General features: G+C 70.0%; 48 protein-coding genes and 1 pseudogene (1 of these 49 cut by a window edge). 27 read left to right on the top strand and 22 right to left on the bottom strand.

Translation table 11 applies throughout. The annotated features are described in order from the left end of the window. Nucleotides 1–3011 precede the first annotated feature (3011 nt). Nucleotides 3012–3728, top strand: a complete 717-nt coding sequence (locus tag ACIA8K_RS15220; protein ID WP_396059264.1) for a hypothetical protein — start codon at nt 3012–3014, stop codon at nt 3726–3728. 1084 nt (nt 3729–4812) lie between these two features. Here the strand turns inward: ACIA8K_RS15220 and ACIA8K_RS15225 are convergent. Beyond that, nucleotides 4813–5766 carry a D-alanine--D-alanine ligase gene (locus ACIA8K_RS15225; protein WP_396059003.1) on the bottom strand — a complete coding sequence of 318 codons (954 nt, stop codon included), beginning with the start codon at nt 5764–5766 and terminating at the stop codon, nt 4813–4815. Between the two features lie 8 nt (nt 5767–5774). Then, complete coding sequence (locus tag ACIA8K_RS15230) at nt 5775–7082, bottom strand: PLP-dependent aminotransferase family protein (protein ID WP_396059005.1); 1308 nt, start codon at nt 7080–7082, stop codon at nt 5775–5777. A 190-nt stretch (nt 7083–7272) separates the two neighbouring features. Here ACIA8K_RS15230 and ACIA8K_RS15235 point away from each other — a divergent pair, with 190 nt between their 5' ends. Then, nucleotides 7273–7929 carry a GNAT family N-acetyltransferase gene (locus ACIA8K_RS15235; RefSeq protein WP_396059007.1) on the top strand — a complete coding sequence of 219 codons (657 nt, stop codon included), beginning with the start codon at nt 7273–7275 and terminating at the stop codon, nt 7927–7929. Between the two features lie 479 nt (nt 7930–8408). Here the strand turns inward: ACIA8K_RS15235 and ACIA8K_RS15240 are convergent, their stop codons facing one another. The 8 genes from ACIA8K_RS15240 to ACIA8K_RS15275 form a co-directional block, all read right to left on the bottom strand. Further along, on the bottom strand, nt 8409–9572 hold the full coding sequence (locus ACIA8K_RS15240) for an N-acetylmuramoyl-L-alanine amidase (protein WP_396059009.1): 1164 nt from the start codon (nt 9570–9572) through the stop codon (nt 8409–8411). Nucleotides 9573–9729: 157 nt separating this feature from the next. Further along, nucleotides 9730–10044, bottom strand: a complete 315-nt coding sequence (gene trxA / locus ACIA8K_RS15245; protein WP_396059011.1) for a thioredoxin — start codon at nt 10042–10044, stop codon at nt 9730–9732. A 25-nt stretch (nt 10045–10069) separates the two neighbouring features. Beyond that, nucleotides 10070–11032 (bottom strand): thioredoxin-disulfide reductase, encoded by a 963-nt coding sequence (gene trxB, locus ACIA8K_RS15250; protein WP_396059013.1) that lies wholly within the window; start codon nt 11030–11032, stop codon nt 10070–10072. A gap of 165 nt (nt 11033–11197) precedes the next feature. Beyond that, the gene (locus ACIA8K_RS15255) at nt 11198–12025 is read right to left on the bottom strand and encodes a hypothetical protein (protein WP_396059015.1); all 828 of its coding nucleotides are present in this window, start codon (nt 12023–12025) and stop codon (nt 11198–11200) included. Continuing rightward, nucleotides 12022–12741 carry an RNA polymerase sigma factor SigM gene (gene sigM, locus ACIA8K_RS15260; protein WP_396059017.1) on the bottom strand — a complete coding sequence of 240 codons (720 nt, stop codon included), beginning with the start codon at nt 12739–12741 and terminating at the stop codon, nt 12022–12024. The genes ACIA8K_RS15255 and sigM overlap by 4 nt, the downstream gene beginning before the upstream one ends. After that, entirely contained in the window at nt 12710–14326 is a 1617-nt protein-coding gene (locus tag ACIA8K_RS15265) for a protein kinase (protein WP_396059019.1), read from the bottom strand. The genes sigM and ACIA8K_RS15265 overlap by 32 nt, the downstream gene beginning before the upstream one ends. Nucleotides 14327–14539: 213 nt before the next feature. After that, the gene (gene murJ, locus ACIA8K_RS15270; RefSeq protein WP_396059021.1) at nt 14540–16330 is read right to left on the bottom strand and encodes a murein biosynthesis integral membrane protein MurJ; all 1791 of its coding nucleotides are present in this window, start codon (nt 16328–16330) and stop codon (nt 14540–14542) included. 57 nt (nt 16331–16387) lie between these two features. Further along, complete coding sequence (locus tag ACIA8K_RS15275) at nt 16388–17413, bottom strand: hypothetical protein (protein WP_396059023.1); 1026 nt, start codon at nt 17411–17413, stop codon at nt 16388–16390. 82 nt (nt 17414–17495) lie between these two features. Between ACIA8K_RS15275 and ACIA8K_RS15280 the strand changes: the two genes are divergently transcribed. From ACIA8K_RS15280 to ACIA8K_RS15295, 4 genes are all read left to right on the top strand, one after another. After that, on the top strand, nt 17496–18950 hold the full coding sequence (locus tag ACIA8K_RS15280; RefSeq protein ID WP_396059025.1) for a CCA tRNA nucleotidyltransferase: 1455 nt from the start codon (nt 17496–17498) through the stop codon (nt 18948–18950). 450 nt (nt 18951–19400) lie between these two features. Further along, entirely contained in the window at nt 19401–20081 is a 681-nt protein-coding gene (locus ACIA8K_RS15285; RefSeq protein ID WP_396059027.1) for a hypothetical protein, read from the top strand. A gap of 131 nt (nt 20082–20212) precedes the next feature. Further along, nucleotides 20213–21082 carry a hypothetical protein gene (locus ACIA8K_RS15290; protein ID WP_396059029.1) on the top strand — a complete coding sequence of 290 codons (870 nt, stop codon included), beginning with the start codon at nt 20213–20215 and terminating at the stop codon, nt 21080–21082. Nucleotides 21083–21100: 18 nt separating this feature from the next. Beyond that, nucleotides 21101–21598 carry a methylated-DNA--[protein]-cysteine S-methyltransferase gene (locus ACIA8K_RS15295; protein ID WP_396059031.1) on the top strand — a complete coding sequence of 166 codons (498 nt, stop codon included), beginning with the start codon at nt 21101–21103 and terminating at the stop codon, nt 21596–21598. A 58-nt stretch (nt 21599–21656) separates the two neighbouring features. Here the strand turns inward: ACIA8K_RS15295 and ACIA8K_RS15300 are convergent, their stop codons facing one another. Continuing rightward, nucleotides 21657–22736, bottom strand: coding sequence for an inositol-3-phosphate synthase (locus tag ACIA8K_RS15300; protein WP_396059033.1), 1080 nt, complete (start codon nt 22734–22736; stop codon nt 21657–21659). 39 nt (nt 22737–22775) lie between these two features. Then, nucleotides 22776–23399, bottom strand: a complete 624-nt coding sequence (locus tag ACIA8K_RS15305) for a PadR family transcriptional regulator (RefSeq protein ID WP_396059035.1) — start codon at nt 23397–23399, stop codon at nt 22776–22778. 161 nt (nt 23400–23560) lie between these two features. Between ACIA8K_RS15305 and ACIA8K_RS15310 the strand changes: the two genes are divergently transcribed. The 4 genes from ACIA8K_RS15310 (at nt 23561) to ACIA8K_RS15325 (ending at nt 29062) form a co-directional block, all read left to right on the top strand. Beyond that, a complete protein-coding gene (locus ACIA8K_RS15310) occupies nt 23561–23980 on the top strand; it encodes a DUF5318 domain-containing protein (protein ID WP_396059037.1) in 420 nt (139 codons plus the stop codon). Between the two features lie 520 nt (nt 23981–24500). Next, nucleotides 24501–26963 carry a transglycosylase domain-containing protein gene (locus ACIA8K_RS15315; protein ID WP_396059039.1) on the top strand — a complete coding sequence of 821 codons (2463 nt, stop codon included), beginning with the start codon at nt 24501–24503 and terminating at the stop codon, nt 26961–26963. Between the two features lie 124 nt (nt 26964–27087). Next, a complete protein-coding gene (locus ACIA8K_RS15320; RefSeq protein WP_396059041.1) occupies nt 27088–28827 on the top strand; it encodes a glycosyltransferase family 87 protein in 1740 nt (579 codons plus the stop codon). Between the two features lie 4 nt (nt 28828–28831). Next, the gene (locus ACIA8K_RS15325) at nt 28832–29062 is read left to right on the top strand and encodes a sulfurtransferase TusA family protein (RefSeq protein ID WP_396059043.1); all 231 of its coding nucleotides are present in this window, start codon (nt 28832–28834) and stop codon (nt 29060–29062) included. Nucleotides 29063–29135: 73 nt separating this feature from the next. Here ACIA8K_RS15325 and ACIA8K_RS15330 read toward each other — a convergent pair whose 3' ends face one another. Together ACIA8K_RS15330 and ACIA8K_RS15335 are read right to left on the bottom strand one after the other, a co-directional pair. Continuing rightward, nucleotides 29136–31496, bottom strand: a complete 2361-nt coding sequence (locus tag ACIA8K_RS15330; protein ID WP_396059045.1) for a hypothetical protein — start codon at nt 31494–31496, stop codon at nt 29136–29138. A gap of 56 nt (nt 31497–31552) precedes the next feature. Continuing rightward, entirely contained in the window at nt 31553–32329 is a 777-nt protein-coding gene (locus ACIA8K_RS15335) for a deoxyribonuclease IV (protein WP_396059047.1), read from the bottom strand. Nucleotides 32330–32550: 221 nt separating this feature from the next. Between ACIA8K_RS15335 and ACIA8K_RS15340 the strand changes: the two genes are divergently transcribed. The 5 genes from ACIA8K_RS15340 (at nt 32551) to rplI (ending at nt 35367) form a co-directional block, all read left to right on the top strand. Continuing rightward, nucleotides 32551–33384 carry a hypothetical protein gene (locus ACIA8K_RS15340; RefSeq protein ID WP_396059049.1) on the top strand — a complete coding sequence of 278 codons (834 nt, stop codon included), beginning with the start codon at nt 32551–32553 and terminating at the stop codon, nt 33382–33384. A gap of 287 nt (nt 33385–33671) precedes the next feature. Next, complete coding sequence (gene rpsF, locus ACIA8K_RS15345) at nt 33672–33962, top strand: 30S ribosomal protein S6 (protein WP_033345377.1); 291 nt, start codon at nt 33672–33674, stop codon at nt 33960–33962. Nucleotides 33963–34057: 95 nt separating this feature from the next. Beyond that, complete coding sequence (locus tag ACIA8K_RS15350) at nt 34058–34642, top strand: single-stranded DNA-binding protein (RefSeq protein ID WP_396059051.1); 585 nt, start codon at nt 34058–34060, stop codon at nt 34640–34642. A gap of 18 nt (nt 34643–34660) precedes the next feature. Next, nucleotides 34661–34900 carry a 30S ribosomal protein S18 gene (gene rpsR, locus ACIA8K_RS15355; protein WP_033345375.1) on the top strand — a complete coding sequence of 80 codons (240 nt, stop codon included), beginning with the start codon at nt 34661–34663 and terminating at the stop codon, nt 34898–34900. A 14-nt stretch (nt 34901–34914) separates the two neighbouring features. Then, nucleotides 34915–35367 carry a 50S ribosomal protein L9 gene (rplI, locus tag ACIA8K_RS15360; RefSeq protein WP_396059053.1) on the top strand — a complete coding sequence of 151 codons (453 nt, stop codon included), beginning with the start codon at nt 34915–34917 and terminating at the stop codon, nt 35365–35367. A 67-nt stretch (nt 35368–35434) separates the two neighbouring features. Here rplI and ACIA8K_RS15365 read toward each other — a convergent pair whose 3' ends face one another. Further along, the gene (locus ACIA8K_RS15365) at nt 35435–37291 is read right to left on the bottom strand and encodes a hypothetical protein (RefSeq protein ID WP_396059055.1); all 1857 of its coding nucleotides are present in this window, start codon (nt 37289–37291) and stop codon (nt 35435–35437) included. Nucleotides 37292–37677: 386 nt separating this feature from the next. Between ACIA8K_RS15365 and dnaB the strand changes: the two genes are divergently transcribed. After that, nucleotides 37678–40671, top strand: coding sequence for a replicative DNA helicase (gene dnaB, locus ACIA8K_RS15370; protein ID WP_396059057.1), 2994 nt, complete (start codon nt 37678–37680; stop codon nt 40669–40671). 57 nt (nt 40672–40728) lie between these two features. Here the strand turns inward: dnaB and ACIA8K_RS15375 are convergent, their stop codons facing one another. The 4 genes from ACIA8K_RS15375 to ACIA8K_RS15390 are packed head-to-tail and all read right to left on the bottom strand — an operon-like array spanning nt 40729 to nt 44388. Beyond that, nucleotides 40729–41139, bottom strand: a complete 411-nt coding sequence (locus tag ACIA8K_RS15375) for a zf-TFIIB domain-containing protein (protein ID WP_396059059.1) — start codon at nt 41137–41139, stop codon at nt 40729–40731. 38 nt (nt 41140–41177) lie between these two features. Continuing rightward, nucleotides 41178–41516, bottom strand: a complete 339-nt coding sequence (locus ACIA8K_RS15380; protein WP_396059061.1) for a fluoride efflux transporter FluC — start codon at nt 41514–41516, stop codon at nt 41178–41180. Then, nucleotides 41513–41866 (bottom strand): fluoride efflux transporter FluC, encoded by a 354-nt coding sequence (locus ACIA8K_RS15385; RefSeq protein WP_396059063.1) that lies wholly within the window; start codon nt 41864–41866, stop codon nt 41513–41515. Before ACIA8K_RS15385 ends, ACIA8K_RS15380 begins: the two co-directional genes overlap by 4 nt. Continuing rightward, on the bottom strand, nt 41863–44388 hold the full coding sequence (locus ACIA8K_RS15390) for a putative bifunctional diguanylate cyclase/phosphodiesterase (RefSeq protein ID WP_396059065.1): 2526 nt from the start codon (nt 44386–44388) through the stop codon (nt 41863–41865). Before ACIA8K_RS15390 ends, ACIA8K_RS15385 begins: the two co-directional genes overlap by 4 nt. Nucleotides 44389–44896: 508 nt before the next feature. On the opposite strand from ACIA8K_RS15390, the gene moaC reads away from it, so the two are divergent. From moaC to ACIA8K_RS15410, 4 genes are all read left to right on the top strand, one after another. Next, entirely contained in the window at nt 44897–45388 is a 492-nt protein-coding gene (moaC, locus tag ACIA8K_RS15395; RefSeq protein ID WP_396059067.1) for a cyclic pyranopterin monophosphate synthase MoaC, read from the top strand. Continuing rightward, nucleotides 45385–45855 carry a molybdenum cofactor biosynthesis protein B gene (locus ACIA8K_RS15400; protein WP_396059069.1) on the top strand — a complete coding sequence of 157 codons (471 nt, stop codon included), beginning with the start codon at nt 45385–45387 and terminating at the stop codon, nt 45853–45855. The genes moaC and ACIA8K_RS15400 overlap by 4 nt, the downstream gene beginning before the upstream one ends. Before the next feature lie 1235 nt (nt 45856–47090). Continuing rightward, complete coding sequence (locus tag ACIA8K_RS15405) at nt 47091–48326, top strand: molybdopterin molybdotransferase MoeA (RefSeq protein ID WP_396059071.1); 1236 nt, start codon at nt 47091–47093, stop codon at nt 48324–48326. After that, entirely contained in the window at nt 48323–48730 is a 408-nt protein-coding gene (locus ACIA8K_RS15410) for a molybdenum cofactor biosynthesis protein MoaE (RefSeq protein WP_396059073.1), read from the top strand. Before ACIA8K_RS15405 ends, ACIA8K_RS15410 begins: the two co-directional genes overlap by 4 nt. A 76-nt stretch (nt 48731–48806) precedes the next feature. On the opposite strand, the pseudogene ACIA8K_RS15415 reads toward ACIA8K_RS15410, so the two are convergent. The 3 genes and pseudogenes from ACIA8K_RS15415 to ACIA8K_RS15425 all read right to left on the bottom strand — a co-directional run. After that, nucleotides 48807–49040, bottom strand: a pseudogene (locus ACIA8K_RS15415) (ATP-binding protein); the annotation flags it as partial. An 85-nt stretch (nt 49041–49125) separates the two neighbouring features. Then, nucleotides 49126–50277, bottom strand: a complete 1152-nt coding sequence (locus ACIA8K_RS15420) for a hypothetical protein (RefSeq protein ID WP_396059074.1) — start codon at nt 50275–50277, stop codon at nt 49126–49128. Nucleotides 50278–50347: 70 nt separating this feature from the next. Beyond that, nucleotides 50348–51127: a hypothetical protein gene (locus ACIA8K_RS15425; RefSeq protein ID WP_396059076.1), complete on the bottom strand. Its 780-nt coding sequence runs from the start codon at nt 51125–51127 to the stop codon at nt 50348–50350. A gap of 150 nt (nt 51128–51277) precedes the next feature. Here ACIA8K_RS15425 and ACIA8K_RS15430 point away from each other — a divergent pair, with 150 nt between their 5' ends. From ACIA8K_RS15430 to ACIA8K_RS15460, 7 genes are all read left to right on the top strand, one after another. Next, nucleotides 51278–52018 carry a prepilin peptidase gene (locus ACIA8K_RS15430; protein ID WP_396059078.1) on the top strand — a complete coding sequence of 247 codons (741 nt, stop codon included), beginning with the start codon at nt 51278–51280 and terminating at the stop codon, nt 52016–52018. 480 nt (nt 52019–52498) lie between these two features. After that, complete coding sequence (locus ACIA8K_RS15435; protein ID WP_396059080.1) at nt 52499–52732, top strand: Flp family type IVb pilin; 234 nt, start codon at nt 52499–52501, stop codon at nt 52730–52732. 50 nt (nt 52733–52782) lie between these two features. Then, on the top strand, nt 52783–53202 hold the full coding sequence (locus ACIA8K_RS15440) for a TadE family protein (protein WP_396059081.1): 420 nt from the start codon (nt 52783–52785) through the stop codon (nt 53200–53202). Then, the gene (locus ACIA8K_RS15445; RefSeq protein WP_396059083.1) at nt 53190–54368 is read left to right on the top strand and encodes a pilus assembly protein TadG-related protein; all 1179 of its coding nucleotides are present in this window, start codon (nt 53190–53192) and stop codon (nt 54366–54368) included. Before ACIA8K_RS15440 ends, ACIA8K_RS15445 begins: the two co-directional genes overlap by 13 nt. Nucleotides 54369–54391: 23 nt before the next feature. Next, a complete protein-coding gene (gene cpaB, locus ACIA8K_RS15450; protein ID WP_396059085.1) occupies nt 54392–55150 on the top strand; it encodes a Flp pilus assembly protein CpaB in 759 nt (252 codons plus the stop codon). A gap of 7 nt (nt 55151–55157) precedes the next feature. Next, the gene (locus tag ACIA8K_RS15455; RefSeq protein WP_396059087.1) at nt 55158–56336 is read left to right on the top strand and encodes a CpaE family protein; all 1179 of its coding nucleotides are present in this window, start codon (nt 55158–55160) and stop codon (nt 56334–56336) included. A gap of 6 nt (nt 56337–56342) precedes the next feature. After that, on the top strand, nt 56343–57671 hold the 5' portion of the coding sequence (locus tag ACIA8K_RS15460; RefSeq protein ID WP_396059089.1) for a CpaF family protein. It continues 171 nt past the right edge of the window; only the first 1329 of its 1500 coding nucleotides appear in the window; the start codon lies at nt 56343–56345; its stop codon lies off the right edge, out of view.

A 57671-nucleotide genomic window follows, 5' to 3' on the forward strand; every position in this document is an offset into this window, starting at 1 on the left:
GGGGCGGATCAATCGTCAGACACTTCGACGGATGGAGAGCTGAAGACCCATTGGCGCGGAGGCCGCTGCGACGGCGAGGAGTGCCAGCCGCACCGTGCGCACCGAATCCGCACGGAAGTTTGGATCGCAGTGGCGCAAGGAGCCCGCAGCGAGCCTGACGATGCGTGCGGCGATGCCGGTAGGCAGCGACGCAAGGCTGCTGCCGCCGAGCGCCACGGCAGCAGAGGAGTAGCGGATCGGTCAGTTGCAGGCCTGGGCCTACGAGAGTGCGGCACGAGAAGCCAGCCGGTTGGGCACGATTCAACCGGGCGGACACGTGCGCCGGCATACTTGCGATTCGCTCATCGACGGTAGACCGACTCGGTCGGCAGGCCGGTAAGGAAGCCGCGGGAGCCTGGCCCTCTTCTGGCGAATGGAGACAGCCACCACGATCCACAAGACCCGTGCCGCTATCTTGCTGCGAGCCTGACAACTAAGCCGCGGTGGATCAGCCTTCAGGCGATGAAGCAACCGCTCGAGACCGAGCCGCTGTCGATCGCAGGCGAAGCCTTGGAGGACGCGACGGTGTAAGCCGACATCGCTTACGCGAACCGACGCTATGAGTCCGGCGAAGGCGAGAACCAAGTCGGTGCGATGGGTGAACGGCGCGGGCCATCCGAGACAGCGCCGCCTCGACTGAAGCCGCCGTACCGACCGATGGCATGACGCTGCCGCACCTGGGTACGCCCGCCCTCGATGCCCGAGTCGGACGAGCAGACCAGCTCCCCCGCAGGGCCCGGTAGTTCTCCGTATAGCAATTCCTCCTCGCCGCGTGCCGACTCTTGGCCGACTTCAGCGCAGGCTCGCACGCCGGCTGCGAAGCCGCCCGCCGCTGCCCGGTTCTCCTGCCGACGCCCGCCGCGAGCATCGGCATCACGGCTGTGCTCGGGAGGCACCCCGCTCCTACACCTACGAACTGTTCGCCGCGATCAACACCGGAGTGCCCGCTCAGGGCGCCAACCCGAGCCGCCCGGTCCCGACGAACTCGCTCGTTGCGATTGTGGAGGGCCTGCCCTTGCGGCTTGCCCGGCTACGAACGCAGCTCGCATCGAACCCGCCTGCTTACTGCCCAACATGCGCTTCTCGCTATCCGCGGCCGGAGGGCGCCGGTACCCGACTCGTCTGAGGCGAATCCCGGCCGTCGGCGAACCGCTGAAGATGACCGGCCTCTCCGCAACTGCCAGCACCAGACCGCGCTGACCCAGCATCTGCTCCAGGTCCCGCGACCGCCTGCCTGCCTGCCTGCCCAACCCTGAGCCCGTGCACCAGGCTCAAGGGCCGACCCGCTTCAGGTCATGAGCGCAAGCCAGCCGTTGTCAACGCCGTGATAGCCGCCCGATAATCCGGCTCAGGTGGCACGCAGCGGGATCCCTGCCCGTGAAGCTGCGTTGAGAACGAGGGCATGGCGATCGGGCGACACTCCGGAGTCCCTGGCTGGCTCTCGGGGATAGGTGCCGAGGGCCAGCCTCTGCGACGCCTCTCCTCCAGCCCCGACACTCCAGTGCGAGAGATGCTGCCGGACGCGATCCGCGCAAGAGCCAGCCACGGTCAGACCGGGTGGACTGCGTCCCAAGAGCGATGATCTCGATGTGGCCGAACGCGCCCACCCGCGAGAAACCAGGCCTGAGAGGAACCCGGCAGCACGATGCAGATCAGCGCCATCCATGATCCGGAGCTCTGCCAGTGCCCACCTCACTAGAGGGCCCTGCTCCCCTGACCACCTCAAAACGCTCCAACAACGATCGCCAGAAGGCAGTCCGCTAAGGGGGTGCAGTCGGATCAACGCAGCAATCTGGAGGCGTGCCCCCAGCGCAACTCCCGGCCGTACCAGATGGCTCGATGGGTGCGAAGCGAAGAACGGGGCGGGCCAATCCCCCAACTCGAGCGGATTCGAAGCGGCACGACCTCCGGACCGCACCTGGCAAACCGAGCGGATCGTGCTGTCGAGAGAGGCCCACGACCTGCCGCCGTTCTCCCGCGCTAGCCGCCGAGTCGGGCCCAACGATGGCCGGACTCCAGCGCATTCCGTGACCACGTTGGTCACCTCTGCCACCGCGTACCCAGTGCAGTGCTATCGGCATTCAAAGGCAAACCTGCATGGGGGTACGAGACGGGCCGTGGGTCAGACAGTTAAGGGAGCCGCTGCTGGGCTACTCGTAGCCTGCAACACGGCGTCATCTACCTGTGGTCCGAGATCACGTGCCGGAGCGAGGAATGCGACTATCTGCAGCGACGCCGAGCAGCCACGTCCGACGACCATCCCGCAGGCCGCCGTCTTTTCCGGTGGCCAGCGCAGTCTGCCGACAAGACTTTATTGCCGCTGATTCAGCCTGCTTGCTGCGAAAAATCCTCGCGGATTCTGGGCTACGTCGCGAGCCAGCGAGACGCGCCGTTTCACGTGAAACGCTGCCCCGTCTCGCCCGGTGCGCATCGCCCGACGCCGTTTCACGTGAAACGAGATGATCGATTTCTCTCGGTCCGATGCCCGGGACAGCAAGAGTCGTCCTGTGGGCTGAGCCTGTGGAAAACTCCGCCCACTGGCCGAGACGGTCGGCGCATGACCGGCATGCGTCGCATGCCGAAGTTATCCACAGGAGTTATCCACAGGGCGACTCGTTTCACGTGAAACAGCGCGTCAGAGGGCCTGTCGGCCTGTGGACGAAGACGGTGGATAACCCGTTCGGAGGCGTCCACGCAGGGTATTTGATCGCTTTCACTGAGATGGGCATGCCGGGTCGGTAATCCACAGGGTGCGGGCAGTGCCTGTGGATAACTCGGTGGATAACTCTGAGTCGGGTGGTCCGAGGGCCGTAGGCGAGGGGGTGCCGGGAAACCCCACGTGACCGGCGCGACCGAGGGCCGAACAGGTAAGGACATCGGGCGGCAAACCCGTTAGGGTCAGCGTCGTGCCCCACACCCCTTCCTCCGTTCCGGAGTTCACGAAGTGGCCGTCGTTCCCGTTCGAGGGCGACATGCGCGTGAAGCAGATCGACGATCCCGTCGACGTCGAGCCGTCGCGTAAGGGCGAGGACTCGGCGGACTGCGTCGCCTGTGCCGCGCCCGACGAGGCGTATATCTGGGTCAGCGACCGCTGGCGGGTCCGCGCCATGGACCAGCCGTCAGGCCTGCCCATGGTCCTGATTCTCGAGTCACGGTCACACCTGGATCTGGGTGACCTGCCGAACCTGCTCGCCGCTGAGTTGGGCGTCATGACGGTTCGGCTGGAGCGCGCCATCCGATCGCTGGACGACGTGGCCCGGGTGCACGTCAACCGGTGGGGTGACGGGTCCGCGCATCTGCACATGTGGTTCTTGGCGCGACCCTACGGCCGGCTGCAGCTGCGTGGAACCTTCCTCTCGCTGTGGGATGCGATTCTGCCGCCGATCCCCGAGATGCAGTGGCGGGAGAATCTGGCAATGGTCGCCGCCTGGCTGGCCGAGTTCGGCGGGCGTCCGCTTGCCGAGCCGCCGCACATCCAGTGGCAGGCGCCATCCAGCTTCGCGGCCGCCACCGACGGCCCGGTGCCGACTGCCGACGGGGCCGCGGACAGCGCCGCCGACGGCAGCGCGTCTACGGAACCGGTCAGCTCGGTCGCCGCCCTGGAGGCGCCGGATGACGAAGCCGCTGCAAGTGAGGCCGGCTCCACACCCGCCGAAACCACCGACGACGCCGCACCCACCAAGGCCTGAGCGGCCTGCGGCTTGAGCGGCCTGCGGCCTGAGCGGCCGTATGTGTCGGTGCCGCAGTCGAAGGCCGCCAGGACGCAGCGGATTGGACCTTGCCGCCGGACAGTTCAATCACGCCGTCGTGAGGCACCGCCGGGACTAGAAGTCGGCGAGGCTTAGGACTCAGGTAAGACGGAGCTCGCCGGCTATGGGCGGACCCGCCCCAGCTCGGTCGATGACGAACGACCCGTTGTGGTGCGTTGTACATCTGGTGCCTAGGGCTGCCGACATGACCAGCCGGGAGTCTTTCTGCGCGCATTGAGGCAGCCCTGACCAGGCTGGTGCAAGCGTGAATCGAGCGCTGCCGCAGACGGACTCCCCCTGCGGCCGACCGCTGCGATGCTGACCCGCTTGGCCGGGATCGCGCTTCAGTCATCTCGGCAAGTAGATAGCCGGAGACCAACGCGTTCTGAGTCGGGAGGTGCTGATGCCACCCGAGACGACGGGCCGACTATGCGGCTCCCCGCTCCCCGCACCCGGCGGCCAGCGGCCAGCGGCCAGCGAAGAGGAAACAAGGCCGCCGCCATAACTGTCACTCACCGCCACCCCGACCAACCACGATCGACTGAGGCACCGCCAGGCCGTGCTCCACCGGTCGGACAGCCTCATCGGCGACGAAGCCGCGCCCACCGCTCGGCGGCTCCGGACGGCCGGCTCACCTCAGCAAGAGTCGGCTCCCTACGAGGATCCTTCATCAGTCGAAGGAAGACTTCCACATCCGGACGGAGCGAGGCCAGAACGAACCCGGCCCAGAACGAGCCCGCCCAGAGGGCGCATCGCGCTGCCCGCTACTTCACACCCCGACAACAAGACCAACGACAAGACCGACGAGCATCCGACCCAAGATCCAGACTCGGCAAGAGCGAGCCCCGCAAGTCACCGACTGAGATCCGCCGCCCGAACGGCTGCCCCGGATCAATAAAGTGCCCGAAAACAGCACCACCCCAGATACGCCCGCTTTGTCTGCTTCGCGAAGCCGGCCGCAGCGAAAAACCGCTCGATCGGAAACCGCGAGAGAATGGCTCTGACAGAAGCCGAAAGCGGCCCCTCACACCGCCCGGGCCACGGCCCTCTCGACCAACCCGTACAGCACCTTCCCGAGATCGAGGCCGGCCGCCCCCACCGCGAGCGGCAGCAGCGACGTCTCAGTCATCCCGGGCGACACGTTCACTTCGAGTACGTGCGGCGTACCGTCCGCGTCGACGATCAGGTCGACCCGCGACATGTCGCGCAACCCCAGCGCCTGGTGCGCCGCGACCGCCGTCTCCGCGACCGCTGCCGCGACCGGCGGGCTCAGCCGTGCCGGCGCGTGCCAGGTCGTCAACCCGGCGGTGTACCGGGCCGCGTAGTCGTACAACCCGTCGCGGGGCACGATCTCCACGGCGGGGAGTGCGACGGGCCCCTCCCCCAGGTCGACCACCGACACGGCGATGTCGGCACCGGCCACGTAGTGCTCGACCAGCGCGGTCGAGTCGTACGCGAAGCAGCCGACCATCGCGGCCGACAGTTCGGACTCCGCGCGCACCACTGACGCGCCGAGCCCGGACCCGCCCTGGGCCGGCTTCACCATGACGGGTACGCCGAGCCGCTCCACGATCCGGTCCAGCACTGCGGCGGCGCCCAGTTCGGAGAACCGGTCGTGGGGCAGCGCCACCCAGTCCGGCGTGTTGATTACGGACTCGCGGAGCACGGCTTTGGCGGAGGGCTTGTCCCAGGCGAGGCGGGCGGTACGGGCGTCGCAGCCGACATAGGGCACGTCGAACAGGTCGAGCACGCCGCGCAGGGAGCCGTCCTCACCGGTGGCGCCGTGTAGCGCGATGACGACGGCGTCCGGTGGGTCGGCGCGCAGGCCGGGGAGCAGCGCCACGTCGGCGTCGCGGAGTTCGGTCTGGACGCCGGCGGCTTGGAGCGCGTCGACCACCCGGCGGCCTGACCGGAGCGAGACGTCGCGCTCGTAGGAGAGGCCGCCGGCGAGGACCAGGACACGAAGATCGCGAGACATGCCGTTGATCATGCCAACTGGGAACCGGGCACATCCGCCCCGGCCTGCCCCTGACGTGGGGCCGGTGGTGGGCCGAAGACGGAACGGACGGAGATCTCCTGCTCCATCACCCCTGCAAGCCGGCGCACACCCTCCCGGATCCGCTCGGGGGACGGGAAGGAGAAGTTGAGCCGCATGAACCGCTGGCCGGTGCCATCCGCGTAGAAGCCGGTACCGGGCACGTACGCCACCCGGGCCGCGATCGCGCGGGGCACCATCGCCTTGGAGTCGAGACCGTCCGGCAGCGTGGCCCAGACGAACAGGCCGCCGTTCGGCCGCGTCCAGGTCGTACCCCCGGGCATGAGATCGTCGAGCGAGTCGAGAAGGGCGTCCCGGCGTTCCCGGTAGACCTCCCGGTAGATCTTCAGCTGCTCGCGCCAAGGCATGGAGGTCAGGTACTCGGTCACCGCGGCCTGCGCGAACGCGCTCGGACACAGGATTGTCGACTCGGTCGCGATGACCAGCTTGTCGCGCACCGCGTGCGGTGCCAGGATCCAGCCGACGCGCAGCCCAGGCGCGAACGTCTTGGAGAACGTGCTCAGGTAGAAGACGCCGTCCCGCCGGCGCGCACGCAGCGGCCGGGGCGTCTCGCCTTCGAAGCCGAGTTGTCCGTAGGGGTCGTCCTCGACCACGAGCAGGCCGGCGCGCTCGCAGATGTCAAGCACCTGCTCACGCCGCTCCTCCGACAGCGTCACACCTGTCGGGTTCTGAAATGTCGGGATCGTGTAGAGGAACTTGGCGCGACGGCCCGAGGCGCGCACGTCCGCGATCGCCGCCTCCAACGCCGAGGGAATCAGCCCATCGGCATCCATCGCGACGTGCACGACGTTAGCCTGCGCAGCCTGGAACACGCCGAGCGCGCCCACATAGGTCGGCCCTTCGGCCAGCACCACGTCGCCCGGGTCCAGGAACAGGCGCGCGACCAGGTCGATCGCCTGCTGCCCGCCGACCGTGACGACCACGTCATCAGGGGAGGCGCCGCAGCCGACGTCGATGCCGGAGAGCGCCATCACCTCGCAGATCTTCTCGCGCAGCTCGAGCGTGCCCTGGCCGATGCCGTACTGCAGGGTGCTGCTGCCGTGCTCGCTGCCGAGCCGGCCCAGCATCTCCCCCACGGCGTCCAGCGGGAGTGCGGCGATATACGGCGCCCCGCCGGCCAGCGACACCACCTCGGGGCGGCTGGCGACGGCGAAGAGTGCTCGGATCTCCGAGGCGATCATGCCCCCGACACGGGCGGCGTACCTATCGGTGTAATCATCGAGCGTCGTGCCGGACATGATCACCTCACTCCAGGAGCGCGCCCAGCGCGGGCGCCGGTCCACCGATGTTATGCCTCGCACATTCGCGCCGCCCTCGGATAACCGGTCGGTCCACATGGCGGACCCCTTGTCCAAATTTCGCGCTGAGCCGAATTCCCGGCGTACGATTCTCAGCGGACGTTCGTAAGCACCGTGGGGGATCGCAACCATGTCTCGTCGCCTGGTCAGCCTGACCCTTGACACACTCGAAGACCTTCCCCGGCGCTGCCGGAAGTGCGTCTTCTGGGAACTCGACCCGGTCAGCGCCGAGCGCGCCTGCGCCGACGGCGCCCCTGACCTGGAGAAAGAAGCCTGGGTCTCGCAGACACTGCTGGAGTGGGGCTCCTGCGGCAAGCTCGTCTACGTCGACGGCATGCCCGCCGGTTTCGTCATGTTCGCACCGCCCGCCTACGTGCCGCGCTCGATGGCGTTCCCCACCTCACCGGTCTCCGCGGACGCCGCACTGCTGATGACGTCGCACGTGGTCCCCGAGTTCGCCGGCGGCGGTCTCGGCCGCATGCTCGTCCAGGGCGTCGCGCGTGACCTCACCAAACGCGGCATCAAGGCCATCGAAGCGTTCGGCGACGCCAAGTTCGGGGACCCCGAGGACGACGCCACGGCCTGCGTCGCCCCGGTCGACTTCTTCCTCTCGGTCGGCTTCAAAACCGTCCGCCAGCACCCCCGCTACCCGCGCCTGCGCCTGGAACTGCGCACCGCGCTCTCCTGGAAGTCCGACGTCGAATACGCGCTTGAGAAGCTGCTCGGCTCGATGACGCCGGAGACGCTGCTCCGCCCGGTCCGACCCGCCACCAGCTCCACCGCCTGAACCCAAAATTCCAGATTTTCCCGCTCCCGCCGGGGTCCAGCCCGCATGCTCCCGCGGGCGCTCGAGCCAGCCTGGGGACGACCCCAGACCCCGATTTCCCGCTCCCGCCGAGGTGCGGCCCGCATGCTCCCGCGGGCAAACCTGCGCGGCGGGCTCCGCTGGCGCTCCGCACGTCGCTCCGGAGCCGATTCCGCTGTGCAAGGGCCAGAACCGCTGTTCACGAGCCTTCTGCAGCTCGTTGTGCAAGCGGCGAGGTGTGGCGACGGACGCTACTGAGCTGGGCTCACAAAGTCGGCAGCGCGGGTGAGCCACGATGAAGCCCCGCTAGTGAGCCTGCTTCACTTGCCGAGCAGCCGAGCAGCCGGGCGGGTTCGGCTCTTGCGACCGCGGATCGTGCAGGGAGGAGCGCCAGCGACGACCGGAGCCCGCGGGAGCATGCGGAACCTGACCCCGGCGGAAGCGGGAAGATGATGGTGCGCTTAGGCCTTGATCGGCTGGCCGGCTGCGACCGCCATCCGCAGCTGGCGGACGTCGATGGAGCCGGTGGGCACGTCGTTCTCGACAGGGAAGTACATGCGCTGGATCGCGGCGACGATCGCCTCCACCGACTGCTCGCGGAAGAGCGGGTCGACGAGGCGGGTACGGTCCAGCGGCGCGGTCAGGTAGCCGAGTTCGACGCGGACCGCGGGCATGCGGGTGAGGCGCAGCAGGTCCCAGGTCTTGGCGTGGGTCTGGCAGTTGCGCAGGCCGGTACGCGCGACGATCTCACGCTGGACCAGCCCGGCCAGGCGCTCTGCCACCGTGGACGTGACGCCGTCCGATGTCCCGTCGCCGTAGTGGTAGGTGGCGACGCCGTCGGCCTCGGGCGTCTTGTAGCCGTCGATGTGGATCGAGATCAGCAGGTCCGCGTGCAGGTCGTTGGCGAGCTGGGCGCGGGCCTTGTCCGGGATGCGGGCCGCGGGGTTCGGCCCGCGGGTGAGGTGGACGCGCATGCCGGCACCTGCCAGCCGCCCCTCCAGGCGGGACGCGAGGTCGAACGCGAGGTCGGACTCGGTCCAGCGCAACGGCCCGTCCGGCACGATGACGCCCTGGTCGGGGCCGCCGTGGCCGGGGTCGATGACCACTGTCTTGCCGAGCAGGTGCGGACCGGACTGGCGGAACGCCTCGGCCTCGCGCAGCCACTGTGGGCGGCCGCCGACGACCTTGCGGCCGAGGCGGCGCAACGCGTGCAGGCTCTGCGGTCCGAACTCGCCGTCCGGGGCGAGGCCGACCTCGCGCTGGAACTGCCCGAGTGCCTTGGCGGTACGGGTGCCGTAGACGCTGTCCGGGCGGCCGACGTCGTAGCCCATCTCCAGCAAACGTTCCTGCAGCGCGCGCACGTCCTCACCGATCAGCGGGTGCGGGATGGCGTGGAACAGCACGCGGGAGCCGAGCCGCCAGCGGGCCGCATCAAGCGCGAGCCAGGTCTCCTCGTCGACCTCGCCGCCGACGGTCAGGCCGCGCTGCTGCTGGAAGGCGCGAACTGCCTGGCCGGTCTCCTCGTCGAAGACGTCACCGGCAGGGTGGGACGGGTCGAGGCGGGTGAGGATCGACCGGATCTCGGCCACCGCGGGACCACGGTCTCCACGTCGGATCGGGCGCACAGACGACCTCCTCGGAACATCGGATCGGAGCGTATCGCGGGTGCACCGCGATCGCGCGCCTCGTGCTACCAGGCCGAGGCGAGGGTAGGGCTGGGTAGCAGTAAAGAGCCCCGGCTCCGCGTAACGCGTGAACCGGGGCACTTCGCGGCCAGAAGCCCTACAGCGCGGACTCGATCAGGTTGATCAGGGCGCCCTTCGGCTTGGCGCCGGCCACCGACTTCACCGGCTGGCCCCCCTTGAAGACGGTGAGCGTCGGCACCGACATCACCCGGTACGCCATGGCGGTCTCCGGGTTCTCGTCGATGTTCAGCTTCACGATGGTGACCTGGTCACCCATCTCCTTGGCGATCTCTTCGAGGAGCGGGGTGACCTTGCGGCACGGTGCGCACCACTCGGCCCAGAAGTCGACGAGCACCGGCTTGTCGGACTGCAGGACGGTGCTGACGAACGTCTTGTCGGTGACCGACTCCATGGGGGTTCCTCCTGTGGGCTGGGGGTTAGATCTCTTCGAACGACGCGATGAAGCGCTCGGCGTCGAGCGCGGCGGCACAGCCGGTGCCGGACGCGGTGATCGCCTGCCGGTACGTGTGGTCGACCAGGTCACCGGCCGCGAACACGCCGGGCAGGTTGGTCCGGGTGCTGGGCGCGTCGACCTTCACATAGCCGTCCGCGTCCATCGCGACCTGGTCGGTGAACAGGTCGCTGCGCGGGATGTGGCCGATCGCCACGAAGACGCCTGTCACGTCCAGCACCTTGGTCTCGCCGGAGACCGTGTTCTTCAGCCGGACGCCGCTGACCTTGCCGTCCTCGCCGAGGATCTCCTCGATCGCGCTGTTCCACTCGACCTTGATCTTCGGGTTGTCGAGCGCGCGCTGGGCCATGATCTTGCTGGCCCGGAACTGGTCCCGGCGGTGCACGATCGTCACCGTCTCCGCGAACCGGGTCAGGAACGTGGCCTCCTCCATGGCGGAGTCGCCGCCGCCGGCCACCACGATGTGGTGGTTGCGGAAGAAGAATCCGTCACAGGTGGCGCAGGACGAGACACCGTGGCCGAGCAGCTCCTCCTCGCCCGGCACGCCGAGCCGCCGCCAGGCCGAACCGGTGGCGAGGATCACGGCGCGCGCGAAGTAGGTGGTGTCGCCGACCCAGACCGTCTTCAGGCCCTCGGCGCCCGGCTCGGTGACAGTGGTGCCGGTCAGTTCGACGCGGGTGACGTCGTCGGTGATGAACTCCGCGCCGAACCGCTCCGCCTGCTTACGCATCGAGTCCATGAGCTCGGGGCCCATGATCCCGTCGGAGAAGCCGGGGTAGTTCTCCACCTCGGTGGTCGTCATCAGCGCGCCGCCGGACTGCACACCCTCGATGACCAGCGGCTTCAGGTTTGCCCGGGCCGCATAGACCGCCGCGGTGTAGCCGGACGGCCCCGAGCCGATGATGATCAGGTTGCGGACCTCGTCCACTGCCCACTCCTCGTGTCTTGTGCATCGCAGCCCGTCCGGCCGGTGGCGGGAGTGGGCGGCGATCGCCCCAGCAGAAACGTCAACGCATGGACCGGGATTCCCGGTCCGGCACCTCTGGTGGGCCGGCTCACGTCCACACGGTGCGGCCCGGAAGGTGTTGCCTGCTCACCCTACCGGCGCGTGGTACCGGGTGTCCGCAAGCGTGCCCTCGACGCCACAGTCCGGGCCGACCACCCACACCATGTCGCCGCCGGTCGGGTCCGTGAAGACGACAAGCAGGCCGGGACTGCCCTCGAAAGACGCGTAGTCGATCAGGCGGACGGCCATCGAGGCGACGCCGTGTTCGATCGCGATCGCCCCCAGGCAGTGGTTCAGCGCGGCCGGGTCGATGAGGCGCTGCAACAGCGGCGGTGTGCGAAGGTCCCGCCCGGCGGGCGCGTCCTGGCCGGAGGCGGACAGTGGGCTGGCGAACTGCTCGGTCTCCGCCCTGGTCGCCAGCGCCTGTGCGGTCGCCGCTGTGTAATCCCGGCCACTGACCATCACCTGCTGCGCGAGGGCTGGGGGAACCGCGGCCTCGGGCGCGCTGCCGGCGGCACTCGTCGCATCCTCGCTGCTGCCGGCGCCGCCGAGCAGCCCGGTGAGGCCGATCGAGGCGAACGCCAGCACACCGGCCGCGATGGTGGCCGGCAGCGCCCAGCGCGCCACCCGGCGCCTGCGCAGCGGGATCACGTTGTCGGTGGCGAACGCGGCCGCCAGCCGGGTCGCCACGTCGTCAGGCATCGGCCCCACCGGCGCCTCGGCCAGCAGGCGGAGATCGTCACGGACCGCGTCGTCGGCCGCGGCGAGCAGCGTGTGTGCCTCCCGCCACTCCGGGTCGGACTCGATCAGGCCGGTGACCTCGTCGTACTGGGGACCGCCGTCAAGCGCGCCACCGAGGTAGTCGGCGAGGAGGTCCCACTGAGCCTCGGTGAGTGACGCGTCCGAGCTGCTCACTGTTCCTCCGCCTTCACTCGCAAAGCCTTCCGCCCGGAGAGCGGTTCGCCTTCGGATGAGACGTCCCCGGCGACCGCCGGGTTCCGGGAGTGAGCCGGATCGCTCACCTTCTTCGTGACCGACCCGTTATCAGCTTGAGACCGGCCGGGCCGGAGGTAGCCGAGCGCGATCGCCAGTTTGGCCCGGCCCCGCGCGCACCGGCTCTTCACCGTGCCCTCGGCGATGCCGAGCACTGCCGCGGCGTCCGCGACCGAGTAACCCTGGAGGTCGACCAGGACCAGCGCGGCCCGCTGCTCGACCGGCAGCTCGTCCATGGCCTGCCGGACCACGAGCGCGGTGTCGTGGTCGACGGCCGGCGCGACCGGCTCGCGGTCCGGGCGCTCGTCGTCGGAGGACGTGACGAGCGGGACCGTGCGGTGGCTCTGCAGGCGCCGGATGCGGTCGAGACACGCGTTGACCACGATCCGGTGCAGCCAGGTGGTGACCGCGGAGTCGCCCCGGAAGCGGCCGGCCGCGCGGTGTGCCGAAAGCAGCGCCTCCTGCAGCGCGTCCGCCGCGTCCTCACGGTCGCCGAGCGTCCGCACCGCGACGGCCCAGAGCCGGTCGCGGTGCCTGTGGATCAGCTCGGCGAAGGCGTCCCGATCACCTGCGACGTGAGCCGCGAGCAGCTCATCGTCGGAAGCGTCAGGTGCCCTCGACGATGATCTCGTCGACAACGATCTTCCTAGAGTCCGGCAGCTCCGTGAACCACACCAGCAGGTACTGGTACTTCGCGTCCGGGTCGAGGCCGTCGATGAAGGCCATCGTGGACGCCTCCGAGTTCTTGAACCCGGCGCCGATCGTCCCGTACGAGTTGACCAGGTCCCGGTCGAGCGGCTTCAGCTCGTCGTTCGCCGCACCGCGCTTGGCCGCGCCCGGGTCGGTCTCACCGGTCTTCAGCTCGGCCGACACGCCCTTGTCACCGAGCTGGATCTTGACCGAGGAGACCTGGCGCGGGCTGCCCAGGTCGATCAGCAGGCCGAGACCGTCCTTGAGCTCGCCGAACTTGCGCGTGTTGTAGGTCTGCGTCTCCCACGAGGTGCCGTCGTCACCGTCGATCGCCAGCTCCGCGTTCTTGCGGTCGCCGCCGTCGCCGTTCGGCCCCGGGTCGACGACGCGGATCTGGTCCTTCGTCAGCTTGAACGGCTGCGGGTTCGGAATCGCGCCCGCGGCTGCGGGGCCGCCCTGGTCCGCGCCGGCCTCGACGGCCGGCTTGTCCTCCGGGTCGCCGCCGAGCGCAGAGATGCCGAGCATCAGGCCGATGACCGCGATCGCCAGCAGCGCGGCCACGCCGACCGCGATCTTGCGTGCGGCGCTCTGCGGCTGGTCCGGGCTCTGCTCGTCGCCATTCTGGGTGAACCGGAGCGGGCCGACCTCTTCGAGGTACTGCTCCTCGGCGGCCGAGTCGAGCCGGGTCAGCTCCGCGGCCAGCACGTCGGAGGCCGGGACCGCGAGCTTCGGGTCCAGCAGGTCCATCGTGAGGTCGTCGAGGTAGGCGGGCACGCCGGCGCGCGCCTGACGCGGCGCCACTATCGTGCCGGAACCGTCCCGGACCGCGTCCTGCACCCGGGTGACGCCGGCCTCGGCGTGCGGCCAGTGGCCGGTGAGCGCGAAGTAGAGGACGCCGCCGACCGCGCGCACGTCCGTGCCGGGCTTGTCGTCGCCGTCGGTGCGTGCGTCGGCAAGCACGACCCGGCCGTCGGTGCCGATCATCGTGGTGCCGGCGTGCACGTTGCCGTGGACCATGCCGGTGGCGTGCACGGCCGCGACCGCGTCCGCCACGCCGCGGGCGATGCCGATCGCCCTGGCCGCGTCAAGCGGGCCGGACTCGGCCACCAGGTCGCGCAGCGCGACGCCGTCGATCCACTCGCGCACGACGTAGGCCCGGCCGCCCTCGTCGATCGCGTCGTAGACGCCGGCCAGGTGGGGGTGGATGACACGACTGGCGGCCACGGCCGACTGCAGCATCTCGGCGGCGTCGTCGCCACCGGGGTAGCGCAGCACGACAGCGACCGGCCTGCGGAGGATCACGTCCGTGCCGCGCCAGATCTGCCGGCCCGCGCTGTCGTCGTTGACGTGTTCTTCCAGCTGGTATCGGTCCGCCATGACGTCACCGACGGCTGGTTCACCGAGGGTCATCACAGACGGAACCGCCTCGGCGGCCTCTCGACCTTCGCCGACCTGGGTCACCCGTCCTCCCTCGGTGAGCACGTGTCTCAATAGATCTGCGATCAATGAAGCGCGCCGCGGACATCCTCCCATTAAGGGTAGGCGCCACGCCGCTTCCGCCGAGAGCGACCTTACCTGGATCGTCCACGCCCCCGGCGGGTCATCCTCCCGCGCCGCAACGATCCGCGGTCCCGGGAGGTGGGCCCCGTAAAGATTGTGCGCCCTACCTGGGCGCTTACTCAAAGCCTGCACGGGTGATGAACATGAGTCGCGTCCGATTCATCCCCCGTGCCCGGCTGGCCGAAACTACCGCCTCACCTTGCGGATGACCATGTTCAGCACCTGGGTGACCTCGTGGATGCGCAGCAGTAGCGCGAGGCCCACGTAGGTGCCGCCGATGACCGCGCCGCCGACGAAGAGGCTGAGCAGCGCCTCCATCCGGGACAGTGCGCCGTCGCCCGGCAACAATTTCATCACGAGAATGCCGACGATGATCGCGCCCGCGCTGGCGGCCAGCACCTTGAGAAGCGTGCCGGCGACCTCGCGCATGCCGATCGCGCCGATGCGGCGACGGAGGATGGTGGCGGAAATAACAGCGGAAACCAGGTAGGAAGCCGCGTTACTCACCATCAGCCCCGCGGCGAGCCATTTCGCGTCGAGGATCAGGAAGCAGGCGACGTACAGCGCGATCCGGACCGCCACGCTCGGCAGGTTGACAAGCGCGGCGGTCTTGTTCTCGGACATCGCGTAGTTCGCGAACGTGAAGAGCTGGCTGATCGAGAACGGGATCAGGGCGATGCTCGCGCCGATCAGCACGAACGAGGTGGCGAACGCCTCGTCGCTGTCGACCGCGCCGTACCTGAAGAGCGCCACCACGATCGGCCCGGCCAGTACGCCGTAGACCACCGCGACCGGGGCCAGCGCCGCCGTCGCGGTCCGCATGCCGCGGGACAGGTCCGCAGCGATGTCGGCGAGCCGGCCGTCTGCGGCGGAGGCGCTCATCCGCGGCATCAGCGCCGTGATGATCGAGACGGCGATGATCCCGTGCGCCATCATCAGCAGCAGGTAGACGTTCTGGTACATCAGCGGGCCGGTGCTCTCCGCCCCGGCGGCGCTGTTCAGCAGGTTGAACGCCACGGCGAGGCCGATCTGGTTGACCACCACGTAGCAGAACATCCAGGCGCCGAGCCGGCCCAGCTCGCCCAGGCCGAGGTCACGGAAGTTGAACCGCCACTTCCAGCGGAAGCCGACGTTGCGCAGCGCCGGGATCAGCCCGGCCGCCTGCACCGCCACGCCGAGCAGTGTGCCGCCGCCGATCAGCGCGATCCGGCCGGGCGTCATCTGCTCCGGCGCGAGCTTCGTGGCGCCGTAGAGCAGCAGGTACGCGCCGCCGACGCCGATCACGATGATGTTGTTGAGGATCGGCGTCCACATCGGCGCCGCGAAGTGGCCGCGCGTGTTGAGCACGGCGCTGATCAGCGCGGACATGCCGGTGAAGAAGAGCATCGGCAGCATCAGGCGGGACAGGCCGGTGATCAGGTCCCGGTACTCCGGCGACACGTTGTCACCTGTGTTCAGGACCATCGTCAGCAGCGGCGCGGCGATCACAGTGATGACTGTGGCCACGGCCAGCACGATCACCGCGAGGCTGAGCAGTGTCTGGGTGAACGCTTGGCCGCCGTCCGCGTCCGCCTTGCGCCGACGCACCAGCAGCGGCAGCAGCACGCTTGAGAGGATGCCGCCGAGCAGGAAGTCGTAGACCATGCCGGGGAAGAGCTGCGCGTTCGCGTAGGCGTCACCGATCGCGGTGCCGAGCGCGGCGGTCAGCACCACCGTGCGCAGGAAGCCGGTGCCCCGGCTGACCAGGCTGCCGGCCGCCATGATCAGGCTGTTCCCGGCAGTGCTGTTCCCGCTGCTCGCCTGCGGCTCCGGGCTCGGCGCCTCCGCGCCAGGTACGTCGCCGCCACCGGCCATCACGTCGGCGTCGGGCACCGTCAGCCGGGCCTCGTCCGCTTCGATCAGCGGCGGCGCCTGCGTGTCGTCATAGGGGCCGTCGCGATGGCCTGCGTTCGAGCTCCGGTACAGACCGCCGGTCATGTCGCATCCCCTCGAACCCGCCCGGCGGACCCGCGTGCCGCCGGCGTTGCACGCACCCTAGTCAACCCGAGCCCGTTCCGCGTCCGCGAGCGGGACCTTCCGCTCCGGGCAGACCAGGCGCAACAGCGTGCCGGGCACGGCGCCGGCGATCTCCTCGACGACCCAGGCCGCCTCCGCCGGAACCAGCGGCGCGGTCAGCGCGTCAAGCACGGCCGGGTGATCACAGCCGGCCTTTTCAAGAGCATCGAGCAGCGTGGGTACGGCCGAGAGGTCGCCGGCCAGCACGATGCGCCGGGCGATCGGCACCACGGTGGCGGGCGAGCACCACGGCGCGCCGTAGACCTCCGCGGTGAGCCGTTCCCGCGCCGACGTCAGCAGCTCGGCCAGGCCGGCGAAGGGGAAGGAGCGTTCCGTACCCAGGCGAAGGCTTTTGATCGTGAGGCCCAGTTCGTTGTGCTCCGGGCGCTGGGCGGCGACCCAGCCGAGGCCCTCGCGCCGGTCCCAGTCCAGGCCTCCCCGGCGGCCGTCGACGCCGGTCAGCAGACGGTCGATCTCCCGGTCGGTGAGCGCCTCCGGGTCCACAGGCGCCGGCCACCAGCGCGGCTCGGTGAAGAACGGGATCGGCTGCTGCTCCGGGCCGGCCTCAAGCGGTGCGGGGCGCAGTGCCTGGAACGCGGCGGTGAACAGCGCCCGGGCGACCGGCACGTCGTCCGTGAGGGTGACCGGCGTGAACCGGCTGAGCAGCGCGACGACCAGTCCGGGGTGGGCAAGCGACGGGTCGCCGATCGCGATCACCCGGCCGATCAGGTCCAGCTCCGGCCAGCGCAGCGCGTGCGGGCGGCCCTCGTCCGGCGCGTCCCAGCCGAGCATCGTGCCCTCCCGCGGCCCGAACCCGGGCGCGGCCAGCTCCAGCCGGTGGAACGGCTGCGCGAAGTCTAGGTCCAGCTGAAGCCGGTAGCCGCCTGCGACCGGCAGCGTGACCAGCAAATCGGGGCGGTGCGGCGGCTCCTCGTCGTCGAAGAACCACTCGGACCAGAAGGAGGAACGGCCGGCGAACTCGCGCAACGCCTCGGGGACTGGCATGGGTAACCATCCTGCCCCGTCCCGCGGTGGCGCGCCGGTCGGGTCCGCACCCGCGCAGCGCTGGCGATACGCTGGCGGTCCCATGTCTGAAACGTCCCAGGGCCCCGTGGGGGTCGAGCAGCTTTCCGCGGTGCAGCGCAACGCGGTCGCGGAGCTCTTACGCGTCTCACCGGTCGCCGACGAGCTCGGCCGCCGCTTCGCCGACGCCGGGCACGAGTTGCACCTGGTCGGCGGCTCCGTGCGCGACGCGCTGCTCGGCCGTCTCGGCGACGACCTGGACTTCTGCACTGACGCGCAGCCGGACCAGACGCTCGCACTGCTCAAGGGCTGGGCGGAGGCGATCTGGGAGACCGGCCGCGAGTTCGGCACGATCGGCGCGATGCGCGGCGGCCTGCGGCTGGAGATCACCACGTTCCGCGCGGAGGCCTACGACGGCGTCAGCCGCAATCCGGTCGTCAGGTACGGCACCAGCCTCGCGGACGACCTGGTCCGCCGCGACTTCACCATCAACGCGATGGCGGTCAGCCTGCCGGGGCACGTCTTCACCGACCCGTACGGCGGGCTTCAGGACCTGGCCGCGCAGGTGATCCGCACGCCTGGCACGCCGGAGCAGTCGTTTGGCGACGACCCGCTGCGCATGCTGCGGGCCGCCCGGTTCGTCGCGAAGCTCCGGTTCACCCCGGACCCGGCCGTGGTCGCCGCGATGACCTCGCTGGCACCGTCGCTTGACCGGATCACGCCGGAGCGGATCCGTGAGGAGTTCACCAAGCTGCTCACCGGCGCCGACCCGATCACCGCGCTGCGACTGCTGGCCGACACCGGCCTGGCCGACAGGTTCCTCCCGGAGCTGCCCGGCCTGAAGCTCGCGATCGACGAGCACGCGCAGCACAAGGACGTCTACGAGCACACGCTCACGGTGGTCAGCAACGCGATCCGGCTGGAGGGCGGCGGCGAGCCGGACTTCGTGCTGCGGATGTCCGCGCTGCTTCACGACATCGGCAAGCCCGCGACCAAGGCGGTCGGCCCGGACGGCCGGGTCAGCTTCCACCACCACGAGGTGGTCGGCGCACGGCTGACGCGGCAGCGGATGAAGGCGATGCGCTACCCGAAGGACGTCACCGCGGACGTGACCCGCCTGGTCGAGCTGCACCTGCGGTTCTACGGCTACGGGCGGGGCGAGTGGACCGACTCCGCGGTGCGCCGGTACGTGACCGACGGTGGCCCGCTGCTCGACCGCCTGCACAAGCTGACCCGCTCCGATTGCACCACCCGGAACCGGCGTAAGGCCGCGGCGCTGTCCGCGGACTACGACGCGCTTGAGGAGCGGATCGCCCGGATCGCGGCCGAGGAGGATCTCGCGCGCGTCCGCCCGGACCTGGACGGCAACGCGATCATGGAGCTGCTCGGGCTGCCGCCGGGGCCGCTTGTCGGGCAGGCCTGGCGGTTCCTGAAGGAGCTGCGGCTGGAGCGCGGCCCGCTCGACCGGGACGAGGCCGAGGACGAGCTGCGTCGATGGGCGAGGGAACAGGGGCTGTAACGCCCGCGCTCGTCGTTCGGGCGTCCCGGACTGCCGATCCGTTCACTCATTTCGATCGGATCAACCGCTTCCGCCGTGCGTTCGGGGTCGGCTAGGTTCACTGCTCGGCCTCCCCACGGAGAGCCGGTTTCGGCTAAGGAGGGCCGGGCAGTGCGACCGTGCGCCATCTGCGGTGGGGTGACGGTCACGGCCGACGGCACGTGTGCCGGGTGCGGGGTGTCGCGGGGGCGGTTGCAGTCCCCGGCATATCCGACGAATCCGGCGTACCGCCCGGTGTCCGGGCCGCCGCGCGACACCACGTCAAGCGAGTCACCACCGGTCTCGCTGCGCACGGCGGAGACCACGCCGTTGCCGCCGGTGTCCGCTCCCCCGGTCGTCATTCCCGGGCCGAAACCGCCCTCCTGGCGTACCCCCGCTGCTCCTGTCTCTGCTCCTGCTCCGGTTTCTCCGGTGTCGGCGCCACCCCTGGAACCCGTCATCGGGTACGACGCGCGCTCCCCCGCGCTGGCCGGCACCGAGCGGGCACACCCGGTCGCGGTCGTGCTGACAGTGCTCGCCGGGGTGCTCGCGGCCGCGGTGCTCGGCGCGGTCGTGGTGCAGTTCGCCGGTGCGGACTCGCGGGCGGCCGACCGGCTGGCCGGACCACCGCCCGCGCCGGTCTCGCTTGTCTCCCCCACGCCGTCGCCGTCGGCGTCCGCCGCTCCCTCCCCCGTCCCGGGCCCGGTCGTGGACGCGTGCCTGGCCGGGCGATGGCGGATCGTCGAGCAGCGCGAACGTGTGGCGTTGCCCGGCATCGGCACGACAGTCGTGACGCTTACCGGTGAAGGACCGGCCGTCACGTTCGCGGAGGCCGGGACGGGCGTCACCGACTACGGGACCGCGACCGTCTACGACGCCACTGTGGACGGCCGGGAGGTGCGGCTCACGGTCAGCGGCGAGGTGACGTTCGAGTTCGTGTCCGCGGACGGTGTCACGGCAGCCACCGAGGCCCGGTCCGGCGCCACGTTCACGATCGGCGGGGGCGAGCCGGGCGAGTGGCCGGCCTCACTCACCGAGTGGAGCTACGAATGCGGCGCCGGGGAGCTGGCACTGACCGGTCCGGATACGCAGCGTGAACGGCTGACCCGCTGAGGCCGCTTCGCCGCCGTGCGGCCGGAAAACGCTCGGTGAGTAGGATCCGCTGACCGTTGAGGCCATTGGGCCGAGTGGATCGCACCGGCTAGCGTCACGGGCGGAAGCGGAAATACGAGCCGGGAGGCGACATGGGGCCCTGCGCGGTCTGTGGTGGCGGCACCATCGACGCGGCAGGTAACTGCACGCAGTGTGGCAATTACCGCGGGACGAGCGAGGTGGTCTCCGGGCCGCCGGCCAGTTACTCCCCGGCGACCGGATATCCCCACCAGCCGCAGTCCTCGCCGCCGGCCTCCGGGTACAACAACCCCTACCCGGTCAGCGGTGGCGGGTACCCGACGAGCCCGCCGGCGTACCAGGCCTCGCCCGCGTTCACGCCGCCACCGCAGGCGTATCCGCCCGTCTACACGCCACCGCCGCCGCAGAACAAGGGCCGGCGGGGCATCAACATCCTGATCGGCACGCTGGCCTCGGTCGTGGTGGTGTTGCTCTGCTGCATCGGCGGCGCGGTCTGGTTCACGAACCTGCCGGACACGCCGACCGACGACGCCACCCCGACCCCTGGCGCCGCGGCGAACCCGAACATCGATGCCTGCACGATCGGCACCTGGAACACTGCCTCGCACGTGGAGGACCTGGCGGTCCCCGGCGTCGGCACGATCAAGCTGACCGGGGGCAAGGGCGGGCGATTCACGCTCACCGACGACGGTACGGCCGTGATGAACTACGGCGCGGGTACGGAGTGGACCGGCTCGGTAAGCGGCCAGAACGTGCGGCTGCGGATCAAGGGCCCGGTGACGTACGACTTCACCACGCGCGACGGCGCCCTCACGCTGACCGGCGTGGAGACCAAGGCTACGTACATCATCTACGTGAACGGCGCGGAGAGCGCGGCGGAGGAAGAGTTCCTGGCCGCCAACGACGCCGCGACGTACACCTGCGGCGGCGATCGGCTCACCCAGACCGGCGCGGCCTACACGATCGAGTACACCCGCGCCTGACCCGGGCACAATGGGGCGATGCGCTGGGTGGTGATCGACTCTCCGATCGGTGAGCTGTCCGTGGGTGCGGACGGCCCGGCCGCGGTCGGCGGGGTGCACTTCGGGCGGCATCCGTCGGCGGTGCCGTACGCGGCCGGGGAGCATGCACTGCTTGACGCGGCCGTGGCGGAGTTGCGCGCCTACTTCGCGGGCGGGCTGACCGAGTTCACCGTGCCGCTGGTGGCGCCGGGCGGCTCGGAGTTCGAGCGCGCGGTGTGGGAGCGGATCGCCCGCATCCCGTACGGCGAAACGGTCACCTACGGGGAGATCGCCACCGGACTCGGCGACGTGGGTGCGGCCCGCGCGGTCGGCACCGCCTGCAACCGCAATCCGGTTCCGGTCCTCGTGCCGTGTCACCGCGTGGTCGGCGCGGGCGGCAAGATGGTCGGTTTCGGCGGTGGGCTACCCCGGAAGCGGGTGCTTCTGGAAATCGAGGCGCGGGTCACGATCGAGCGCGACTGGCTCTCTTTCGGGTGAATCTCCGACTCTGTATATAAGGAGAGGGCCGGCGCCGGCCCTCTCCTTACACGCGCTGTCAGCTTTCGATCTCACCGGCGATGAACTTGTCCACGGACGCGTGCGCGTCGTGGTCGGAGTACTGCACCGGCGGCGACTTCATGAAGTAGGACGACGCGGACAGGATCGGGCCACCGATCTTGCGGTCCAGCGCAATCTTCGCGGCACGGACCGCGTCGATGATGACGCCGGCCGAGTTCGGCGAGTCCCAGACCTCGAGCTTGAGCTCCGCGTTCAGCGGCACGTCGCCGAACGCCTTGCCCTCCAGCCGGATGTACGCCCACTTGCGGTCGTCGAGCCACGGCACGTGGTCCGACGGGCCGATGTGCACGTCGCTCTTGACCATCTCGTGCGGGATCTGCGACGTGACCGACTGGGTCTTCGAGATCTTCTTCGAGATCAGCCGGTTGCGCTCGAGCATGTTCATGAAGTCCATGTTGCCGCCGAAGTTGAGCTGGTACGTGCGCAGCAGCTCGACACCGCGGTCCTCGAACAGCTTCGCCAGCGCACGGTGCACGATCGTGGCACCGACCTGGCTCTTGATGTCGTCACCGACGATCGGCAGGCCGGCGTCGGTGAACTTCTTCGCCCAGGTGGGGTTCGAGGCGATGAAGACCGGGAGCGCGTTGACGAAACCGCAGCCGGCGTCGATGGCGGCCTGCGCGTAGAACTTCGCCGCCTCCTCGGAGCCGACCGGGAGGTAGGCGACGACGACGTCGACCTGGGCGTCGCGCAGCGCCTGCACCACGTCCACCGGCTGCTCGTCCGACTCCTCGACCATCTCGCGGTAGTACAGGCCGAGACCGTCGTACGTCGGGCCGCGCTGGACCTGCACGCCGGTCGGCGGCACGTCGGCCAGCTTGATCGTGTTGTTCTCACTTGCCACGATCGCCTCGGCCAGATCACGGCCGACCTTCTTGGCGTCCACGTCGAACGCGGCGACGAACTCCACGTCAGAGACGTGGTAGTCGCCGAACGTAACGTGCATCAGACCGGGGACGCGGTCGTTCGGGTCGGCATTGCGGTAGTACTCCACACCCTGGACCAGGGACGAGGCGCAGTTACCCACACCGACGATGGCCACGCGGACGGAACCCATCCCGCTTCTCCTTCTTTTGTTCAGCACGACAGGTGTCTGTCATGAGAGTCCCGGCTCTCCGCCTGTGCTGTCGGCGGAGGACGGGAGATTGGGGGGACCGGAGGGCCGGCCGGGCCCGCGGCCGGAGCGCTCGCTCGCGATGAGCTCCTCCAGCCACCGGACCTCGCGCTCGCAGGCGTCGAGGCCGTGGCGCTGCAGTTCAAGCGTGTACGCATCGATGCGCTCGCTGGCCCGGGCCAGCAGGTTGCGCAGGCCCTCGCGCCGCTCCTCGACCTTTCGCCGGCGGCCTTCCAGGATGCGCAGCCGGGTGGCGCGGTCGGTGCGGGCGAAGAACGCGAAGTGGACGTTGAAGGCGGCGTCGTCATACGTCTCCGGGCCGGCGTGCGCGAGCAGTTCGGCGAACCGCTCCTTGCCCTCGGCGGTGATCTTGTAGACGATCCGGCCCCGCCGGCTGGTCAGTGCCGGGACCTCTTCCGCGGTCGCGGGGGTCTCACCGGCCTGTGCGATCCAGCCGGCGAGCTGAAGCCGCTTCAGCGTCGGGTAGAGCGTGCCGTAGCTGATCGCCGCGCGGATCGGGCCCAGCTTGGTGCCCAGCTCCTTGCGCAGCTCGTAGCCGTGCATGGCGGACTCGGTGAGTAGACCGAGAATTGCGAACTCCAGCACGGCCCCTCCTCCTCCGATGTATCGGCCCGATACATCGAACCGTAGAGCGAGAGGTGGCCGATGCGCAAACGCTGCGGCGTTAAGAGTCGGTCACGGCCACTGTCTGTCACGGAAAGTGAGCGTTGTCGCCTCTTGGCCGTTCAGCCGTTACTCTTCAGTTCGTGCGGACGCAGCGGCAGGTGGTGGACTACTCGCTTCAAAGGCGAGCAGTGCTGCGTGACGTGCATTCGGGCAGGGTGGGCGTCCATGAGGTCTGCGATGCCTCGCCCTACCTCAAGAACGCGGCGCGCTTCCACGGTGAGCCGACCGAGGAGCGCTGCCCGATGTGCCGCCACGAAGACCTCACGCTGGTGCACTACATCTACGGTGACGAGCTGAAGCAGTCGGCGGGACAGGCCCGGAAACTGGCCGAGCTTCCGATGCTGGCGATGACGCTGAGTGAGTTCCAGGTGTACGTAGTGGAGGTGTGCCAGGGCTGCTCCTGGAACCACCTGGTGGAGCAGTACCTGCTGGGCCGCGACGGCCTGGAGGCGGACGAGACTGCCGGGGAGACCGGCCGGCGACGAGGGGCGGAACGGTGACGCGCTCGGAACCGGCCGAAGACGCACGTCAAGTCGTTAGCCTGATAAGTCCGTTTAATCCGGATGTATCAGCTACAAATTCAGATAAAGGGGTGTCGGTATGAGTACCGCGCCCCTTATGTCCGTTCGTGGCGAAGCTCACGGCCACCCCCATGGGTCGTCGACTCGCGCCACCGCGACCGGCAGGGTGTGACGAATGAACGCGTACGGCGAACCCAGTCCTCCGCACGGCCGGGCCTCCGGCCCGGGTGGAGGCCGGATGCCGGGCTCTGACGAGCCGGTGAGCCGCCCCGGAGCCAGCACGCCCCCGCGTGCCGCCGGTACTGCACGACCTGGCGCGCCCAGCGCACGTGCCTCGGTCGGCGGCAGCGCCGCGGTCGGAGGCGCGCGGGTGCCGGGCAGCTCCGGCGCCGCTTCGGTGCCCGCCGGCCCCGGACGTGCCTCCGTGGGCGGCAGTGCGGCAGTCGGTGGCGCACGCGTGCCGGGCGCGCCGACCTCGGGTGTACCGGGTCGCGCCTCGGTGGGCTCCGCGAGCCCCGGCCGCGCGTCGGTCGGCGCCAGTGCCGCAGTCGGTGGCGCGCGGGTGCCGGGCGCGGGTGTGCCCGGCCGGGCGTCGGTCCGCCCCGTCTCGCCGGCCGGGCCTGGATTCGGCGGTCCGGGCGGTCCGGGTGGGCCGGGGCGTCGCAGCCGCGGCTCCGCCTCGCTCGACCCGGAGGCCGCGAAGCGCGCCAAGCAGCGCAAGATCGCCAACTGGTCGATAGCTGCGTTCGCGGTGGTCATCATGACCGCCGGTGTCAGCATCGTCGGCCTCACGTACTTCTTCGACGACATCCCGGACATCAACACGTTCGAGCCGGAGGCGTCCTCGGTCGTCTACGCGGACGACAGCGAGGTCACCAAGCTCGGCGAGGTGAACCGGACTGTCGTACCGCGGGAGAAGATCTCCGAGGTCGTCAAGCACGCGGTGGTGGCCGCGGAGGACAACAAGTTCTACGACCACCACGGCATCGACATGAAGGGCATCGCCCGCGCCGCGTGGAACAACGTCTCCGGCGGCAACACGCAGGGCGCGTCGACGATCACGCAGCAGTACGCGCGGCACGCGGCGGAGCTGACCGGGATCAACTACAACCGGAAGATCCGTGAGGCGCTGCTGGCCCGGAAGATCGAGGACTCGTACGAGAAGGACGAGATCCTGTCGTTCTACCTCAACGCGATCTACTTCGGCCGCGGGGCGAGCGGGATCGAGGCGGCCGCCAAGGCGTACTTCAACAAGTCGGTCACCACGCCGCCGGGCGAGAAGGACGCGATCACGCCGTCCGAGGCCGCAGTGCTCGCCGCAGTGATCAAGCAGCCGGAGCCGGAGCCGGGCGGGCACCAGGGCTACGACCCGCACTACAACAAAGAGGCTTCCCAGGAGCGCTGGGGCTACACGCTCAACAACATGGTCTCGCTGGGCTGGCTGAGCACGGAGGACCGGGCCAAGCAGGAGTACCCGGAGGCGATTCCCTACGACCCCGAGCAGACCTGTCACCTGCAGTGCGTCGGTGACCAGCCGGTCGGGCACGTGCTGACGTACGTGAAGGCCGAGCTCGCGGAGATGGGGATCACGGACTGGCGGCAGAAGCCGTACAAGATCAAGATTTCGATCAACCCGACCATGCAGAAGCTCGCCCAGGAGGCGGCGTCGCGCCAGAGCAAGGCCTCGCCGATGAACAAGCTTGCGGAGAACCACCAGGCCGCGCTTGTCGCGATAGACCCGTCCAACGGTCAGGTGCTCGCCTACTACGGCGGTGACGACGGCTCGGGCTTCGACTACGCCGGCCTCAACGGCGGCCACCCGCCGGGCTCGACGTTCAAGATGTACACGCTTGCGGCGGGCCTGCGTGAGGGCATGTCGATGGACTCGTACTGGGACGCCACCAAGACCGAGGACAAGAAGCGCAACCGTGAGATCTCCGACGCGGGCCGTGCCGTTCCCTCATGCAAGCAGTACTGCTCCCTGGAGTTCATGACCAAGGAGTCCCGGAACACCGCGTTCTACTGGATGACCGACGCGATGGGCCCGGACAAGGTCGTCGCGGCCGCGCGGGACGCCGGTGTACGCAGCATGTGGACCAACGACGACGAGCTCGTCGACCTGTCGAAGGTGGAGCCCGCCAAGGTCGCGCCGAGCAAGTTCGACGTCGAGGTCGGCTTCGGCCAGTACAAGGTCAAGGTGCTCGAACACACAAACGGCCTGGCCACGCTTGCCGCACGCGGCGTCTACAACAAGGCGCACTTCGTGGTCAGCGTCGAGAAGCGGAACACCGCCACCGGCGAGTGGGCCAAGGTCAACGGCGAGCAGCTGAAGCCGAAAGAGGTCTTCGAGACCGAGCAGATCGACAGCATGCTCAAGGTGCTCCAGAAGCTCCCGGCGTTCAGCGAGGTCAACCCGCACGACCTGGCGGGGGGCCGGCCGGCGTTCGCCAAGTCCGGCACCTGGGAGCTCGGCCGCGGCAACGACCCGAGCGCGAACGGTGATGCCTGGTACATGGGCGCGACCACCCAGATAGCGACAGGTGTCTGGGTCGGCGGCAAGGGCGACCGGGAAGCGCTCAAGGAATCCAACGGCGGCAACATGTTCGGCGGCGGCACCCCAGGCCAGATCTGGGAGAACTTCATGAACGCCGTGAACAAGGAACTCAAGATGAAGGTCGAGAAGTTCCCCGAGGGCAGCTTCGTCGGCGACCCGAGCGTGCTTGCCAACGGCGTCTCCCCGGCGCCCAAGCCGCAGCAGACCCAGGGCGGTAACAACGGCGGCAACAGCCCGAACCCGGGCAAGAGCTGCGAGCCGTTCGACTTCGACTGCCTCTTCGGCAACAACAACGGCGGTAACAACAACGGCGGCGGTAACAACAACCAGCCCACGCCCACGACACCGGCCGTACCAGGGCTGCCCGGGATCCCAGGGCAGGGCAACAACAATAACGACGACGATTAGCGACCGTCCCGCCTGACATGACGAGGCCGGTGCACACACTGTGTGCACCGGCCTTCTCATTGCCGGATATCGATGTTGCAATCTTTGGACGGCCGTGTCCGGTTTCCCGGCGCCATGCGGCAAGATGCCTGGTATGAACGTCGAGCAGCAGCCGCGGGTCGACAACCCCGGACAGTCGGAGCCGTTCGTCCGCGGCCTCTCCGAGGCGATCGGCGGGCCGCTCGGCGAGCACGCCGCGCCCGGTGGACGCAACGGGCCCAACGGCGTGCGTTTCTGGACCGCCACAAGGATCGTGCTGGCGCTGGCCTGCCTCACACTCGCGCTGCACTGGGTGCAGAAGTCGCCCTGCCGCGACGGGGCCTGGGACAACCACGTGCAGTACACGCGGTTCTGTTACACGGACGTGCTCGCTCTCTACTACGCGGAGGGTCTGAACGAGGGCAAGGTGCCCTACCGCGACCACCCGGTCGAGTACCCGGTCGTGACCGGGTACTTCATGGGCGCGCTCGGGCTGCCGGTCCACTCGTACGGCCTGCAGAACCCGAACGTCAACCAGGGCATGCTCTTCTACGACGTGAACGCGCTTGTGCTGTGCGCGCTTGCGGTCGCGACCGCCGGGGTGATCCTGGCGCTGCGCCGCCGCCGGCCGTGGGATGCGGCGTTGTTCGCGGTGGCCCCGGCGTTGTTCGTGACCGCCACCGTCAACTGGGATTTTCTCGCGATCGGGTTCGCGGCGCTCGGGCTCTACGCCTGGGCCAGACGACAACCGGTGCTGGCCGGGGTGCTGCTCGGGCTCGGTGCTGCGGCGAAACTATGGCCGTTGTTCATTTTCGGGCCGCTGCTGATTCTCGGGCTGCGGGCCGGGAAGGTGCGGCCGGTGCTTGTCGCGTTCGGCACCGGGGCGGCCACCTGGGTCGCGGTCAACGCGCCGGTCTTCCTGCTCTGGCGCGACTCGTGGAACAGGTTCTTCGAACTCAACACGGAACGGCCTGTCGACTGGGGCACGTTCTGGTACGTCGGCCGCTACCTGGACGGGAAGCTCGACCCGATCCTGCCCGGGAACAAGGGCGTGTTCCAGTGGTTCAGTGACAACGTCGACCCGGCGCTGAACTGGACGACGTACGTGCTGTTCGCGCTCTGCTGCCTCGGCGTCGCCTACCTGATCATGTCCGCGCCGCGCCGCCCCCGCCTGGGCCAGGTGATCTTCCTGGTGGTGGCCGCGTTCCTGATCTTCAACAAGGTGTGGTCGCAGCAGTTCGTGCTCTGGCTGCTGCCGCTGGCGGTGCTGGCCCGGCCGCGCTGGGGGGCGTTCCTGGCCTGGCAGGCGGCGGAGGTGCTGTACTTCGTCGCGTTCTACGGCGAGCTGCTCGGCGCCTCCGGCAAGCAGGTCTTCCCGGAGGGCGTGTTCGTGCTCGCGGCCTCGTTGCGCCTGATCACGGTGGCGGTGCTCTGCTGGTTCGTGGTCCGCGAGATCCTCCACCCGGAGGAGGACGCGGTGCGGGCCACCTATGAGGACGACCCGGACGGCGGCGAGTTGGACGGCGCACCGGACGCGCCGTGGGTCGCGGCCCGGTTCGGGCGTAGGGGCGCGCTTCCGGTACCGGCGCTCGCGGGCGTCGGTGCCACTGCCGGGCCGACGGGCTTCCCGATCGACGGCTCCTCCGGTTACCTCGCCGACGAGGATCTGGTCCACGACAGCCTGGTTGATGGGAATCCGGCTGTTGGCAGCCCGGTGGCCGGGAGTCCGGTCGACAACGGCTCGGTCGACGGCGGTCCGGTTGACGGCAGTGCGGTTGACGGCGGCCCGGTCGACAGGGGGCCGGCTGACGACAAGGCGGCCGGCACCGACAGTGGCGGCCGGTGAGGGCATGACGGCGGAGGAGCCGGCCGAGGTGATCGACTGCCTCGGCCAGCGCTGCCCGCTCCCGGTGATCGCGCTGGCCAAGCGGATCACCGCGATCCCCGTCGGCCGGGTGATCCGGGTGCTGGCCGACGACCCGGCCGCCGCGAACGACATCCCCGCCTGGTGCCGGATGAAGTCCCAGGAGTACCTCGGTTCCCCGGAGCCGTCCGCGTTCGACGTCCGCCACACCGGCTGATCCACTCCGTACAGACGAGACGGCCCGGCCCGGCATGAAGCCGGACCGGGCCGTTCACTGTCTTCGGCGGACGTCAGAGGTGGTAGACGACCGCGTTGTCGATGTCCTCGCGGGTGATGTCGAGGTAGTCGACAGGGAGGTCGACGCGGGTCTCGAACTCCGTGCCGCCGATCCGGTCGCGCAGGATGACCACGGTCTTCACGCCGATGCCGCGCAGGTACGCGATGCTGACCTGGTCCGGGAACGACTTCGTCGAGTCGCGGATCTCGGTGGTCTTGGCCGGGGTGAAACCGCTGCCACCGTTCGTCACCTGCTGGAAGCGCGTGGTCGACCAGAGCATGACGTGCTGGTCCCAGCCGCCTTCGCTGGGCAGCACCAGCATCGGCCCGTCCACCGTGCGCATCGCCGCGGGCTGCTCCGGCACGACCGGGTGCGGCGTCGCGTTCACACCCTCGAGCAGGATCACCGCAAGCGGCACCAGCGTGACGAGCCGCAGCATCAGGCCGGGCCGGGCCGGCACCTGCTCACGGGAGAAGTCCTCCGCCCGCCGGGAGTACGCCGCGACCGCGCCGGCCGCAAGCACCGCAAGGAAGATGGTGGCCCACAGGATGAGCCGGCTGGGCGTGCGGATGCCCTGCCAGCCGGGCAGGTGCTCGAAGAGCGGCACGTAGGTGAACGTGCCGCCGAAGAACTTGGTGCCCATCGTGAGCGCGCCGCTGACCAGCACGCCCGTCAGCAACAGCACCCGCTGCCGCACGGTCCAGACCGAGAAGAACAGCCCGGCCACCGCGAGCCCCAGCAGCGCGAACCCGGGCAGCAGCGTCATCTCCGGCGCCCAGGGCAGTGCCTCCCGCGCCTGCGCGTGCAGCGGGCCCCAGAACGCGGACTCGCCGGAGGCGGTGAAGAAGCTGCTCAGCGGCGGCGAATAGAAGTCGATCTCCTCGATGCTGCGCTTCGCGTACGGGTGCAGCTCGGAAACCCGGAAGTACGGGATCGCGAGCAGCGCGCCGACCGCGCCGAAGACCAGACCGCCGACCGCGTCCGCGGTGAAGAGCCGCCAGCCGAACGGCTTCGGCTCCGCGCGCGTCACGAACCTCTTCACGAGGTAGATCACCAACGACACCAAGACGATGATCATCAGCGCGTACGCGAACGGCAGCCCGATGCCGAACCCGAGGCTGAGCTGCCAGGCCGCCATCAGCCAGCCGGCCAGCGCCCAGCCCGCATGCCGCTTCTCCGGCCGGTAGCCGTGACGGAACGAGTAGCCGTGCCCGCGGGCCAGCATCGCCAGCGCCAGCAGGATGCCGCCGCTGGACATGACGTGCAGGTGACCGGCCTGCGAAAGCCGCCACGGCGCGAGCGCGATCGCGGCGCCGGCGACAGCGCCCGCGATCCGGCCGGTGCCGAGCTGCCGGAGCAACGCGTAGCCGCCGACGAAGACCATCGCGTAGGCCAGCACGAAGACGAGGTTGTAGCGCAGCAGCGCGGCGACCGGGCCCGAGCCGATCAGGCCGAACGGGGCATACCCGATCAGGGCGTCGGAGAACGCGAAGCTCAACTCGTTCGGATAGAACGTGTTGGACTCCCAGAGCTGCGCCGGGTCGGTCAGCAGGGCATGCCCGGACCAGGCCATCTGCCATGCCTGCAGCGTCGGGTCCCAGATGTCCTGCGGGATCGTGTGCAGCGGGTACTTAAGCGTCGGCCAGGTCATCACCACGGCGAACAGCAGCCCGGCGAGCACGGCGAGCGTCCACTCGTGGAGCAGGCCGCGCCGGACGGCATCACCGACGCGGGCGACCCGGCCGAGCTGCACGGGCGGCGGCGGGCTGAACGACGCGAACGGATCCTTGTTCGGATCCGCGGTGACGGCGACCTTCTTGGCGTCACCGGCAGCGGAGGTGGCCCCGGCGGTGGACGTGGCCCCGGCGGTAGGCGTCACAGTGGAGTCGGTGGCGCCGGCGGCTCCCGCCGGTGCGGCCGCGCGCAGTCCCGCCTTGGCCTTCGTGGGCTTCCCGTCGGTGACGGTTGTCTCGATCGGTTTCGTGCCTTCGGCCGCCTTGCTCCCGCCGGTCGGCGCAGGGTCGGCTGGCGTGCCGCCGACCGACTCCGCCGATCCCGACGGGCTGTCGCCAGTCGGTGGGCCGTCGCCTGCCGGCACCGAGGCCCGCTCGCCCGCCGGCACCGGGGCCCGCTCGCCCGCCGGCACCGAGGCGCGCTCGGCCCCGGCCGCCGCGCCCGCCGACGCCGCTCCAGCCTGACCGTCGCCGGCCGGCCTGCTCTCCGTCGGCTTGTTCTCTGCCTGCTTGTTCTCCGCTGGCATGCTCTCCGCCGGCTTCCTGGACGCTGGCGCGGCGTCAGCCGGTGTGCCGGGACCCGCGACCGGTGGCGCTGCCGCCTGCCGGTCGCCGGTGAGGTGCGGCTGGTCCGTACTCATCGCCTGACTGCCCCTTGTGTGTGCGCTGTTTCCCGGCCCGCTGCCGAGAAGACTGTCTAGCCGCCGAGCCGGTTGCGCAGGAACGTGATGTCGGCACCCTGCCCCTCGACACCACCGGGAGTTTCCACGATCACCGGCGCGTCCGCAGCCCGGACCACTCCGACCAGCAACGCCGGGTCGATCATGCCGTTCCCGATGTTGTCGTGCCGGTCGCGGCGGGAGTCGAAGTCGTCCCGCGAGTCGTTGCAGTGCACCAGGTCGACCCGGCCGGTGATCGACTTGATCCGGTCGACGGCGTCGATGAGCTGCTCACCGCCGGCGTGCGCGTGGCACGTGTCCAGGCAGAAGCCGGCGCCGAACGACCCGACCGCGTCCCACAGTCGGGCGATCTTGTCGAACGTGCGCGCACACGCGTTCTCCCCGCCGGCGGTGTTCTCGATCAGGATGGGCAGCGGGAAGCCGCCCTCCTTCGCCGCGTAGTCGAACGTCTTGCGCCAGTTGTCGAAGCCGACCGCGATGTCGTCGCCGTCGCCGACGTGGCCACCATGGACGATCAGGCCGGCCGCGCCGATCTCCGCGGCGGCCCGGGCATGTGCCAGCAACAGCTTGCGGCTGGGGATGCGCACCCGGTTGTTCGTGGTGGCGACATTGATCCGGTACGGCGCGTGAACGAAGAGCTGCACGTCGGAAGCGCGCAACGCGTCGGCGTCGGCCCGTGGCTCGGGCGTGTCGAACTTCTGCGGGTCGGTCAGGAAGAACTGCACGGCATCGGCACCGCGGGCGGCGGCGCCGGCCAGCGGGTCGGCCGGATCGACGTGGGCTCCGATTCGCATGACGGGCAGCCTACGTCGCTCCCCCGGCCGGAACCGCCCCTGCCCGCCCGATCGGTCACGGTCCCCGTCCGTACCCCCGATGAAGACGTAACCCCGACAGCCCGGGCCGCGGCAGGCGGCCGTCACCCGCGGTGCTCGCGTTTCGTTGTGCCGATGAATCCGGCGAGGGGCGTTTTACGCCATTTGTCGCCTGCCGTCGTACCAGCCTGGGGAGTCTGCCGATGCGGAGCCGTATCGCGCGCATGTCGCTGGTCGCACTTGTGGCGGCGCTGCCGCTGCTGATCGGCGGCGCAGCGCATGCCAATGAGGAGAGCGGCGAGGAGGTCGTCTTCAGTGGTGGCGGCCTGCTCGGCGTGGCCTGCGGCGCGACCCCGAGCGTGGGCAGCGTCTCGGTGCCCGCGGAGTCCACGTTGCGGGTGGTCAACCAGACCGGCTACAAGGCGAAGCTGCTCCTCGACGGCGTCACCCAGGGTGAGGTCGGTAAGGGTGAGGCCGCCAAGATCCTCTTCCACCACGGCCCGGTCTCGCTGGCGCTGAAGCCGAACTGCGTGCTCACCGAGGAGTCCGCGTCCGTGCGGGTCAGCGTGCGGACGCCGGCTCGCCCCGCGCCACCGGCGGTGGCCGCCGCCCCGGCTCCGGAGGCGCCCGCTCCGCACGCGCCGCCACCGGCCGCGCCCGAGCCGGGTTCGCCGTCCATTACGACACGCCGGACCACACCCGGCGATCCACGGCCCGCCCCGGCCACCGCGACGACCTCATCAAAGGCCGGCACCCCCGGGGGTACGACCGGGAGCCCGTCCCCGTCGGCCACCACCGGCGCGGCCGCACCGTCGCAGTCCGCGCTCCCGGACCCGCTCGCGCTGCCGCTGGCCACCGGCGCCACAGTGGCCGCCGAGGGCGTCGCCGCGGAGCCGGTCGCGTCCGTCGAGCCGGTCCGGGAGGCCGGTCCGGTCGGGCTCCTAGCCCTAATTGCGACAATTTGCATTATTGGCGTGTCAGCTGGGGCAATTCGGGCTATTATCGCTCAGCGGGCCGCCCGAACAGGGATCGTGTAAGCCCGTGCCGAAGCCCCGCGGGGCGCCAGTCCAACCTCGTCGGTGTGGTCGTTCCTCCCCAGGTCCCACCCCAGGAAAGCGGACTCGCGCCCCGCGGTTCTCATGTACCGGCATCTGCGCCGGGCGCCGTGTGGATCTTCACCGGGGGTCGCTGAGCCGCCTCGTGGAACCCGGCTATCCTTGACAGGTTGTCCGCGGCCGGTGATCCCATCGTGCTCGCGGCAACGACGCAGACCTCCTGTCACGGATGGACCGTGGCCGCTAAGCCCATAGGAGGTGAGTTTGTCTTGCGTCACTACGAAATCATGGTGATCCTCGATGCAAGTCTCGAGGAGCGCACCGTCGCCCCGTCGCTGGACACGTACCTGAACGTGATCCGTACCGCGGGTGGCTCGGTGGAGAAGCTCGACGTCTGGGGCCGTCGGCGCCTGTCGTACGAGATCGTGAAGAAGGCCGAGGGCATCTACGCCGTCATCGACCTCCAGGCCACGCCTGAGGCCGTTGCCGAGCTGGACCGTCAGCTGCGACTCAACGAGTCCGTGCTGCGCACCAAGGTCATCCGCCCGGAAGTTCGCTGACTTCCCGGCTCCATCCGAATCGCGCCGAGGGCATTTCTGTCGCACCCGTGTGACAAGGTGACTCACCAAATCACCCTCGGTGGTAGGAGAAGGTCATGGCAGGCGAGACAGTCATCACCGTCATTGGTAACCTGACCAATGACCCAGAGTTGCGCTTCACCGCCTCGGGTGCGGCCGTTGCCAAGTTCACGGTCGCGTCGACCCCGCGGACTCTCGATCGACAGTCCGGGGAGTGGAAAGACGGCGAGCCACTGTTCCTCAACTGCAGCGTCTGGCGTCAGGTGGCGGAGAACGTCGCCGAGTCGCTGACCCGTGGTTCTCGGGTGATCGTCCAGGGGCGCCTGCGCCAGCGGTCGTACGAAACCCGTGAGGGAGAGAAGCGCACCGTCATCGAGATGGAGGTCGACGAGGTCGGCCCCTCTCTCCGCTACGCGACGGCGAAGGTGCAGAAGATGTCCCGCTCCGGCGGCGGTGGCGGGGGCTTTGGCTCCTCCAACGGCGGCGGTGGGGGTGGCGGCGGCTTCGGCGGAGGAAACTCCGGCGGTGGCGGCGGCAACTCCGGCGGGAACTCGGGCGGAGGAAACTCCGGCGGTGGCGACTACTCCGACCCGTGGGCGACCGCGAGTCCGGCCTCTTCCGGTTCGGGTGGCGGCAACTTCGACGACGAGCCCCCGTTCTAACAGGTTACGGAGCAAGCAATGGCTAAGGCTGCGGCACTGCGCAAGCCGAAGAAGAAGGTGAACCCGCTCGACAAGGAGGGGATCACCTACATCGACTACAAGGACACCGCGCTTCTGCGCAAGTTCATCTCCGACCGCGGCAAGATTCGTGCCCGCCGCGTCACCGGTGTGACCTCGCAGCAGCAGCGTCAGATCGCCAAGGCGGTCAAGAACGCCCGCGAGATGGCGCTCCTGCCGTACACGACGACGGCCCGCTGAGAGGGGGGACGGACATGAAGATCATCCTCACGCAGGAAGTGTCCGGCCTCGGCGCTCCGGGGGACATCGTGGAGGTCAAGGACGGCTACGGCCGTAACTACCTCCTGCCGCAGGGCTTCGCGATCACCTGGACCAAGGGCGCCGAGAAGCAGGTCACGGTCATCCGCCGGGCCCGCCAGGCGCGCGAGATCCGTGGTGTCGAGCACGCGAACGAGGTCAAGGCCACGCTCGAGGGTCTGAAGACGGTCAGTCTCGGCGCGCGTTCCGGCGCCGGTGGCCGACTGTTCGGCTCGGTCACCCCGGCTGACGTCGTCGGCGCGATCCGCGCCGCCGGTGGTCCGTCGATCGACCGTCGCCGGCTCGACCTTCCGGCCCACATCAAGTCGGTCGGTGCCTACTCGGTGGGGGTCAAGCTGCACCCCGAGGTCACGGCCCGGTTCACGCTGAATGTGACGCCGTCCAAGTAAGACCCTTGTAACGCGAGAACCCCGGGGCGTACCGCCTCGGGGTTTTCTGTTTGCCGGTGGCCTTTCGTCAGCCGATCGGCTGGCCACTGATCGCGGAGACCAGCACGATCGCCAGCCCGCCGCCCATCACGGCCGCGGCCAGGCCCACGCTCGCCGACTTCCACGTGCCGCTGACCAGGCGCAAGACGTAGGCGATCGCGATGCTCAGCGCCAGCGAGATGCCGAACTGCGGCGACGCGTCGATCAGGCTCGCGACCGCCCGGGCCCGCTCCGCCGCGCCGTTGGCGAGCGTGAAGATCATGTAGAGCACCAGCGGCACCGCGTACCAGAAGACGGTGAAGCCGATCGCGGACAGCGGGCCGCCGGGCGCCTCCTCCAGCTCCTCCAGGTCCTCGACCGCCAGCTGGCGGCGCATCGCCGGGGACATCTCCCGCCGCGGCGTGCGCTGCTCCGGCGGCGCCTCCGTGTACGACGGCTTGGTCAGCAGCCCGTCCGGGTGCGTGCCGGTGTTCGCCTGACCGGCCGCCCAGTCCCGCTCCGCGGCCGACGTGTCGTCCCATGGGCGCACCGGCCGGGCCGCCCGGTACACGCGCGGCGCCGCCACCTCCTCGCCGGTCGTCGGCGCGCCGGTCCACATCACGCCGTCCGGCGTCCGGCGCCAGCTGCTCGTGTCCGTCTCGGTCCGGCGCGGGTAGCGGGAGACCTCGCCGGTCTCACCGGAGTAGCGCGGGCGGCCCGGTGCCGGCTCGGCCCGGGTGAAGCCGTAGCCGCCGGCCCGGCTGCCGGTCTGATCGACCGTCGGCTCGTCCATCTGCGCGCCGCGTCGCCAGGTGCCGGTGTCCGAGACCGCCTGCGGTCCCCGCCAGTCCCCGTCATCCGCGTTCTGAGGGCGCCGGCGCCAGGTACCCGTGTCCGAGGTACCCGGAGCGCCCGCCGACCACTGAGAGGGCGCCTGTGGCTGGCTACGGCGTTCCTGAACGGCCTCGGGAGGCAGCGACGGCGCGTTACCGGACCGGGGCACCGGCGGAGTGGCGCCGCGCGTGCGGGCCGGGCCCATCGTCGGGTCGCCCCAGTCGGGCCAGTCGCTCTGCTGGTGGTGCCGTGGTGCCTCGGCCCGCTCGGCCGCCTCTGCCTCGGCCCGCTCGCGGGCACGGCGCTCCGACCGGGTCGGCCGGGCCGTGTCCCAGGTGCCGGTGTCCTCGCGGGTGGCCCGGCCGCCCCACGGGTCGGGCTGCTCCAGCGCGTCCGGACGACGCCGTTGGGCGGGCACGTCGGGCTGTTCCCAAGAGCCGGTCTCCGAGACCCAGGTGCGGGTTTCCGTCACCCGACGCCACGAACCGGCGCTCGCGCGCCGGTTCCGGGTGTCCTGCTCCGCGTCACGGCGCCATGAGCCGCCGTCGTCGTCCGGTGGCCGTGCGTCGGGTACGTCGTCCACCTGGTCGGCGCGGGATCCGTACCGGCCGCCGGGCTGGTAGGCGCGGAAGCCGCGATCGTCCGGCTCGGCCTGGGAGCCGCGCCGCCAGCTGGCCGTGTCGCTGACGTTGCGCCAGCTGCCGGTGTCGTGCCGCCGGTCGGCCCAGCTCGGCCTGGCCGGGGCGTCGTCGTAGCTGACGCTCTCGCTCACCCGGCCGTACGCGGCGCCGCCCGCGCCCTGCTGCCAGCCCTCGGCCTCGCGGCTCGCCTGCCAGCGGCCGCGCGACGTGCCGACCGCCGGGATGTCGCCCACGCCGGTGTCCCCGGTGCGGCGGTAGAAGTCCGTGTCCCTCACCGGGTCGGGGTAGCTCGTGTAGCGCACGACCTGCGACTCTTCCGCAGCCCTCGGCCGGGGCAGCGGGTCGCCGTAATCGTCGTCTTCCGACCAGGAATCAGCGCGGCGCCGCTGGCGCGGCGCCCGCTCGCTGGAATCCCGATCGTCGTAGTCCACCAATGGAGCGTGACCGTTCCGAGACCAGATCGCAATACGTGTTCCGCGGACATCAACTTGCGGCGATGAGCCTACCTTTGCCCGGTTCGCCGCCGAGAATCGGACAAGGTTTTTGTTCTCCACATGCTGGGGACAAAGTTCTCCCTGCTCAGAGCGGTTGGTGTGAGCTGATCCACGTAGTTGTGCACAAGTTATCCACAGGGCTGTGCACAGCATGCGGCGGGCTGTCCACAGGTAATACCCAGGCTCGTCCACCGACCCGTTTGGGGCTGGGGCCTCGGGGTTCGTAGTGTGATCGCTCTACCCGCGGACGTACCTGCCGATGTGCTTGTCGGCCGCCCGCCCGATGCGGGATAGTACGTGTGTTCGACTGAGAGGGGGGCTCGATGTCGATTACCGACGACGTGCGGCCCGGCTCCTTGTCCCCCGATGACTCCGGGGACGACCGGCCGCGCAAACAGAAGGACCGCAAGTCCGACGGCCCGCCGCGCGACGGCGGGGGCGGCGGCGGAGGTGGAGGCGGCGGCTTCGACCGGACCCCGCCTCAGGACATGGCCGCGGAGCAGTGCGTCCTCGGCGGCATGCTGCTCTCCAAGGACGCGATCGCCGACGTCGTGGAGATTCTCAAGACGCCCGACTTCTACCGGCCGATCCACGCCACAGTCTTCAACGCCATCACCGACCTCTACGGCCGCGGCGAGCCCGCCGACGCCATCACTGTCGCGGCGCTGCTCAACGACGCCGGCGACCTCGCCCGCATCGGTGGCGCCCCCTACCTGCACACGCTGATCGCCAGCGTTCCCACCGCCGCCAACGCGTCCTACTACGCCCGCATCGTGGCCGAGCGTGCGGTCCTGCGCCGCCTGGTCGAGGCCGGCACCCGCATCGTCCAGCTCGGCTACGGCGCCGCGGCCGGCGGCGGGCGTGACGTGGACGACATCGTCGACCTCGCCCAGCAGGCCGTCTACGAGATCACCGAGAAGCGCGTCAACGAGGACTTCGCGAGCCTCGGCGAGATGCTCCAGCCCACGCTTGACGAGATCGAGGCGATCGGCGCCCACGGCGGCATGATGACCGGCGTCCCGACCGGTTTCGCCGACCTCGACCGCCTCCTCAACGGCCTGCACGCCGGGCAGCTCATCATCGTCGCCGGCCGGCCCGGTCTCGGAAAGGCGCTGGCGCTCGACACACCGCTGCCCACACCCGGCGGCTGGACCACGATGGGCGATGTCCACGCGGGCGACGTGCTGCTCGGCGCGGACGGGCGTCCCACCACGGTCACCCATGCCTTCGAGGTCATGCACGACCGTCCCTGCTACGAAGTCGAGTTCTCGGACGGCTCGGTCATCGTCGCCGATGCCGAGCATCTGTGGAAGACGACCACCCGGGCCGGTCGCCGGCGGCGGGCGGAGACGGTCAGCAGGCCGCAGTGGCCCGCCGAGCAGCGCGCCGTCGTCGGTGCCGTGCACGCGAGCGTCCAGGCCCAGCCGAACTCACTCATCGCCCTGAGCGAGGCCCGTGAGCTCGTCGGAGCCGAGTTCGGCGCGGTCCTGTCCGTCGTGGCCAACCGGGTCGGAGCATGCGGCACGACCGAGCGCGAGTTGCGGCGTGCGGGCCGGCCGTGGCGGCGGAGCGTTCCCGCGTACTCCCGGCATGATCTTTTCTCCGCGCTCAACACCCGGGTGAGTCGCCGGATGAACCAGGAGAGGACCACTCAGCCGCGTGACGTCGTCACGACGGCGGAGATCGCGGCGACGCTGCGGCTGCCCACCGACGGCCGTCTCAACCATGCGGTGGAGAACGCGGCCGCGCTCGACCTGCCGCATCGCGATGATCTGCCGATCCCGCCCTACACGCTCGGCGTCTGGCTCGGCGATGGCCACTCGGCCGGCGCGCGCTTCACCTCCGACGACCCGGAGATGGCGGACTACGTGGCGGCGGACGGCTTCGTCGTCGTGCCGAGCACGACGCACCGGCTCTACACGATCAAGGTCCCACCGTTGCCGGCCCTGGCCGAGCGCTCCTGCGTGATGTGCGGAGCGCGGTTCGTTCCGCGCGGTCCGAGTGTGCGGACCTGCGGCCGGGTCTGCGGTGGAGCCTCTCGCGGGGCGGACGCCCCGGAGACGAACCCGGGCTGTGAGCGCTGTGGGGCGGTGACCAAGGCTTCACACGGCACCGCACGCCGCTGTATGGACTGCCACCGCACGCACGGATCGTTCACCGCGCGCCTGCGGGTAGCCGGGGTGCTGGGCGACAAGCACGTTCCCGCCGATTATCTGCGCGGATCAGAGGCGCAGCGGCGGGCGTTGCTGGCCGGTCTGCTCGATACCGACGGCACGGTTACGCCTACCGGGAACGTGCAGTTCACATCGACATCCCGGCGGCTCACGGAAGGCGTCTTCGAGCTGGTCGTCAGCCTGGGGTACCGCTGCTCGATCACCACCCGAGCGGTCGAGGGCCGCCGCCCGGAGACCGCCGTGGCCTACACGCTGAACTTCACCACCGTGGACGAGGTCTTCCGCCTGCGCCGTAAGCGCGAGGCTCATCGCGACCGTCGTCGGTCATTGACGACCAGCCGGAGCGGCGCTCGCTACGTGGTGGACGTGCGTCCGGTCGCCAGTGTTCCGGTCCGGTGCGTCACAGTCGACAATGCGGACCACATGTACCTCGCGGGCCGCGCGATGATCCCCACCCACAACTCGACCGCGTCCATGGACTTCGCCAGAAATGCGGCTATTCGGGCGAACCAGGCGGCTGCCATTTTCTCGCTGGAAATGAGCAAGGTCGAGATCGTCATGCGTGTGCTCTCGGCCGAGGCGCGGGTACCGCTGCACGTGTTGCGGTCCGGGCAACTGTCGGACGACGACTGGACGAAACTGGCGCGCTCGATGGGCGAGATCAGCGAGGCGCCGCTGTTCGTCGACGACACGCCGAACATGAACCTGATGGAGATCAGGGCCAAGGCGCGCCGGCTTAAGCAGCGGCACGACCTCAAGCTGATCGTCGTCGACTATCTGCAGCTGATGTCGTCCCCGGCCCGCACCGAGAGCCGTCAGCAGGAGGTCGCCGAGCTGTCCCGTGGCCTGAAGCTGCTGGCCAAGGAGGTCGAGGCGCCGGTCATCGCGGTGTCCCAGCTGAACCGTGGCCCGGAGCAGCGGACCGACAAGCGTCCCCAGCTGTCCGATCTACGTGAGTCAGGCTCTATTGAGCAGGATGCTGACGTAGTTATCCTTTTGCACCGCGATGACTACTACGACAAGGAGTCGCCGCGGGCGGGCGAGGCGGACTTCATCGTGGCGAAGCACCGTAACGGACCCACCGACACCATCACTGTCGCGGCGCAGCTGCACCTGTCCCGCTTCGTCGACATGGCGATGTAAGAGGACATGCCGGTAGGGCCGCCCACAGCAGCGAGGCGGCCCTACCTCACCCGAAACTCAGTCGAACAGTTCGCCGAGGAAGCCACGGTGCCGCTTGTTGCGGTAGTGGCCGTGGTGCCGGTAGTGCCCGTGATATCCGCCGTGACCGTAGGCCGGGGCGGGGTGCCCGTAGGCAGGGGTCGCGGCCGGGTAGCCGTGCTGCACCGGCGGCGGGGGCGGCGGAGGCGCGTAGCCGCCACCGTGCACCGGAGCGGCCGGCGGGTAACCGGCTGGCGGGGGCGGCGGGGCAGCCGCGGGGCGCGCGCCCTGCGGGTTGCTCCGGTTCCAGTTCTGCTCGGCCTCGAAGAGCTTCTCCAGCTCACCTCGGTCGAGGAAGATTCCCCGGCACTCGCCGCACTGGTCGATGGTTACGCCGCTGCGTTCGTACTGCCGCATCTGGCCGTGGCACTTTGGACAGGTCATCTGCATGCCCGAAACGGTACCCCGGCCGGTCACGCACCGTGGGTCTACGACGCCAGCCACCAGCCCAGCGCGGCCGCGGACAGACCCAGGACCAGATTCAATGCCAGATTGAGTACGCCGTGCGCGCGCGGCAGCCGCACGGTGTCCGCGGCCAGCGTGGACCAGGTGGTGAGCCCGCCGCAGAAACCGGTGCCGGCCAACGCGACCAGCCAGGCCGGCACGGTGTCGTGCAGCAGTCCGAGGAGCAGCGCACCGAGCACGTTCGCGGTGAGGACGCCCCAGGGCAGCCGCCGTCCGAAGCGCGCGGCCGCGGCCGTGTCGATCAGCAGCCGTAGGACGGCCCCGGCCGCGCCACCGGCCAGCACCAGTACGAGTGTGATCATGCGCGCAGCCGTCCGCCGAGCCAGGCCGCGCCGACCGCGCCGGCGACCGTGGCGACGACGTACAACACTGCCGATCGCCCGCTCAGCTCAAGCGTCTGCACTGCGAATGTGGAGTAGGTGGTGAATCCGCCGCAGAACCCGGTCGTCAGGAACGGCCGCAGCAGCGGGCGTTCGCCGAGCCGGGCAAGGAACACGCCGATCAGCAGGCAGCCGGCCACGTTGACCGCGACCGTGGCCCAGGGAGCGGTCCAGGCCAGTGTCACGCCGTACCGCGTACCCGCGCCGAGTGCGCCGCCGGCCGCCACAGCACCGATCACCGGCCATCCGGGCAGGACCCGAGACGAGATCACGCGCGCAAGTGTGGCAGACGGCTCCCGGCCCGCCCGTTCCCGCGCCGGGTGGCGGAGAGCCGCACCACCGCGCCGGTGTCGTGCAGCGACGGGGCGAGGTGCCCGGGCCGCTCGCCGGAGCCGCGAAGCAGCGCGGTGACGAGTGCGTCGACCGGCATCGACCTGGCGAACAGGTGGCCCTGACCGGCGCCGCAACCGAGTTCCCACAGCCGTTTGCGCTGCGCCGCGCTCTCCACCCCTTCGGCCACGACCAGCAGGTCGAGGCTGCGCCCGAGCTCGACCGTGGCCCGGACGACGGCGGCCGCCTCCGGTGACTCCTCCATCCCGGCCACGAACCGGCGATCGATCTTGATCTCCTGCACCGGGATGCGCGGCACGGCCGACAGCGAGCTGTAGCCGGTGCCGAAATCGTCGAGCGCGAGCCGTACCCCCGCGTCTCTCAGCTCGTGGAGAACCCGGTCGACAACGGCGAGCTGGCTGAGCGCGAGTGTCTCGGTCAGCTCAAGCACCAGCCGGTCCGCGGGTACGTTGTGGGTGGCGAGCCGGGCCGCGACAAGCGCCGGGAAACCGGGGTCGAGCAGGCTGCGCGGTGACACGTTGATCGCGACCGGCAGGTCGAACCCGGCCTGCCGCAGCGCGGTGACCGCGTCGAGCGACTTCTCCAGCACCGTGTCCGTGAAGACCGGCAGCAGCCCGGAACGCTCGACCGTCTCCAGGAACCGAAGCGGGTCGAGATGGCCGCGGACCGGGTGGTGCCAGCGGGACAGCGCCTCGGCCGCGACGACCTCGCCGGTGCCGAGGTCGAGGATCGGCTGGAGGTTGACGACGAACTCCTCCTCCTCGACCGCGCGGGTGAGGTCGCCACCGAGCGCGAGTCGTGCGATGTCCGCGGTGTCCCGGCCCCGGCTGTACGTCTCGATCCGCTCGCCGCCGCGTTTCGCCTGGTACATAGCGACATCCGCGCGGCGCAGCAGCTCGGTCATGCCGCCCCGGCCGGGCGCTATCGCGATGCCGCCGCTGGCCTCGACCCGCAGCTGCATCCCCTCGGCCGTGAACGGATGGTGCAGCGTGTCGAGCAGCGCCTCGGCCCGGTGCCCGGCGACCGCGGGCGCGGAGAGCCCGCAGAGCAGCACCGCGAACTCGTCGCCGCCGAGCCGGGCCACGATGTCGCCGGGGTGGGCGGCCGCGTCCAGCCGCCGGGCGACCTCGGTGAGCACCTGGTCCCCGGCGGTGTGCCCGAGCGTGTCGTTGACCTCCTTGAAGTGGTTGAGGTCGACGAGCAGCATGGCGGTCAGCCCGTCGTGCCGGGGCGCCTGCAGGTGGCGTGCGCCGCGGTCGAGCAGCGCGCGCCGGTTGAGCAGGCCGGTGAGCTGATCGTGGGTGGCCTCCTGGGCGTGCGAGGCGGCGACGCTCATCAGTTCCTGGTAGGCCGTGGCGTTCCGCACCGCGGTGGAGAGCGCGGACGCGAACGTGCGAAGCGTGTACTGCTCCCGTTCGGAGAGCCGCACCTCGGAGTGGAACCGCAGCCGCAGCACGCCGATCTCGCCGCCTCCGCCGGCCCCGCGCAGCGGCACCGCGACCTGTTGTCGCTCGGCACCGGGCGCACCGGCCGGGTCGCCGTCGAAGACCACTGTCTCGCCGCGCCCGCGGACCAGCCGCCCGCCACCGGCGTCGATCTCGACCTCGATCTCGTCCGCGGAGAACAGCGGCTCGGCGCGCAGCACGGCGGTGTGCAGAACCAGGGTGAGATCGGTCTCGTTGAGCGTCTCGGTGACAGTGGCGAGCCGCTGCCAGGCCAGCCGTTCCTCCCGGTGACGCATCCGGGTGTGGTAGATCAGCTGGACTATCACCGCGACCGCGCCGACGATGACCGTCCACGGCGGATCGATGCGCCAGGTGACCGCCGCGGCCAGCGCGACGCCGACCTTGATGACCAGCGTGAGCAGGCGGATCGGCCAGTCGCCGAAGACCATCTGCCGCAGCGTGCCGCGGGTGGCGAGCGCGAGGACCGGCATCGCCATCAGATCGTCCGCGACAAGCAGGAACACGGCCGCGAGGACCAGCGCGCCGAGCTGCCGCCCGGTCGTCAGCTGCTCGCCGTGCAGCGGCCCGAACACGAGCGTGGTGAGCAGCAGCGCGCCGCCGGCGGTGAGGACGGCCTTGGCGGTGTTGAACGCGATTTTGTCAGGCCGGATCCGTCGCCAGATCTTGGGAAGCGCGGTGCCGACGGCGAGACAGACGAGCGCCCATTCGGGCGGGAGGAAAGCGATGGTCAAAAGAATGCCGGTCTCGGACCAGGTGTACGAGATGACCGCGCTGCGGATGCGGATCGCCACGCCGACGTCGCTGGTAAAAGCGATCATCACGGTGACCAGGATCGGCAGCCACCATTCGGAGAGATCCGATTTTTGGAAGATCGTTAATCCGGCCCAGATCAATATGGCTGAGGCTGCCAGCGTGAAAAGGCTGACCAGCTGCTTGAGCAGCTGGTCAGCCCGGTGGCTGGTAGTCGCCGCGACCATGTGACGCCTCGTTCCGGGGGACCTGACGGTCAGCCTACTGGGAACGTGTCTGCCGGCCTAGTTCCAGTTTGGATCGAGTCTCAGAGCCAATCGGTGCCACGCATTGCGCTCTCCCCCTTTTCCTGGTTTGTTCTGCGCCTATTTAAAAGTCTTGGTGGTCGTCGCCAAACCCCGCTTGAGTGCCTGACTGGAACCGACCATATATTCGTGGCGAAAGCAGCGAAAGATTGAAATGTCTCTCGTTTCGGGAAATGCTAAAGCAGGCGCTATTGATTACGTAGAGAAACCGAATGACAACAGAATGCATTGTTTTTGGATCCGTCCCGACCACGACCATGCCGGGCCGTAATTTCCCTGATCAGAGTAGGTGTGCAAGCCAATTGACGGCAGATCACGAACGAGTGACTGCATCGCAAATTCGAGTCTCATGAACGCGTCACAGCGCGTGGAAAGGCGATCGCCGCGAGTGCGTCAGCGGCGCTACCAGCCTTGCTCATAAACTGCCCTAGTGACCGATCCCCGAAACCTGACGCATGTCGATTCCGCCGGCGCCGCCCGGATGGTCGACGTGTCCGCGAAGTCGGTAACCACGCGTACCGCAGTGGCCGCCGGAGTGCTCCGGACGACCGCCGAGGTCATCACGCTCCTGCGCCGCGACGGCCTGCCGAAGGGCGACGCGCTGGCCACCGCGCGCATCGCCGGCATCATGGGTGCCAAGCGCACGCCCGACCTGGTCCCGCTCTGCCACCCGATCGCGCTCACCGGCGTGGTGCTGGACCTGACCCCCGGCGAGTCCACCGTGGAGATCACCGCCACCGTGCGCACCAACGACCGCACCGGCGTCGAAATGGAGGCGCTCACCGCGGTCACGGTCGCCGGCCTCACCCTGATCGACATGATCAAGGCGGTCGACCCGGCCGCCGTCCTCTCCGACATCCGGGTCCTCACCAAGACCGGCGGCAAGACCGGCGACTGGCAGCGTCCCGAGGAGCACCCGTGATCACCGCACGCGTCATCGTCGCCTCCAACCGCGCCGCCGCCGGCGTCTACACCGACACCAGCGGCCCGATCCTGGTCGCGGGCCTCCGCGAACTCGGCTGCGAACTCGGCGACCCTGTCGTGGTCCCGGACGGCGAGCCGGTCGCCGCGGCCCTGCGCGCCGCAGTCGAGGACGGCATTGCACTCGTGCTGACCAGCGGCGGTACCGGCATCACCCCCACCGACCGCACGCCGGACGTGACCCGCGCGCTGCTCGACTACGAGATCCCCGGCATCGCCGAGGCCATCCGCGCCCACAGCCGCGACAAGGTCCCGGCCGCCGCCCTCTCCCGCGGCCTCGCCGGCGTCGCAGGCCGCACGCTGATCGTCAACCTCCCCGGCTCCACCGGCGGCGCCCGCGACGGCCTCGCCGTCCTCACCCCGCTGCTCCCCCACGCCATCGACCAACTCCACGGCGGCGACCACTGACCAACCCCACGGTCAAAACCTTGATCTTCCCGCTCCCGCAGTGGTCCGGCCCGCACGCTCCCGCGGGCTCCAGCCCGATGCCATTCAGCCTAAATCGACCCATACGTAGCCTCGGCGAGCCCGCACGTCGCCGCCTTGCTAAACCGCACGTCGCCTTGCTGAACCGCAGGTCGCCGCCCTGCTGAACCGTGCGTCGCTCAGTCCGGTGTTGCGCGTCAGCATCTGCGGGCCCGGCGCAGATGTTCGCCGAATCCGATATTTCATCTTAATTCGGTACCGAGGGCGGCCCTTAGTATGCAGTGAAGATCGTTGTTGCGCTGACTGTCCTTTCGGCGCCCCCCAAAGAACAGTCAGCGCAACAACGATCTTGATGGTGGACGGCTGTGGGTCGCATCGGGTGGTGGGTATTGCCTCCGCCGGCGCATGGGGCGGCTCACGCCTCCCTTCCAGGCCCGCACCTGGTCGCGCCTCACGAAAGCGCAGTTCAGGGTGATGATCCGTCCGGCCGTCCGGCGCGATTACGTCCTGAGCCGCGGGCCTGAGCCGCGGGCCTGAGCCGCGGGCCTGAGCCGCGGGCCTGAGCCGCGGGCCTGAGCCCGCTCGGGGTGGGTCGCTTTACGCGGATATGTCGGGTGCGCAGCGCCCAGTATCGTCAGCCGCGCGCGGATACGGTTCAGGATCCGGGAACTGGTGTCCAGTGAGCGGGACTCAAGATCCTTGCGTCCCTGGTGGCCCTTATTCCGGACTCGAAAGGGCCACCAGGGGCGCAAAGATCTTGAGTTCGCCGGGAGAGCTGCCGAAGGCAGGGGCGGCGTCCTGACATGCTGGATGTGGTGCCGCCCTGACCTTGTGAAGCCGGGCCCCGACGACACCGAAGGGCCGCGACTGACCGGCACACCACGGGTCTCCCGCTTCGATGCCGGCTCTTGTCAGCACCGAGGCCGCACCCGCGCCGCCCGGCTGCCGCTGATGCGTGACCCGCGCCGCCCGGCTGCCGCTGATGCGTGACCCGCGCCGCCCGGCTGCCGCTGATGCGTGACCCGCGCCGCCCGGCCGCCGCTGATGCCGCACCCGCGCCGCCCAGCCGCGTCTGACGCGTGACCCCCTGGTCAGCGGCGTATGCGACATAGGTAAGCAGAGCAAGGGGAGATCATGTTGTGGGCTGGCAGGGGATCGTGACGGCCGGGTGACGGCGCGCGGGAGGGATGGGGCGGGGTAGCGGATAGGCTCGGGCGGTGAGTTCTGAGAGCGCGCCGGCGACGCCCGTCGCATGGGCCGAGGCGCAGCGGATCGCCTTCGAGGCGGGCCGGCAGGCGGCGGGTGAGGTCGAGCGGGTCGCGCTGGCCGACGCGGACGGCCGAACGCTTGCCGAGCCGCTGATCACCCTCACCGACCTGCCACCGTTCCCTACCTCAAGCATCGACGGGTACGCGGTCCGCGGTGCCCCGCCCTGGCGGGTCCTCGGCCGCATCCTCGCCGGCGCGGTCGCTCCCCCGATGCCGGCCGAGAGCGGCGTGGCGATCGAGGTGGCGACCGGCGCGATGGTTCCGGACGGCACCGAGGCGATCCTGCGCACCGAGGACTCCCGCACCACGGCGGACGGCCGGATCGAGGGCACGCCCCGTACCGAGCCGGAGTGGCGCGTCCCCGGCGACGAGGCCGCCCGCGGCGAGGAGCTGTTCCCGGCCGGCACACCGGTCGACCCGGCCGTGATCGGCCTGGCCGCGCACTGCGGGTACGACGCGTTGCCGGTCCGCCGGCGCCCGCGCGCGGCAGTGCTGGTCTTCGGTGACGAGCTGCTGACCGAAGGCCTGCCGGGTCAGGGCCTGGTCCGGGACGCGCTCGGCCCGGCGCTGCCGTCCTGGCTGCGACGGCTCGGCGCGACAGTCGGTGCGAACGTGACGGCCGGCCCGGTGAAGGACACGCTTGACGACCATGTGGACGCGATCCGCGCCGCGCTGGACTCGGCGGATCTGATCTGCACGACCGGCGGCACCATGCGCGGCCCGGTCGACCACCTGCACCCGGCGCTGCGCGAGCTGGGCGGCGAGTACCTGATCAACACGGTGGCGGTGCGACCAGGCTTCCCGATGCTTGTCGCGCGCGTGCCGGGCCCGGACGGCCGGGACCGCTTCCTGGCCGGCCTGCCGGGCAACCCGCAGTCCGCGATCGTGGCGCTGATGTCGCTTGTCGCGCCGCTGCTGGCCGGCCTGTCCGGCCGGGAGCAACCCCGACTGCCGGAGGTGACGCTTGGCGCGCCGATCCGGGGCCGGGGCGCGGACACCCATCTCGCACTGGTCCGGGTGGACGCGGCCGGCGTCGCCTGGCCGATGGCGCACGTGGGCTCGTCGATGCTGCGCGGTCTGGCCGGAGCGGCCGGCTTCGCGGTGATCCCGCCCGGCACGTCCGGCGAGGTGGGCGCGCGGGCCGGCCTCGTCCCGCTGCCTCTGGTGAACGGAGAACGACCGTGATCACGGTTACCGACCAGCCCTTGGACGTTCCCTCGCATGAGGCCGCGGTCGCGGATGTACGCGCCGGCGCGGTCGTCTCGTTCGCCGGCGTGGTTCGCGATCACGACCACGGCCGCTCCGTCGAACTGCTGGAGTACGAGGCCCACCCGAGCGCCGAGGCCGTGCTGCGCGAGGTCGCCGCTGAGATCCTCGCCGACCCCGACGTCTATGCGGTCGCGGTCTCGCACCGCTACGGCCCGCTGAAGATCGGCGACATCGCACTTGTGGCGGCCGTGAGCACGGCACACCGGGCGGCCGCATTCACCGCCTGCGCACGCCTGGTCGACGAGGTGAAGGCCCGCATCCCGGTCTGGAAGCGCCAGGTCTTCATCGACGGCACCGACGAATGGGTCAACTGTGCTTAGGTTTTGATCGTGTGACGCGGGACCGGTGTCGCCGGGAGGCCTCGGGTGGTGATGCGCGATCACATCGGTATATCGGTTATCTGGGTTGTGTTCGCAGGTAGCGGCCGAAGTGCGGGACGGTGAACGCGACAGTGCCGCGCTCGCCGGAGTAGATCAGGCCCTTCTTGATCAGGGCGTCGCGTGCTGGTGAGGGGCCTGCCGGGCGGCGGCCGAGGGACTTGGCGATGGAAGCGGTGGGGACCGCCGCGTCGAGGCCGTCGTCGTCTGGGGAGAGTGCGGCCATCGCGCGCATGTACTCGCGTTCGGCGGGGTGGCGCGCTCGGGCATGTCGACGGGCTGCCAGCACATGACTAAGGCCGTCTAGCGATATCGCTAGACGGCCTTAGAGAGGGCTGTCAGGAGGTCTTCGGCGCCTCGGTAAGCGTCTTCAGGCAGAGCACGTAGTCACCGACGCCGCCCACGGACGACGAGGTGTACATGTACCACGAGTCCGCGCCCTCGACGTCCTTGCAGGCCTTTTCGCCGTCGTCGGTGAACGGGATGCGGATCAGCACCTGTAGCGCGTCCTTGGCGCAGGGCACCTTGCGGATCTCCGCCTCGTCGTCCGTGCCGTCGTTGACGATGCAGTCGCCGACCTGGACGGTGTCGGCCGCGTCCGGCGCCTTGGTCGGCGTGGGCAGCGGGTCGTCGGTCGGCAGGGTCGGCAGCGTCGGCGCGTTGGTCGGGATGTTGTCAAGCGCGTCGTTCACCGCGTTGCCGGCCTGGTTGATGCCGTAGAAGATGCCACCGCAGATCAGCAGCGCGAACACCAGCACCGCGCCGACGATGATGCCGACGACCTTGCCGGCGCCGCTGCCCCCACCGGCCGGCGGCGGAGCCTGCCAGCCGCCACCCTGCATCGGGATGCCGGGCTGCGCGAGCGGCGTGCCGTAACCCTGCACGGGCGGCGGCTGATTCGGGTCGGCGTAGGGGGCCGCGTACGGACCGCCGCTGGTCGCGCCGTACGCCGCGTTCGGGTCGGTACCGTACGGCGGCGGAGGCGGCGGCGCGTCGTACCCGGGCGTGCCGTAGTTGGGCTGGCTGGAAACCGGAGCGCCGTAACTCGGCTGACCGTAGTCCGGCTGGCCGTAGTTGGGCTGGCTGGAGACCGGAGCGCCGTAGTTCGGCTGGCTGGAGACCGGGCCGCCGTAGTTCGGCTGGCTGGAGACGGGAGCACCGTAACCGGGCTGACCCGAGACCGGCGCGCCGTAGTTCGGCTGACCCGAGACCGGAGGCGGCGAGAAGCTCGGCCCGCCCGAGGTCGGGTACGGCGGCGGGGGCGGAGGTATGTCCCCCTGCGCACCCTGCGGCGGAGTCCCGTACGACGGCGTCCCGTAGGAGGGAGGCGGTGGCGGCGTCCCGTAGGAGGGGGGCGGTGGCGGCGTTCCGTACGACGGCGGTGTCGACTGGTTCGGATCCACCGGTGGCGGCGGCGGATAGTTCCCGGCGGGGTTGTTCGGGTCGTACTCGGGCTGGCCGGGACCGGGGGGTGGTCCGTAGCTCGACATCGGCACTCCTAGGTTGTGTTTCTCGCGCACCGAGGAAGCCTCACCAAGGTCCCCCCGCTGCTGGGGGACCCTACCGCTGCTTCAGGCAAAGGACGAAGTCAAGGGAATCAAGCTGACTGTTGAAGAAGTAATAGTTTGTATATCCCTCGACATCGGCGCACTTCTTTTGCGCGTCCTCCTCGCCCGCGGCGGGCGCGTCGAAGCGGTCGAGAACCTCGTACACGTTCTTCTGGTCACAGTCCGCGGCCTTCAACGCCGGCTTGGCGTCGGTGCCCGTGTTCTGCACGCACTCGCCCTTCTTGACGTCGCGCGCGTCACTGACAGCGGCCGTCGCGGAGGGGGTCGGCGTGGCGGAGGCGGCCGGGGTCGGGGTCGGTGAGTCGGCGGGCCCGGGGGTCGGGTCGCCGGTCGCCTCGTTGCCCTTGTTGTCGCCGCCCGAGTTGAGCAGGAAGTACGCGGCACCGGCGCCACCGGCCAGCACGAGCACGACCAGGACCGCGACCAGCGCGATCATCCCGGCGCTGCTCTTCCGTGCGGGCGGCACCGGCGGGGGCTGCTGGGCCGGCGCCGGGTTCCACCCGCCGGGCGCGGCATCGGCCGGGCGCTGCGAGTAACCGGTGCCGGTGACGTCGTAGCCGCCGGCCGGGGCGTAGGCGGGCTGCTGCTGTTCGTAGCCGCCGCCGTAGCCCTGGTGGTACCCACCCTGGTCGTAGCCCTGCTGTTGGTCGGGTCCGCTGTCGTTGGAGTCACGACCCCAGTCGCCCCAGGGGTCGGACGGCTCGGTGTAAGGCTCCTCGTGCGGGTCGCGGCCACGTCCGGGTGGCCCCCCGGGCGGTCCGAAATTCGACATGGAACTGCCTCCTACCGAGCTCCTGCGTCAGTTGCCTGCGTGGGCGGGCGACCTCAGCCACCGTATCCGGGGCACGCCCCTCCCCCACCTCCCGGAAGTGTGCCAGTGTCGACAACTCGTGTCGTGATCAGGCGGGCTACCATGCGGGCAGTGTCCGTCTCACTCGTTGTGGTCACGACCGCGCTTGGCGCGATCGTCGGTCTCCTGACGCCCCGGGTGGCCTGGCGGCTGTCCGTCGAATACGGCGAGCCGCCCCGTTCGGCCTGCGAGAACTGCAAACACCCCACCCTTTCGTGGGTACGGGTACGCGTGGCCTGCCCCGGCTGTGGCCGCCGGCTCGGCCCTCGGCCCTGGTTGACCACCGCGACCGGCGCCGTGACGCTCGGCGCGCTCGGCTGGGCGTTCGGCCCCGACCCGGTGCTCCCCGGCTACCTGGCGGTCGGCGCGATAGGCGTGCTGCTCGCGTTCATCGACCTGGCCGTGCTGCGGCTGCCGGACCCGCTTGTCGGCGCCGCGGCCGTGCTCGGCGGCGGCGTGCTGCTGCTGATCTCCCTGCTCGACCTGTCGTTCGGCCCGCTGCTGCGCGCGCTGCTGGGTGCGGTGGTCCTCTTCGTCGTGTACCTGGTCATCGCGCTGATCCCGGGCGCGAACCTGGGCTTCGGAGACGTGAAGCTCTCCGCCGTGCTCGGCCTGATGCTCGGCTGGCTCGGCTGGCCGGCCGTCGTGTTCGGCCTGATCGCGCCGCACCTGCTGAACGGTCCGGTGGCGCTGTTTCTCCTGGTCACGGGCAAGGCCGGCCGGGGCACGGAGCTGCCGCTCGGCCCGGCGCTGCTGGCCGGCGCGCTCGCCGCAGTAGTGGTTGCCCGGCACGGTCTACCACTCTTCGGCTGAAGATCCACTGCTCCGGACGCCTATCCGATCGGTGAGTGTCGATCGTCCGAACGGTGCGGAATCGCCGGGCGACTATCGGTTATCTGACATCACCGTCGTGAGTGACGTTCCGTGTCGCAAAACGGAAATATCTTCGATCTACGTGTGTGGATATGCGGCTTAAGCTCGGTTTGGGCTGGGCCGAACGGCCCATCGGTTGTCGCTGGCGGGTGTCATCCCATCGACATCCGCCTCCGACGCCGACGCTTCCCTCGGCCCGGTCGCCCGACTAGCCACGGTGGCTGTGGCGGGCAGAGTCGGTTCTCGGCCGGTGCCATACCGGCTGCTGAGCTCCCTCGGCGCGCGAACCTGCACCGCCCTGCCCTGCACCGCCCTGCCGTGCGCGCCCCCGCCGGAGCGCGCCGACCCTGCCAGAGCACCGACCCTGCCAGAGCACCGACGCTGCCAGATCCCGACCACGAAGGACCAAGGGGAGAAGAGATGCTGAACCTGTTCATCCGGGCGACCATGCTCGCCGCGGACCGGGTGGACGCCGCCCGCCGTAGCGACCGCGGCGCGACCGCGGTCGAGTACGCCCTGATCATCGCGGGCGTCGCCGCCGTGCTGGCCGTCATTGTCTTCGCGCTTGAGGACGTGCTGACCGGACTCTTCCGGGACACCTGTGAGGGCATCACCGCCGGCGGCGACGACCACGACTGCGTTGTGACGCCATAACCGTGACCGTGCGGGCAAAGTCGTCGATCTGATGAGACGGAAAGGCAGTCATGCAGGTCAGGGAGGTGCGCCGGCGCGCCGATCGGGGCGCCGCCGCGGTGGAGACCGCCCTGGTCCTGCCGCTGCTGCTGATGGTCGTCTTCGCCATGATCGACTTCGGCCGGATGCTGAACACGCAGATCCGGGTCACCGAGGCCGCCCGCGAGGGTGCCCGCGCACTCACCCTTGACGACGCGGACGGCGCCCGTGCGGCCGCGACCACGGTGATCGGTGAGCCGGCGGCCGACATCGACCCGGAGGGCCGCTGGCGGGACAAGGCGCACGGGAACTGCCTGTCCGACGAGAACCACATGTCCTACCAGGTCGTCTACGAGTTCGAGTTCATCACGCCGCTCGGCATCATGATCGGTGCCGCCGGGCCCGGTGACATCCCGCTGGACGCCGAGGCGGTCATGCCATGCCGCGCCTGACCGGGCGGCGGCCGCGCCGGAGGGACCGCGGCGCGGTCGCCGTCCTTGTCGCGATGATGATGACAAGCGGCATGGTCTTCGGCTTCGGCGCCCTGACCGTGGACGTCGGCCTGCTCTACGCGGAGCGGGCCCAGCTGCAGAGCGCCGCCGACGCGGCCGCAATCGCGGTCGCCAAGGTGTGCGCGCTGCACCTGCCCGAGTGCAACGGCGACGACATGGTGGTGGAGAGCCGCCGGTACGCCGAGTGGAACGTCAAGAACGCCGCCGTCGCGATAAGCGAGATCTGCGGGAAGGTGGTGAGGCGCCCCGGCGCCCCGACCGCGCACCTGCCGATCAGGAAGTGCACGCGCACCGAGACGAACCTGACCGGCTGCCTCGGCGACGAGTCGGAGTACAGCGAGTACATCGAGGTCCGGGTGCGTACCGACCGGCCCGGGGACTCGACGGCGCTGCCCCCGGTCTTCGCGGGCGCGGTGACCGGCACGGATGGCGTCACGGTCGGCGCCTGCGCCCGCGCCTCCTGGCGGGCGATCAGCACTGTGGAGGACGCGCTGCCGATAGTGGTCTCGGACTGTGTGGCCCGGCGCGCGCTCGAGCAGCCCGAACCTTCGGGCGGCGACCACCGGGCCGACGAGAGGGCGGAGCTCGCGCTGCCGTTCCGGGAGATCGGCGAGGACGGGGAGTACTTCGGCTTCTGCCGGGACCCCGGCTGGAAGCGACTCCCCGGCGAGCGGCCTGGCGACGCGACGGACGGCTTCGGCGGCGAGGTGCTCAACACCGGCTGCGTCACGGAGTTCACAATCGGCACGGTCCGCAGCCTGACCGGTACGGCCGGCGGCAACGAGGAGATGTTCTGGGAGCACTGCTTCGCGCGCCTGGTCGAGCTGGCGGAGGAGAAGACGCCGGTCCCGGTCGCGGTCTACTCCCCCGCCGACGGTGACCGCGCCTCAATCGTCAGCGTGCGCACCTTCGTCGTCACCGGCTGGCACAAGGACGACTGGCCGGCGGTGAAGCCCGCCGCTCCGAAGCCCGAGGACCGGTGGGACGTGCAGCCCCGGTACGCCGACTGCCCGACGGAAGCGGTCTCCTGCCTCTTCGGCTACTTCACCGCGGACCCGGCAGGCGGCGGCGCGGCCGGCCCGTCCTCGATCCGCATCACCGGCTGACGATAAGAAACGGACTGTCCCACATGTCACGTCGCATCCTCGCCGTCTTCCTGGCGATCGTCCTGGCCGTGCTCGGCACCTCGGCGGTGCTCTACTACGTGAACCGGGCCGACGACCGGGCGGTCGACGACGTCAGCGCGATCGAGGTCCTGGTCGCCCAGCAGCGGATCTCCACCGGCACCACCGGCGCGGTCATCCGGGACCGGCAGCTGGCGGTCACCACCCGCATGCCGGCCGCCAGCCTGCCCGAGGGCGCGGTCGTCGCGATCACGCCCGAGCTGGAGAAACAGCTGGTCACGTCCACGTTACAACCGGGTCAGCTGTTGCTGAGCAGCATGTTCGCGAACGCGACGGAGACATCAAGCGGCCTGGCCATCCCGAGCGACAAGGTGGCGGTGAGCTTCGAGGCGTCGATGGCGCAGCAGGTCGCCGGCTACGTGCGGCCGGGCGCGCACGTGGCGCTGTTCGCCTCCTACACCGCGACCTCGGGCGGCTCCCGGAAGACGATCGGCGGCGACGGCGTGCGCGGCACCGCGGTACTGCTGCCCCGGATCGAGGTGATCGCGGTCGGTCAGTACGGCACCGGCGAGACCACGATCACGCCGCAGGACGGCGCGACCGAATCCGAGCCGACCACGCTCGTCACCGTCGCGGCGTCCACCGTCGAGGCCGCGAAGATCATCACGGCGGCGAACGCGGGCGCGATCTACCTGGCGCTGCTCACCGACGAGTCCGACGTGCAGGCCGGCGTCGGCGTCGACAACAACAACGTGTTCGGGTGAGCGCGCGATGACCATCCTGTACGAGCCGTCCCGTCAGGCCTCCCAGCACTTCGGGATGCTCGTCGGCGGCGACGTGCGCACCGCGACCAGCCTGGACGAGGTCTACACGCTGCTCAACGAGGACCCGGACGAGCAGCTGGTGCTGATGGGCCCGAACACGCCGGCCGCCGAGGCGGTGAGCCTGGCCGCCCGGCAGCGGCTGTCCCGCCCGTCGCTCGGCGTGGTGCTGCTGCGCCACCAGCTGGAGGTGCACGTGCTGGCCGAGGCGATCCGTTCCGGCGTGCGCGAGGTCGCGGACGTCAACGACCCGACGAGCATCCTGGCCGCCTGCGCCCGCTCCCAGGATCTGTCCCGGCGTATGCACGGCGGCCTGCACGCGAAGACCTCGGAGCGGGCCGACGCGATCGACGGCAAGGTGATCACGGTCTACGCGGCCAAGGGCGGCTGCGGGAAGACCATGCTCGCCGCGAACCTGGCCGTCGCGCTCGCGGCCGGCGGCGACAAGCGCGTCTGCCTGATCGACCTGGACCTGACGCTCGGCGACGTGGCACTGATGCTGCAGATGTCGCCGGACCGGACCATCGCGGACGCGGTGCCGGTGGCGGACCGGATCGACGAGACCGGCCTGCGCACCATGGTCACCAACTACTGCCCGGGCGTGGACGTGCTGCTCGCCCCGGTCGTGCCGACGATCGCGGAGCGGATCAGCCGCGACCTGGTCAGCGAGATCCTCTACCTGACCCGGGGGATGTACGACTACGTCGTGGTGGACAGCCCGCCGGTCTTCAACGACCACGTGCTTGCCGCGCTCGACGCCTCCCACCAGTACCTGCTGGTCGCCACGCCCGCGGTGACCGCCATCAAGAACCTGCGGATCCTGCTGGACACGTTCGACGTGCTCGACTACCGCAAGGAGAACCGGCTGGTGATCCTCAATCGGGCCGACGCCCGGCTGGGCGTGACGCCTGCCGACATCGAGCGCGTGCTGCGGATCCCGCTTACCGCGCAGATCCCGGCCAGCCGCGACGTCTCCATCTCGATCAACCGGGGGGTGCCGATCGTGCTCGACTCGCCGGCGCACCCGGTCAGCGAGGCGATCCGCGACCTGGCCACACACCGGATCGGCGCGGGCGTCTCCACCCCGAAGGGCCTGAAGTCCATGCTGTCCCGTCGTGGGAAGAGGTGATCTGCGGTGACCGACCAGCAGAAACGGCGCCGTTCCGACGAGATTCCGCGTACCGGAAGCGGGTTCTCCGCGGCCGAGGTCCTGGCGCTCAACGAGGACTCGTCGTACCCGGCCACCGCGATCCCGGTGACCGCGGTGCCGAGCACGAACTTTCCGCTCAGCGGCGCCACCACGCCGACATCGAGCGGCGCGACCGGCGCGTTCGGGCGGCGCAACGCACGGCGGGCGTACGACCCGCTCGCCGAGGTCCGCCGCCGGGCCCACGGCGCGCTGCTGGAACAGCTCGGCCCGCAGATGTACGAGGCCGGCGCGGACGAGGAGGAGCTGGAGCGCCGGGTCCGGGAGGCGCTGCCCGGCCTGCTCGCCAAGGAGGACCAGCTCACCGCGGGCGACAGGGGTGTCGCGTTCCGGCAGGTCATCGACGAGATCGTCGGTCATGGCCCGATCGAGCCGCTGCTGCGCGACCCGGACATCACCGAGATCATGGTCAACTCCTGGGACCGGATCTACGTGGAGCGCTTCGGCCGCATCCAGTCAGTGGAGACCGCGTTCCTTGACGAGTGGCACCTGCGCCGCGTCATCGACAAGATCGTGTCCCGGGTGGGTCGCCGCGTCGACGAGTCAAGCCCGATGGTCGACGCCCGCCTCCCGGACGGCAGCCGGGTCAACGCGGTCATCCCGCCGGTCACGCTCGACGGCGCCGCGATGACGATCCGGAAGTTCGCGGTGAACCCGTACGGCGTCGAGGATCTGATCGCGTTCGGCACGCTCAACCACTCGGTCGCGTCGCTGCTGTCCGCCTGCATCCAGGGCCGGCTCGACGTGCTGATCACCGGCGGCACCGGCACCGGCAAGACCACGCTGCTCAACGTGCTCTCCCAGATGCTGCCGCCGCACGAGCGGATCATCACCATCGAGGACGCGGCCGAGCTGCGGCTGGCCCAGGACCATGTGGTGCGGATGGAGTACCGCCCGCCGAACATCGAGGGCCGCGGCGAGGTCACCATCCGCGACCTGGTCCGCAACGCGCTTCGCATGCGCCCGGACCGGATCGTGGTCGGTGAGGTCCGCGACGGCGCAGCGCTCGACATGCTCCAGGCCATGAACACCGGCCACGACGGCTCGCTCACCACAGTGCACGCGAACTCGGCACGCGACTCGCTCTCCCGCCTGGAGACGATGGTGCTGATGGCCGGCATGGACCTGCCGGTGCGCGCGATCCGGGAGCAGATCGCGTCCGCGGTGGACGTGATCGTGCACCTCAGCCGGTTGCGCGACGGCACCCGGCGGATCACGCACGTCACCGAGGTGCTCGGCCTGGAGGGCGACGTGATC

The organism is Catenuloplanes sp. NPDC051500 (assembly GCF_044454585.1).
Lineage (GTDB): Bacteria > Actinomycetota > Actinomycetes > Mycobacteriales > Micromonosporaceae > Catenuloplanes.

Coding starts and splice junctions, on each gene's coding strand:
- ACIA8K_RS15220 (WP_396059264.1), top strand. CDS start 3,012: ATGCGCGTGAAGCAGATCGACGATCCCGTCGACGTCGAGCCGTCGCGT.
- ACIA8K_RS15225 (WP_396059003.1), bottom strand. CDS start 5,766: ATGTCTCGCGATCTTCGTGTCCTGGTCCTCGCCGGCGGCCTCTCCTAC.
- ACIA8K_RS15230 (WP_396059005.1), bottom strand. CDS start 7,082: ATGTCCGGCACGACGCTCGATGATTACACCGATAGGTACGCCGCCCGT.
- ACIA8K_RS15235 (WP_396059007.1), top strand. CDS start 7,273: ATGTCTCGTCGCCTGGTCAGCCTGACCCTTGACACACTCGAAGACCTT.
- trxA (WP_396059011.1), bottom strand. CDS start 10,044: ATGGAGTCGGTCACCGACAAGACGTTCGTCAGCACCGTCCTGCAGTCC.
- ACIA8K_RS15265 (WP_396059019.1), bottom strand. CDS start 14,326: ATGGGAGGATGTCCGCGGCGCGCTTCATTGATCGCAGATCTATTGAGA.
- murJ (WP_396059021.1), bottom strand. CDS start 16,330: ATGACCGGCGGTCTGTACCGGAGCTCGAACGCAGGCCATCGCGACGGC.
- ACIA8K_RS15275 (WP_396059023.1), bottom strand. CDS start 17,413: ATGCCAGTCCCCGAGGCGTTGCGCGAGTTCGCCGGCCGTTCCTCCTTC.
- ACIA8K_RS15280 (WP_396059025.1), top strand. CDS start 17,496: ATGTCTGAAACGTCCCAGGGCCCCGTGGGGGTCGAGCAGCTTTCCGCG.
- ACIA8K_RS15290 (WP_396059029.1), top strand. CDS start 20,213: ATGGGGCCCTGCGCGGTCTGTGGTGGCGGCACCATCGACGCGGCAGGT.
- ACIA8K_RS15295 (WP_396059031.1), top strand. CDS start 21,101: ATGCGCTGGGTGGTGATCGACTCTCCGATCGGTGAGCTGTCCGTGGGT.
- ACIA8K_RS15300 (WP_396059033.1), bottom strand. CDS start 22,736: ATGGGTTCCGTCCGCGTGGCCATCGTCGGTGTGGGTAACTGCGCCTCG.
- ACIA8K_RS15320 (WP_396059041.1), top strand. CDS start 27,088: ATGCCTGGTATGAACGTCGAGCAGCAGCCGCGGGTCGACAACCCCGGA.
- ACIA8K_RS15325 (WP_396059043.1), top strand. CDS start 28,832: ATGACGGCGGAGGAGCCGGCCGAGGTGATCGACTGCCTCGGCCAGCGC.
- ACIA8K_RS15330 (WP_396059045.1), bottom strand. CDS start 31,496: ATGAGTACGGACCAGCCGCACCTCACCGGCGACCGGCAGGCGGCAGCG.
- ACIA8K_RS15335 (WP_396059047.1), bottom strand. CDS start 32,329: ATGCGAATCGGAGCCCACGTCGATCCGGCCGACCCGCTGGCCGGCGCC.
- ACIA8K_RS15340 (WP_396059049.1), top strand. CDS start 32,551: ATGCGGAGCCGTATCGCGCGCATGTCGCTGGTCGCACTTGTGGCGGCG.
- ACIA8K_RS15350 (WP_396059051.1), top strand. CDS start 34,058: ATGGCAGGCGAGACAGTCATCACCGTCATTGGTAACCTGACCAATGAC.
- rpsR (WP_033345375.1), top strand. CDS start 34,661: ATGGCTAAGGCTGCGGCACTGCGCAAGCCGAAGAAGAAGGTGAACCCG.
- rplI (WP_396059053.1), top strand. CDS start 34,915: ATGAAGATCATCCTCACGCAGGAAGTGTCCGGCCTCGGCGCTCCGGGG.
- dnaB (WP_396059057.1), top strand. CDS start 37,678: ATGTCGATTACCGACGACGTGCGGCCCGGCTCCTTGTCCCCCGATGAC.
- ACIA8K_RS15375 (WP_396059059.1), bottom strand. CDS start 41,139: ATGCAGATGACCTGTCCAAAGTGCCACGGCCAGATGCGGCAGTACGAA.
- ACIA8K_RS15380 (WP_396059061.1), bottom strand. CDS start 41,516: ATGATCACACTCGTACTGGTGCTGGCCGGTGGCGCGGCCGGGGCCGTC.
- ACIA8K_RS15390 (WP_396059065.1), bottom strand. CDS start 44,388: ATGGTCGCGGCGACTACCAGCCACCGGGCTGACCAGCTGCTCAAGCAG.
- ACIA8K_RS15420 (WP_396059074.1), bottom strand. CDS start 50,277: ATGTCGAGCTACGGACCACCCCCCGGTCCCGGCCAGCCCGAGTACGAC.
- ACIA8K_RS15425 (WP_396059076.1), bottom strand. CDS start 51,127: ATGTCGAATTTCGGACCGCCCGGGGGGCCACCCGGACGTGGCCGCGAC.
- ACIA8K_RS15435 (WP_396059080.1), top strand. CDS start 52,499: ATGCTGAACCTGTTCATCCGGGCGACCATGCTCGCCGCGGACCGGGTG.
- ACIA8K_RS15440 (WP_396059081.1), top strand. CDS start 52,783: ATGCAGGTCAGGGAGGTGCGCCGGCGCGCCGATCGGGGCGCCGCCGCG.
- ACIA8K_RS15445 (WP_396059083.1), top strand. CDS start 53,190: ATGCCGCGCCTGACCGGGCGGCGGCCGCGCCGGAGGGACCGCGGCGCG.
- cpaB (WP_396059085.1), top strand. CDS start 54,392: ATGTCACGTCGCATCCTCGCCGTCTTCCTGGCGATCGTCCTGGCCGTG.
- ACIA8K_RS15455 (WP_396059087.1), top strand. CDS start 55,158: ATGACCATCCTGTACGAGCCGTCCCGTCAGGCCTCCCAGCACTTCGGG.